The organism is Frankia sp. CcMO1, assembly GCF_977945845.1.
Genome location: NZ_CDWTMG010000012.1, coordinates 1 through 47751, shown reverse-complemented (window position 1 = coordinate 47751; position 47751 = coordinate 1). Strand labels below are relative to the sequence as shown.

The 47751-nt window shown below is 70.9% G+C and carries 43 protein-coding genes and 1 pseudogene; 20 read left to right on the top strand and 24 right to left on the bottom strand.

The genetic code is table 11. The annotated features are described in order from the left end of the window. On the top strand, positions 1-883 hold an 883-nt coding region (locus AC08OU_RS03420), incomplete at its 5' end, for an MMPL family transporter (RefSeq protein WP_476604309.1). Positions 884-892: 9 nt separating this feature from the next. Here the strand turns inward: AC08OU_RS03420 and AC08OU_RS03415 are convergent. Then, positions 893-1468: an RNA polymerase sigma factor gene (locus AC08OU_RS03415; protein WP_476604308.1), complete on the bottom strand. Its 576-nt coding sequence runs from the start codon at positions 1466-1468 to the stop codon at positions 893-895. A gap of 548 nt (positions 1469-2016) precedes the next feature. Between AC08OU_RS03415 and AC08OU_RS03410 the strand changes: the two genes are divergently transcribed. Both AC08OU_RS03410 and AC08OU_RS03405 read left to right on the top strand, forming a co-directional pair. Beyond that, entirely contained in the window at positions 2017-5265 is a 3249-nt protein-coding gene (locus AC08OU_RS03410; RefSeq protein WP_476604307.1) for a BTAD domain-containing putative transcriptional regulator, read from the top strand. Continuing rightward, complete coding sequence (locus AC08OU_RS03405; protein ID WP_476604306.1) at positions 5246-6841, top strand: GMC family oxidoreductase; 1596 nt, start codon at positions 5246-5248, stop codon at positions 6839-6841. Before AC08OU_RS03410 ends, AC08OU_RS03405 begins: the two co-directional genes overlap by 20 nt. Here the strand turns inward: AC08OU_RS03405 and AC08OU_RS03400 are convergent. After that, the gene (locus tag AC08OU_RS03400) at positions 6825-7502 is read right to left on the bottom strand and encodes a class I SAM-dependent methyltransferase (protein ID WP_476604305.1); all 678 of its coding nucleotides are present in this window, start codon (positions 7500-7502) and stop codon (positions 6825-6827) included. The genes AC08OU_RS03405 and AC08OU_RS03400 overlap by 17 nt on opposite strands. Here AC08OU_RS03400 and AC08OU_RS03395 point away from each other — a divergent pair. From AC08OU_RS03395 to AC08OU_RS03380, 4 genes are all read left to right on the top strand, one after another. Continuing rightward, positions 7501-7728 (top strand): hypothetical protein, encoded by a 228-nt coding sequence (locus tag AC08OU_RS03395; protein ID WP_476604304.1) that lies wholly within the window; start codon positions 7501-7503, stop codon positions 7726-7728. The genes AC08OU_RS03400 and AC08OU_RS03395 overlap by 2 nt on opposite strands. Positions 7729-8024: 296 nt before the next feature. Next, positions 8025-8360: a type VII secretion target gene (locus AC08OU_RS03390; RefSeq protein WP_476604303.1), complete on the top strand. Its 336-nt coding sequence runs from the start codon at positions 8025-8027 to the stop codon at positions 8358-8360. A gap of 188 nt (positions 8361-8548) precedes the next feature. After that, positions 8549-10510: an alpha/beta hydrolase gene (locus tag AC08OU_RS03385; protein WP_476604302.1), complete on the top strand. Its 1962-nt coding sequence runs from the start codon at positions 8549-8551 to the stop codon at positions 10508-10510. Beyond that, positions 10507-11067 (top strand): hypothetical protein, encoded by a 561-nt coding sequence (locus AC08OU_RS03380; protein WP_476604301.1) that lies wholly within the window; start codon positions 10507-10509, stop codon positions 11065-11067. The genes AC08OU_RS03385 and AC08OU_RS03380 overlap by 4 nt, the downstream gene beginning before the upstream one ends. A 358-nt stretch (positions 11068-11425) precedes the next feature. On the opposite strand, the gene AC08OU_RS03375 is transcribed toward AC08OU_RS03380, so the two are convergent. The 5 genes from AC08OU_RS03375 to AC08OU_RS03355 form a co-directional block, all read right to left on the bottom strand. Next, positions 11426-11995 (bottom strand): dihydrofolate reductase family protein, encoded by a 570-nt coding sequence (locus AC08OU_RS03375; protein WP_476604300.1) that lies wholly within the window; start codon positions 11993-11995, stop codon positions 11426-11428. Positions 11996-12351: 356 nt separating this feature from the next. Further along, on the bottom strand, positions 12352-13257 hold the full coding sequence (locus tag AC08OU_RS03370; protein ID WP_476604299.1) for a hypothetical protein: 906 nt from the start codon (positions 13255-13257) through the stop codon (positions 12352-12354). Beyond that, on the bottom strand, positions 13251-13751 hold the full coding sequence (locus tag AC08OU_RS03365) for a hypothetical protein (RefSeq protein WP_476604298.1): 501 nt from the start codon (positions 13749-13751) through the stop codon (positions 13251-13253). Before AC08OU_RS03365 ends, AC08OU_RS03370 begins: the two co-directional genes overlap by 7 nt. Before the next feature lie 182 nt (positions 13752-13933). Beyond that, the gene (locus AC08OU_RS03360; RefSeq protein ID WP_476604297.1) at positions 13934-14344 is read right to left on the bottom strand and encodes a hypothetical protein; all 411 of its coding nucleotides are present in this window, start codon (positions 14342-14344) and stop codon (positions 13934-13936) included. A gap of 73 nt (positions 14345-14417) precedes the next feature. Beyond that, entirely contained in the window at positions 14418-15245 is an 828-nt protein-coding gene (locus AC08OU_RS03355; protein ID WP_476604296.1) for an SAM-dependent methyltransferase, read from the bottom strand. A 404-nt stretch (positions 15246-15649) separates the two neighbouring features. Between AC08OU_RS03355 and AC08OU_RS03350 the strand changes: the two genes are divergently transcribed. Continuing rightward, on the top strand, positions 15650-16228 hold the full coding sequence (locus AC08OU_RS03350; protein ID WP_476604295.1) for a YdeI/OmpD-associated family protein: 579 nt from the start codon (positions 15650-15652) through the stop codon (positions 16226-16228). A 715-nt stretch (positions 16229-16943) separates the two neighbouring features. Here AC08OU_RS03350 and AC08OU_RS03345 read toward each other — a convergent pair. Next, complete coding sequence (locus tag AC08OU_RS03345) at positions 16944-17075, bottom strand: hypothetical protein (RefSeq protein ID WP_476604294.1); 132 nt, start codon at positions 17073-17075, stop codon at positions 16944-16946. Positions 17076-17884: 809 nt separating this feature from the next. Between AC08OU_RS03345 and AC08OU_RS03340 the strand changes: the two genes are divergently transcribed. Next, a complete protein-coding gene (locus AC08OU_RS03340) occupies positions 17885-18424 on the top strand; it encodes a hypothetical protein (RefSeq protein ID WP_476604293.1) in 540 nt (179 codons plus the stop codon). Positions 18425-18769: 345 nt separating this feature from the next. Further along, entirely contained in the window at positions 18770-19387 is a 618-nt protein-coding gene (locus AC08OU_RS03335; protein ID WP_476604292.1) for a hypothetical protein, read from the top strand. Positions 19388-19425: 38 nt separating this feature from the next. Here AC08OU_RS03335 and AC08OU_RS03330 read toward each other — a convergent pair whose 3' ends face one another. After that, positions 19426-20184 carry a maleylpyruvate isomerase family mycothiol-dependent enzyme gene (locus AC08OU_RS03330; protein WP_476604291.1) on the bottom strand — a complete coding sequence of 253 codons (759 nt, stop codon included), beginning with the start codon at positions 20182-20184 and terminating at the stop codon, positions 19426-19428. Positions 20185-20412: 228 nt separating this feature from the next. Between AC08OU_RS03330 and AC08OU_RS03325 the strand changes: the two genes are divergently transcribed. Then, positions 20413-20940: a hypothetical protein gene (locus AC08OU_RS03325; protein ID WP_476604290.1), complete on the top strand. Its 528-nt coding sequence runs from the start codon at positions 20413-20415 to the stop codon at positions 20938-20940. Between the two features lie 67 nt (positions 20941-21007). On the opposite strand, the gene AC08OU_RS03320 is transcribed toward AC08OU_RS03325, so the two are convergent. The 5 genes from AC08OU_RS03320 to AC08OU_RS03300 all read right to left on the bottom strand — a co-directional run bounded on the left by AC08OU_RS03320 (position 21008) and on the right by AC08OU_RS03300 (position 25714). Continuing rightward, the gene (locus AC08OU_RS03320; protein ID WP_476604289.1) at positions 21008-23185 is read right to left on the bottom strand and encodes a peptidase domain-containing ABC transporter; all 2178 of its coding nucleotides are present in this window, start codon (positions 23183-23185) and stop codon (positions 21008-21010) included. Further along, positions 23182-23346: a hypothetical protein gene (locus AC08OU_RS03315; RefSeq protein ID WP_476604288.1), complete on the bottom strand. Its 165-nt coding sequence runs from the start codon at positions 23344-23346 to the stop codon at positions 23182-23184. The genes AC08OU_RS03320 and AC08OU_RS03315 overlap by 4 nt, the downstream gene beginning before the upstream one ends. Continuing rightward, positions 23336-24382, bottom strand: coding sequence for a TIGR04500 family putative peptide maturation system protein (locus AC08OU_RS03310; RefSeq protein WP_476604287.1), 1047 nt, complete (start codon positions 24380-24382; stop codon positions 23336-23338). Before AC08OU_RS03310 ends, AC08OU_RS03315 begins: the two co-directional genes overlap by 11 nt. Further along, complete coding sequence (locus AC08OU_RS03305; protein WP_476604286.1) at positions 24379-25422, bottom strand: MvdC/MvdD family ATP grasp protein; 1044 nt, start codon at positions 25420-25422, stop codon at positions 24379-24381. Before AC08OU_RS03305 ends, AC08OU_RS03310 begins: the two co-directional genes overlap by 4 nt. Positions 25423-25564: 142 nt before the next feature. Further along, on the bottom strand, positions 25565-25714 hold the full coding sequence (locus AC08OU_RS03300) for a hypothetical protein (protein WP_476604285.1): 150 nt from the start codon (positions 25712-25714) through the stop codon (positions 25565-25567). 210 nt (positions 25715-25924) lie between these two features. Here AC08OU_RS03300 and AC08OU_RS03295 point away from each other — a divergent pair, with 210 nt between their 5' ends. Beyond that, complete coding sequence (locus AC08OU_RS03295) at positions 25925-28846, top strand: AfsR/SARP family transcriptional regulator (protein ID WP_476604284.1); 2922 nt, start codon at positions 25925-25927, stop codon at positions 28844-28846. On the opposite strand, the gene AC08OU_RS03290 is transcribed toward AC08OU_RS03295, so the two are convergent. The 4 genes from AC08OU_RS03290 to AC08OU_RS03275 all read right to left on the bottom strand — a co-directional run bounded on the left by AC08OU_RS03290 (position 28827) and on the right by AC08OU_RS03275 (position 31971). Continuing rightward, positions 28827-29942, bottom strand: coding sequence for an ATP-grasp domain-containing protein (locus tag AC08OU_RS03290; RefSeq protein WP_476604283.1), 1116 nt, complete (start codon positions 29940-29942; stop codon positions 28827-28829). The two genes, AC08OU_RS03295 and AC08OU_RS03290, sit on opposite strands and share 20 nt — an antisense overlap. A gap of 101 nt (positions 29943-30043) precedes the next feature. Then, a complete protein-coding gene (locus AC08OU_RS03285; protein ID WP_476604282.1) occupies positions 30044-30535 on the bottom strand; it encodes a pyridoxamine 5'-phosphate oxidase family protein in 492 nt (163 codons plus the stop codon). Between the two features lie 270 nt (positions 30536-30805). After that, positions 30806-31432, bottom strand: a complete 627-nt coding sequence (locus AC08OU_RS03280) for a hypothetical protein (RefSeq protein WP_476604281.1) — start codon at positions 31430-31432, stop codon at positions 30806-30808. A 65-nt stretch (positions 31433-31497) separates the two neighbouring features. Continuing rightward, complete coding sequence (locus AC08OU_RS03275) at positions 31498-31971, bottom strand: helix-turn-helix transcriptional regulator (protein WP_476604280.1); 474 nt, start codon at positions 31969-31971, stop codon at positions 31498-31500. A gap of 333 nt (positions 31972-32304) precedes the next feature. Here AC08OU_RS03275 and AC08OU_RS03270 point away from each other — a divergent pair, with 333 nt between their 5' ends. Further along, positions 32305-34131 (top strand): hypothetical protein, encoded by a 1827-nt coding sequence (locus AC08OU_RS03270; protein ID WP_476604279.1) that lies wholly within the window; start codon positions 32305-32307, stop codon positions 34129-34131. Positions 34132-34219: 88 nt separating this feature from the next. Here the strand turns inward: AC08OU_RS03270 and AC08OU_RS03265 are convergent, their stop codons facing one another. The 3 genes from AC08OU_RS03265 to AC08OU_RS03255 all read right to left on the bottom strand — a co-directional run bounded on the left by AC08OU_RS03265 (position 34220) and on the right by AC08OU_RS03255 (position 36425). After that, on the bottom strand, positions 34220-35410 hold the full coding sequence (locus AC08OU_RS03265) for a methyltransferase domain-containing protein (RefSeq protein ID WP_476604278.1): 1191 nt from the start codon (positions 35408-35410) through the stop codon (positions 34220-34222). A gap of 143 nt (positions 35411-35553) precedes the next feature. Beyond that, on the bottom strand, positions 35554-35844 hold the full coding sequence (locus AC08OU_RS03260) for a hypothetical protein (protein WP_476604277.1): 291 nt from the start codon (positions 35842-35844) through the stop codon (positions 35554-35556). A 110-nt stretch (positions 35845-35954) separates the two neighbouring features. Further along, entirely contained in the window at positions 35955-36425 is a 471-nt protein-coding gene (locus AC08OU_RS03255; protein ID WP_476604276.1) for a VOC family protein, read from the bottom strand. 275 nt (positions 36426-36700) lie between these two features. Between AC08OU_RS03255 and AC08OU_RS03250 the strand changes: the two genes are divergently transcribed. Then, the gene (locus AC08OU_RS03250) at positions 36701-40699 is read left to right on the top strand and encodes an SGNH/GDSL hydrolase family protein (RefSeq protein WP_476604275.1); all 3999 of its coding nucleotides are present in this window, start codon (positions 36701-36703) and stop codon (positions 40697-40699) included. Here the strand turns inward: AC08OU_RS03250 and AC08OU_RS03245 are convergent. Further along, entirely contained in the window at positions 40690-40848 is a 159-nt protein-coding gene (locus AC08OU_RS03245; RefSeq protein ID WP_476604311.1) for a hypothetical protein, read from the bottom strand. The two genes, AC08OU_RS03250 and AC08OU_RS03245, sit on opposite strands and share 10 nt — an antisense overlap. Positions 40849-40863: 15 nt before the next feature. Here AC08OU_RS03245 and AC08OU_RS03240 point away from each other — a divergent pair. The 5 genes and pseudogenes from AC08OU_RS03240 to AC08OU_RS03220 all read left to right on the top strand — a co-directional run. Continuing rightward, positions 40864-41079 (top strand): annotated as a pseudogene (locus AC08OU_RS03240) (aromatic ring-hydroxylating dioxygenase subunit alpha); the annotation flags it as partial. Further along, complete coding sequence (locus AC08OU_RS03235; protein WP_476604274.1) at positions 41079-41402, top strand: hypothetical protein; 324 nt, start codon at positions 41079-41081, stop codon at positions 41400-41402. The pseudogene AC08OU_RS03240 and the gene AC08OU_RS03235, both read left to right, overlap by 1 nt. Next, entirely contained in the window at positions 41399-42658 is a 1260-nt protein-coding gene (locus AC08OU_RS03230) for a metal-dependent hydrolase family protein (protein ID WP_476604273.1), read from the top strand. The genes AC08OU_RS03235 and AC08OU_RS03230 overlap by 4 nt, the downstream gene beginning before the upstream one ends. Position 42659: 1 nt before the next feature. After that, positions 42660-42977 carry a hypothetical protein gene (locus tag AC08OU_RS03225; RefSeq protein WP_476604272.1) on the top strand — a complete coding sequence of 106 codons (318 nt, stop codon included), beginning with the start codon at positions 42660-42662 and terminating at the stop codon, positions 42975-42977. A gap of 17 nt (positions 42978-42994) precedes the next feature. Continuing rightward, positions 42995-44437, top strand: coding sequence for an aldehyde dehydrogenase (locus AC08OU_RS03220; protein WP_476604310.1), 1443 nt, complete (start codon positions 42995-42997; stop codon positions 44435-44437). Between the two features lie 179 nt (positions 44438-44616). Here the strand turns inward: AC08OU_RS03220 and AC08OU_RS03215 are convergent, their stop codons facing one another. Both AC08OU_RS03215 and AC08OU_RS03210 read right to left on the bottom strand, forming a co-directional pair. Next, complete coding sequence (locus tag AC08OU_RS03215; RefSeq protein ID WP_476604271.1) at positions 44617-45216, bottom strand: class I SAM-dependent methyltransferase; 600 nt, start codon at positions 45214-45216, stop codon at positions 44617-44619. Between the two features lie 403 nt (positions 45217-45619). Continuing rightward, positions 45620-46678: a 2-oxoglutarate and iron-dependent oxygenase domain-containing protein gene (locus tag AC08OU_RS03210; RefSeq protein WP_476604270.1), complete on the bottom strand. Its 1059-nt coding sequence runs from the start codon at positions 46676-46678 to the stop codon at positions 45620-45622. A 435-nt stretch (positions 46679-47113) separates the two neighbouring features. Between AC08OU_RS03210 and AC08OU_RS03205 the strand changes: the two genes are divergently transcribed. Continuing rightward, positions 47114-47602 carry a hypothetical protein gene (locus AC08OU_RS03205; RefSeq protein ID WP_476604269.1) on the top strand — a complete coding sequence of 163 codons (489 nt, stop codon included), beginning with the start codon at positions 47114-47116 and terminating at the stop codon, positions 47600-47602. The last annotated feature ends 149 nt before the right edge of the window (positions 47603-47751 follow it).

The following is a 47751-nucleotide window of genomic DNA, read 5'->3' as shown; positions in this document are numbered from 1 at the left end:
CGGCCGGCGCGTCGCCGCGCCGGGGGCGGGGGCGGCGCGGGTCTCGGCCGGTGCAGGCACCTGGTTGTCCGTCGTCCCCGGCGTGGAGACCTACTCGCCGGAAGGTGAGCGCCTGGTGCAGAAGGTGCGTGACGCGACGTCGCCGGTTGCGGTGCTGGTCGGTGGCCGGTCGGCCGAACTGGTTGACACCGGCGACGCGATCATCGGACGGCTCCCGCTCGCCCTCGGCATCATCGCCGCCACCGTGGCCGTGCTCCTGTTCCTCTTCACCGGCAGCGTCCTTGTGCCCGTGAAGGCGATCGTCCTGAACCTGCTCAGCCTGACCGCGACGTTCGGTGCGATGGTCTGGGTCTTCCAGGAGGGCCACCTGCGGTGGCTGGTGGGCGACTTCACCGTCACCGGGACGCTCGACGTCACCATTCCGATCTTGATGTTCTGCGCCGCCTTCGGACTGGCGATGGACTACGAGGTCTTCCTGCTCTCGCGGATCCGCGAGGAGTGGCTCCGGACCGGTGACAACGTCTCGGCGGTGGCGTACGGCCTCGGCCGGACCGGTCGCCTGATCACCGGGGCGGCGCTCATCATCGCCGTCGTCTTCGTCGCCTTCGCGACGTCGGGCGTGACGTTCATCAAGCTGCTCGGCATCGGCCTCGCGCTGGCCGTCCTGATCGACGTCACCCTGGTCCGTGGGTTGCTGGTGCCCGCGTTCATGCGGCTCGCCGGGCGCGCGAACTGGTGGGCGCCGGCGCCGCTGCGAACGCTGCACCGCCGGTTCGGCCTGGCCGAATCCGCGGAGCCGGGGTCCGCCGGGCCGGACACCTCCGGGACGGTGCCGGACGCAGCCTTGCTCACAGCAGACGAATCCGCACTTCCCCGGCGTTGAACGGCCGAGCTAGCCGGCATCGGCCAGGTCATCGGTCTCAAGCTCGTTGCGCAGGCGTTGCAGGGCCCGGGCCCGGGCGGCGCCGATGCTGCCGACCGCCATGCCCATCCGCTGCCCGATCGCCTGGTAGCTGATCGGTGGCGAGGCGGACAACAGGATGAGCAGCATCCTGTGCCGGGCCGGGAGCCGGTCGAGCGCGGCCCGGACGATGGCGCGCTCCTCGCCACGGATGGCGTGCTCCTCGGGGCCGTCGTCCAGGCAGAGTTCCTGATCATCCCGATCCAGCGGCTCTTCCCGGCCCGCGGCGTTGACGAGGTCGATGCAGCGCCGGCGGGTCGTGGTCAGCAGCCAGGCCGACAGGCGCTCGGGATCCCGGATCTCGCCGATCTTCGTGACGAGCGTGAGCCAGGTGGACTGCACGACGTCGGCGCCCTGCTCCTCGCTGAGCCGGAACCGCCGGACCATCCACCACAACAGCGCGCTGTACTGGTCGACCAGCGCGTTCCATGCCAATTCGTCACCATGTGCGGCGCGGTGCACCAGCGCGTTGACGTCGAACTCCGTGTCGGGCGAGTCGTAGAGCATGAGACCTCCCCTCAGGTCCCGGCGAGCATGGCGGGGAGGCGTCAGCGGCGCGTTAGCGGCACTCGATCGGCCGCTTGCGCAGGCGGTCGTCACGTGAACGGCGTGCGAGACGCATCGTGCGGGGGTTGTCGCCGGTCTAGCTTGTTGACCACGTTCGGAGGTTCCTATGGACCGGCGCGTGCCTCGGTGGTACGACGATGACGACTGCTTGTTGGCCGTGGTTGCGAGCGCGGTGGACATCGAACCGCGCTTACCGCCACAGCTGCTTGAGGCGTGGAAGGCGACTTTCACGGGATCTGCCGGTGCTGCCGGCGGTCCGGCGGACCCGGCCGGCGGCAGCGCTGCTGCTGGGCCAGGAGCCGGCGGGGCGACCGCGGAACCCGGACGGGAACCCGTGCCGGAACTGGCGCCGGAAGTCGGGCCGGAACCGGTGTCGGAACCGGGCGTGGTGATCCACCTGCTGGCCGGATCGCCACCGGGTTCGCTCGGCAGGCCGGCCGGTGGCCGCCAGTCGCTGCCGAACAAATAATCGAGCGCGTCGATCAGCAGTGCTCCGGTACCCTTGTCGCGGGGCGCCCGCGACAGTCATCGTCGCCGGCGGGCACGATTCGCCCGAGACCATCCCAGCGGGCGGACTGGCCGGGGGGGACGAAGTGGAGTCGGCGAACCATGTCATAGAGCCGGCGGGATTCCGGCTCGACCCGCCCACACCCACCCGGCAACTGGTTCTGCGTTCCCGGCTGCTCGACCAGCTGCAGCAGCGGTTCCGCCGCCGGCTCACCGTCCTCACCGCGGGGCCCGGTTTCGGCAAGACCAGCCTGCTAGCCCAGGCCCGCGCCGAGAACCAGCTCTCGCCGCGCGGCGCCGACATCTGGTTGACGTGCCATGCCGGCGACGGAGCCGTCTCCACGCTGGCCGAAGGGCTGACCGCCGCGCTGCGCCGGCCCGGCTCGCCCGTCTGGGACATGACGACGGCGATCGAACGGATCTGCGCCGCGGTATGGCGCTGCGCGCCGGAGCAGGTCGCGCTCATCTTCGACGACGTCCACCTCATTCCGGCCGGCTCGCCGGGTGCCCAGCTGCTCGGCAACCTGCTCGACCGGTTGCCGAACAACGGTCACCTGGTCCTCGCCGGGCGCTTCCTGCCCCCCATCGGCACGGCCCGGCTCGCGGTGATGGGCGAGGTGATCGAGATCGGCGAGGGCGACCTGGCCTTCACCGACCCCGAGCGGTCCGAGTTCGCGGCGCTGCGCGACGTGCCGCCCGAACTGCTGACCGACAGCGCCGGGTGGCCGGCGCTGGCCGAGCTCACCGCCTCGATCGGCCGGCACCGGGTGATCGACTACCTGTGGGAGGAACTGCTCGCGCCCATGCCGGCGCAGCGCCGCCGGATGCTCGCGCTCCTCGCGCTCATCGGAGGCGCCGATGACGAGGTGGCCGCGGCGCTCGCCGAGCAGCCGGTCGATCTGGCCACCACGCTGTCCGGGCTGCCGCTGGTCGCCGGCGTGCCAGGCACGTGGCGGTCGCTGCATCCGCTGTGGGGACCGGCCTTGGCCGGCGAGTTGACGGTGGCGGCGCAGGCGGCCGCCCGGACCCGCGCGGCGGGCGTGATGCGCGCCCGGGGCGACGTCGACGCCGCGATGCGTCAGCTGGCGCTGGCCGGGGCGTGGGAGCAGGTTCGCGATCTATGTTGCGAGACGGCGGCCCTGACGCACCCCGCAGTGCCGCCGGACGTCCTCACGGGGTGGTACGAGCTCCTGCCCGCGGACCAGCGGGAGGGGGCCGAGGGGCACCTGCTGCTCGGCCTGATCCAGCGCAGCACCGACCTGCGCGCGGCGTTGGCGTCCTTCGAGCGGGCGGCCGAGGACTTCCGGACGGCTGGGAACCTGGCCGGGGAGATCGCCGCCAAGACCCACGTGGGCCATCTGAGCTGGTGGCTCAATGACGAACGGCGGCTCGCGGCCGGTGTGGGGAGGGCCGAGGAGATCGCCGCCGACGTGCCCGCCATCGCGCCCCTCGTGCTGTTGTGGGAGGTGTGGCGCGCCGACGTGCACGGAGACTTCGCGCGCGGCCTCGAACTGCTCGCCCAGGTGCCGCCGAACGCCATGAGCCCACCGATGAGCGCCGGCGTCAACTGGCTGTGGGGCTGGCTGTATCTCTTCACCGGCGAGCCCGAACGCGCGCGGCCGTACGCCCACCGGTCGGTGGCGACCGCCTCCGGGACGTTCCGGGCCGCTGCGGTGTACCTGCGGGTCCTCTCCGGCTGGCTCTCGGGCGACGTCGACCTGGCCGTTCGGCACCTACCGGAGCTGGCGCAGGCGACGATCGAGTCCGGGCGGGCGCTGGGGGACGTGTTCGAGAGCAGCCACTGCGCCCTGCTTCTCGCCTACCGGGGTGACCTCGACGACGCGCGGGTGCACTACGACCGGGCCCGGACGTCGTTGCCGGGGGCCGCCGGCGCCTCGTCGGCCGAGATCGCGTACGCCCTCGCCCGGGTGGCGATCCTGCTGCTGGAGGGCCGCGAGGAGGAGGCCCGGACGGCGCTGGTCGCCGAACTGGCGCAGCGGCCGTTGCAGGAGGCAGGGCGGGCCCGGCTGCATCGGCTCTTCCCCGCGCTGAGCTACGTGCTCGCTCCCGGGACCCGGCAGCTCTGGCACGAACGCGCCGTCGAACCGATGCCACGGCGGGCCGTGGAGCTGGCCGCGGTCCTGGTCGCGGCCCGGGAACGAGGGTCGCTGCGCGAGGCGGCCGAGGTGGACCTGCCCGAAACCGGCGTGCTGCGGTCGGTCTTCCCGCTGCCCTGGGCGGTCGAGTTCGCCGTCGCGATCGCCGCTGCCGGGCGCCCGGAGGGGTCAGAGCTGATGGAAGCGCTGGGACCCGGGGCACGGCCGTTGCTGCGGGCGCTGATGACGTCCACGCGCGGCCGGACGGCACGGGCCGCCCGCGAGCTGACCTCCGTGCTCCCCGCCGACCCGGCCGCTCGGCTCGAGCTGTGCGTCCTGGGCCCGCTGGAGCTGCGGCGGAACGGCCGCCCCGTGGACCATCCCAACCTGCAGCGCGACCGGGTGCGCCAGCTACTGTTGTTCATGGTGGCTCGGCGGAGCGCGTCCCGGCACACCGTTGCCGTCGAGCTGTGGCCGGACCTCGGGCTGGACGCGGCGGGCCGGAACCTGCGGGTGACGCTCAACTACACCCAGCGCCTGTTGGAACCCGAGCGCGCCGATGGCGACCCGCCGTTCTTCCTCCGCACCGACGGCGGCATCCTGCGCCTCACGACGGAGGACGCGCTCACGGTGGACGCGTGGGAGTTCGACCGGTTGCTCGACGAGGCGGTCAGGGCGGAACGCCAGGGCGTGCCGTCGCTGGCGCTGAAGGCGTACCGGCAGGCCCTGCCGCTCTACCGGGGCGACTACCTGACGGACGTGCCGCGGGCGGAGTGGGCGATGGTCGAGCGGGAGCGGCTGCGGGTCCGCTACGTGACCGGGTCCGTGCGGGCTGGAGAGTTGCTGCTCGCCGCCGGCGAGGACGAGGCAGCGCTCGCGTTCGGCCACGCGGCGCTGCGCGTGGACCGCTGGGCGGAGTCCGCGTACCGGCTCCTGGTCGCCGTCCATCTGAAACGCGGTGAGCTGGACGCGGGCCGCCGGGTGCTGGAGCAGTGCCTGCGCATGGTGGCCGAGCTGGGGGCCCGCCCGGACGCGCCCACCGAGATGTTCGCCCGCAGGCTGGGCCGGGCGCGGGGCGCGGGGAGCACGGGGGGCGCGGGGGGGAGCCAGCAGCATGTCCAAGCCAGGCTCTGAGCCGGCCGCGAGCTACGACTACGTGGTCGTCGGGGGCGGATCCGCCGGTTGTGCCGTCGCCGCACGGCTCGCGGACGACCCGTCGGTCTCCGTGCTTCTGCTCGAGGCGGGGCCACGGAACCGCCGGGCGGACGCCAGGGTCCCGCTCGCGTACCCGCTGATGTTCAAGTCGGCGTTCGACTGGGACTTCAGCACCGAGCCGGAGCCGGCGCTGGAGCACCGCCGGGTGTACTGGCCGCGCGGGCGGATGCTGGGCGGGAGCTCGGCGATGAACGCGATGATCTACATGCGCGGAGCGCCGGCGGACTACGACGAGTGGGCCGCCGCGGGGCTGGCCGGCTGGTCGTACGACGACGTGCTCGAGCAGTTCCGGCGGGCGGAGGACAACAGTCGCGGCCCGTCGGCGCAGCACGGCGTCGGCGGGCCGCTCAGCGTCAGCGACCAGCGCGAGCGCGGCGCCCTCTCGAATGCGTTCGTGGCCGCCGCGCAGCAGGCGGGTCTCGCCTACAACGACGACTTCAACTCCGGCCGGCAGGACGGCGTCGGCTGGTTCCAGGTCACGCAGCGCCGGGGGAGGCGGGTCAGCTCGGCACACGCGTACCTCGCCCGGCGGCGGCCGAACCTGAGGGTGCTGACCAGAGCGCAGGCCGTGCAGGTCGTCGTCCGCGACGGCCGGGCGGCGGGGGTCCGGTACCGCGGACGTGACGGCCTGGCGGTGGCCTCGGCCCGGCAGGAGGTCGTGCTGTCGGCAGGTGCGGTCAACACGCCGCACCTGCTCCTGCTGTCCGGCATCGGGCCTGTGGCGCAACTGAGGGAGCTGGGGATCGACGTCGTCGCCGACGTCCCCGGTGTGGGAGAGAACCTGCAGGACCATCTGGCCGTGGGGCTGGTGTGGTCGGTGTCGACCCCGACCCTGCTCGGCCGGTCGACCGCGGCGGACCTGTTCCGCTTCCTGCTGCGCGGGCGCGGGCCGCTGGTCTCCAACATCGTCGAGGCGGGCGCGTTCCTCCGCAGCGCTCCGGACCTGCCTGCGGCGGACCTCCAGCTGCACTTCGCGCCGATGCTCGTCCGGGCGGACGGGCTGGACCGGCCGCGGCACCACGGCGCCGTGCTGTGGGTGACCTTGCTGCGGCCGGACAGCCGCGGGTCCCTGTGCCTGCGATCGGCGGATCCGCTGGTGCCGCCGGTGATCCGGGCCGGGTACCTCGACCGGCCGACAGACCGGGAGGTGCTCCTCGCAGGCGTCCGGAAGGCGCTGGAGATCGCGGCCATGCCGGCGCTGGACACGCACGTCGCGGCACGCCTGCTCCCGGCGGACACGTCGCCCGAAGGCCTGGTGGCCTTCGTCCGGCAGGAGTCCCGCAGCATGTTCCACCCGGTGGGCACCTGCGCCATGGGGACGGTGGTGGACGAGGAGCTGCGGGTGCACGGAGTCACCGGGCTGCGGGTGGCCGACGCGTCGGTGATGCCGACGATCATCCGGGGGAACACCAACGCGCCGGCCATGATGATCGGCGAGAAGGCCGCCGACCTGATCTCGGCCGCGAGGGGGCCGAGGGTCAGCGCCAGGCGGTGAACAGCGCGACGCTGCCGCGGACCTCGAGGTCGTACCGCGCGAACGCCGCGGCCAGGCCCGCGCGCAGGTCGGTCAGGTGGTCGTCGTCGGTACACAGGACGCCGTGCCGGTTGTACGTCCGCATCGCCCGGCGCGCCAGCCGGCCGTGGTCACCACCGTCCTGGATGACGGTGCTACCGAACAGCACGCCGCCCTCGTCGAGCACGCGCGCCGCCTCCTGGAAGGCAACGGCCTTGTCCCGCATCGCGCCTGGAACGCAGTGCAGCATGAAGTTGATGCCGACCGAGTCGAAGGCCGCGTCCGGCAACGGGAGTGGCCGCAGGATGTCGGCCTGGACCAGGGTCGGTGTGTACCGCTGCAGCCGCTGGGCACCGTGCCGCAACACGTGCGGGTTGAGGTCCACGAGGGTGAGCTGCGGGTTGCGGACCGGCCAGCGGCAGCGGCGGAGGAAGTATCCGGTGCCCGGACCGAGGTCGAGGTGCCGGCCGCCGGCGTTGCGGTCGTAGAGCCGCTGGAAGCGGGAGCTGGGGCAGCGGTAGATGAAGCGGGTGGAGAACCCGAGCACGAACTGGTCGTAGATTCGCAGGAACGACGGCGTGTAGACCGCCTGCCCGGCATAGGCCGGGTGGTCCTTGTTAACGACAGCCAGGTCCTCGGTCATGACGTTCCTTTCCGGGGTTGAGGGCCGGTCCTCGGTGACACCACTCGACAAGATGACGGCGGTGGGCGGGCGCGTGATGCGGACGGGTACGGCAATCCCAGCCGGGCAGTTCGCACGCCTCCAGCTCGCGGCGCAACTGCGGCAGCGCGCGGGCAGGCGCGGCGCCGATGTTGCCGACGGCCAGGTCCGTCCGAACGCTGATCTCCTGGTAGCTGACGGGCGGTGACGCCGCCAGGAGGGTGAGCAGGCGGCAACCCCGGCGAGTCCCGCTGCCGCTGCCAGGATCAGGACGACGACTGGGCCCTGTGTGATGGGCTCGTGGCACGTGAGCGTTCTCCGTGTCGTCGACTGCCGCTCCATCGCTCCGGCCCGGGGACGCCTACCGAACGGTAGCGTGCCGTAACGGTGGCGTACCTTTCGGTAGGTTCTCGTCCTGATCGGTCCTGACTCGTCGCCGCCGCGAACCGGGTCGGCGGGCGGGGCGTACCGGTGGTGGACGCTTGTGCGAGGAAACGGGATCCGGTGGCTGAGACGATCACGGTGGACGGCGCTCGGCTGCGGGCCGGTGCGGACTCGGTTCGAGGATGGGTTGCGGAACTTGACGGGTCCGCGGCCGGGGGTTCGGCCCGTGCGGCGCTGGTGGCGGCCGAGGTCGACCTGACCGGGTCACAGACGTCGCTGGCCGTTGCGGAGGTGGCGCGCGGTCTGGAGTCGATAACGGATCGGGTCGTGACGGTGCTGCAAGGCCTGGCGGGGAGCCTGGACGCTGCGGCGTCCGCTTTCGGGCAGGTGGACGTGATCACCGCGGCGGCTGCCGAGCGGTTGGCTCCGGCCGGCCCCGGGCAGGTGAGGCTGTGACCGCGGATCGGGTCATGACCGGCGGCGAGACGGGGGTCTGGCTCTCGGTCGTCCCCCGTGTGCCACCTGCACCTTCGGTTCCGGCCTGGGTGAACGTCGACAGGCAGGTCCTGGTGCGGGCAGCGGCCCGGCTGGGTGAAACTGCGTTGGCCGTTCGGACGGTCTCTCGGTGCACCAGGGGCCTGCTGGTGGATGCTGCGCAAACGTTGGGCTGGCGGTGTGACGCCGCGACCGCAACCGCGGCCCGCAGCGAGCGGGCCGGATCGCGGTTCGACCGGGCCGCCGCGTGCTGCGACGACGCCGCGTCCACGCTGAGCCGGCTCGGATCGCAGATCGGCTGGCGGCGCTCGGAGATCGAGCAGCTGCAACGGCGGCGGGCGACATTGATCGACCAGGCGGTGACCGGCGCCCGGTACGGCGGATCCGGGCTTGCGCCGCCGCCGGCCGCCGTGGATCCGGCGGACCTGCCGCGGCTGGTAGCCGCGGTGGACGCCGATCTGCGGGCTCACGTGGATGCCCTCACGGCAGCAGACTCAGCCGCGAGGGACGACCTGGAACGGGTCGGGGCCGCGCTGCGCGCGCTGGCGGCGGCCTCCGACACGGATGCGTGGATCACCTCGGTCGCGGTTCCCGGCGTGGCCGGTGTCCTGGCCAGGTACGGCGTTGCGCCGTCGACGATCGAGCGGGACCTGCTCGACCGCCTGGTGCTGATGTCGCCGGGGCAGGCGGCGACCTTCCTGCGCACCGAGCTGCTGGCGTGGGACCCGCAGGCGATCGAGGCTCTGCTGCTGCGAAATCCGCACCTGGCCGAACTCCTCACCGGGCCTGCCGGAGACGGCTACGGCACGATGCCCGAGTGGGCCGAACTGCCGGCCGCGAGCGCCGCCACAGGCCTGGCCGCCGTCCTCACCAGCAGTCGCGCGCTTCCCGCCAAGCGGCGCATCGCAGCCGTGCGCGCGTACCTCGCCTCGCTCGACCCGGCTGAGGTACGGCGGCTGGCCCTGCTGTACCCGGCAGTGGTCGGCAACCTGGACGGCGCACCACTGCCGGCGCGGGTCACGGCGAACCGGATCGGCATCGCGGCGGCCCTGTCCGCCGAACGGCGGCGGCTGGTGGACCTGGAACGTGCCGTCGCCGGGCAGACGCCGCAGCAGGCGTGGTGGGCGAAGGCCAACGACGCGCTCGACCTGGTGGTCGACCAGCGCGATGCTCCGGCGCAACTGCAGGAAGCGCAGCGGCGGATCGCGCTGTACGACAAACTGCTGTCCGAGCAGGTTCCCAACCCGGCGCTCGCCCCGGGCCGACCCGACACGGCCGGGCACCAGGTGTTGCTGTTCGACCCCACCGGTGACGGCCGGATCGCGGAACTGTGGGGGGCGATCGACGAGCAGACCCGGCACGTCGGCGTCTTCGTTCCCGGCACCGGCAGCGAGGTCGCCACCTTCGCCGGCACCTCAAACATGGTGGTGGACGTAGTCAAGGCTGATCGCGCGCGGCAGACCGCGGCCGTGGCGTGGCTCGGCACGGACCTGCCGGACGCCGTCGCCGCCAACGCCCCGTTTCCGGGCTTCGCGGAGGCCGGCGGCCCGGCATTGCGGGATTTCCTGTGGGGCCTCGACGTCCCCGACACGGCCGACTCGACCGTCATCGGTCACAGCTACGGCGGGGCGCTGGTCGGGGTCGCGGACCGGGACGGGCTGGAGGCCGACCGCGTGCTGCACATCGAAAGCGCCGGCGCCGGGCGCGGCGTGTTCGACATCGACGACTACGGCCATCCCGAACGCGACCTCCAGCGATACACCATGACCGCGCCCGGCGACCCGATCGCCGGCGCCCGGGTCATGCCGCAGGCCCAGCAGGACAAGCTCGGGGTCGGCCACGGCGGCGACCCCAGCGCCATGCCCGGCTTCACCCTTCTGGAGACCGGACGCTTCAACGACGACGGCCTCAACCCCGGCGGCATCATCATCGGGGCCGACTCGCACTCCAAAGTCCTCACCGAAGGCTCGACCGCCTGGAACAACATGGTCCAGGTCGTCCTCGGCGGCGACGCGACCCTCTACACCCACCCCGACGTCTCCGACCACGGCCGGCGCACCTACCCCTACAGCGACCCCGGCTTCCACGGGCCCGAGGTGGACATCCCATGAACCGCACCACCGCCCTCGTCGTCGCCGGGCTTGCGCTGCTCGCGGCAGCCACCGGCTGCTCGGATCCGCCGGGCAAGGACGATGACCGCCGCCCGCCGCCGTCCGCCGCACCCCAGGAGACCCCCGTGGCCGACCCCGAGACCGTCCTGAAGCAGCAAGCGGCGCAACTACGGACCCTGATCGACGACCTCGGCACCCGGTTCCCGGCCAAACGAAACCTCAGCACCGGCGAAGACGAACGCGACTGCACCGACCAACCCACCACCGACCGATGGCCACGCCGCTGGACGAACAGCCGGGCGCTCGACACGGAGAAGGGCCGCGGCGTCCAACTGGCCGAACAGATCGCCGACTACCTCACCACCGCAGGCTGGCGCCGCCAGAACTTTCCCGCACGTGAAGGCGAAGGAGCGCTCACCCTCCAGAAGGACGGCTTCCTCATCATCCTCAACTCCACCGACTACACCCCCGTCGTCGGCGGAGGTTCGATCTCGCTCCTTTCATACAGCCCCTGCGTCAACGCCGACGGCACCCTCGACCGTGGATCCGTCAGCTGACCCCTACCTCGACGGCCCCCACCACCGTCGACCGATCCGCCCGAACACTTGCCGGGTGCCTGGGCAGATCGGAGTCGACTCAGATCGTCACTTGCCGATACGACCTGCTGGCCTGCTGTGTGGGTGGCCAGCCCGCTGGCGGTCACCAGATGGGCTGGCTCACGGCCATCTCGTCACGGAGCCTGCCGGCAGCAGCGGGATGCGGCAGCCTTGACGGTGCTGTCCTCGAACGGCACTTCGGAGTCATGCCCCCACGTCGGTGTGTCCGCGCGTTCGGGGACACCGGTCGCCCGTCGTGCCGCGCCAGAGCCGTCGTTTCCGTCGCGAGGCAGCGGCCAACGTGCCGGGCCAAATCACGTCAAGCCGTAACTCGCGTGGGCCGGTATCGCAGGGCGACCGACCCCGACCGGAACTCATGGCGATCCACGAGCTCGAGCTGGATGCGCTCGCGCAGACCGGCGAGCAACGTCGGCCCATGTCCGGCAAGGACCGGCTGCACAAGGAACTCGTACTCGTCGATCAGTCCCAGATCTGCCAACGCCAGGGGGAGCGTCACGCCACCCACCCACAGGCCCTCGCCTGGCTCCTGCTTCAGCCGCTGAACAGCTTCCCCCAAGTCGCCTCGCACCAGCTCGGCGTTCCAATCGACCTCGTTCAACGTGCTCGAAACGACGTGCTTCTTCGCCCGGTCGATGGTCTCAGCGAACGGGATCTCCCGCTCACCCATCCAGTCAGGCCACGTCCCTGTGGCCGGCCGCCGCCACGCCGACTCCATCATTTCGTAGGTCACCCGGCCGAAGAGCAGGGCATCGGCTCCTTGCATCTGAGCGGTCCAGTAGCGCATCGACTCATCGTCCGGGGGGAGCCCTGCCTCGTGGTGGCAGCAGCCGTCGAGCGTGACGTTGATCGAGTATCGAAGTGGTCTCATCTCGTTGCTCTCCCTTGATACTCGCCGCGCGTTCACCGGACCTGTGCGTAGACCACCACAGGCGCCAATTCTCATCGGCGCCCCGATCGCACCGACTCACGCTGTCGTGGTGCGAACTGCAGCCAACCGGCAACAACTGTGTCTCCGACGAGATCGAGGCGGGACAGGATTCGGGGAAGATGCAGAGACACGGGCACGGCCCTTCGCGAGGTCACGGCGTCAAGTACCGCGATCTTCGAAGGCCGTGCCCGCCTTCGTCCGCGCCCGCCTCGGTCCGGCCAGCCCCACATACGAAGCACGACGAACACGAATCACATCAAACGTCCGCTGTGACGGCGCCCTGGGTGCATCCGGGCTCAGCGACCACCTGTCACTACCGCCTGAATCTCCGCCACAGGCAAGAGCGTAACGGTGGACGGCCCGGTCAACGTCGCTGGCGCACCCGGGATGTCGACCGGGTTGCCGTCGTCCTCGTAGGCGATGGTCCAGGTGGCGAAGGACCGGACGGCATAAGCGGGCTGACCTTGTTCGTCCGAAGCCGACTGGCCAGCGGATGAGCGACGGTACGTGTGGGCGCAGCCGGTCGGGTCCGTGACGGGCAAGTCGCAGGCCAGGTCGTTGCCTTCGCCGGTGACGATGTGCCACTTCAAGGGCGTGGCGATGGCCACGAGCCCGAATGCGGAGCTGCCTTCGAGCGGACCGACGTCAGCGGTAGGGGTGAACCGGGTCTCCAGGTTGACGATGCTGTTCACCGGCGGGTCCGTCTTCATGCCCAGCTTGGGTGGCTTGAGTTGGCCGATGGCCTCTTGTGCCTGAACGGTCAGGGGTGGTTCGACCGGCAGGTCGTCGTCCAGCCAGATGGCCTCACCAGAGGCGGAGCCATCCGCGTTCACACACATCCTGACAACCCACTCAGCGTCCGGTTTCGGTGGGTCGCTCTTGGGCGGAGCGAACGGCGCAACGTTGTCCTTGATGTAGCAGGCGGCCCCCCTGACGCAGAACGTTGCCGGCGGCACCAGGTTGCACGACGGCTTCGTTTCGTTGCCCACGTCGATCGCATCGTCACCGCCACGGCCGGGTACTTCGCCGCCTGCGCGTTGACAGGGATAGACCAGCGTCTGCCGGCTGGAGTCGTAGTAGGGATCGCAATCCTCGGCCTGCGCCGGCGCGGCCAGGATCACCAGGCCAGCCGCGGCAAGCGGGAACACGAACGCCAGCAGCAGCGACCGGCCGGAGTTGCCGCGACGCCTCTCACTCAACACTTGCCACCGTTCTTGGAAGTGCTCACCAGCCACTGGTCGCCTCGCTGCACCAGGTCGACGCGGGCCAGGCTTGGAGCCTGACCCTTCTGCCCTGGTGCCGGTGTCTCCCCCTCTTTGACAGTGATCCACCCCGTTGGATCGACGCACGCCTCAAGCACCGCCTTCTCACCGTCGATCGTGACGGAGCGGATATCGATCTCCTGCGTCCCCACGATGCGAAAACCCTCGTCAATCAGGAGAGACAGATCCTCAGCCGTCTTCTGAGACCGCTCTGCGGTGGCGTACGGCCGAAGAATGGCCGGACTCGCGTTGCCGGTGGCCGCGATCTCCTCCGTCGCCTTCTGATACTCGCGGTAGGCCGCCTCGACCGTGGCATCCGGGCTCTGACTGGCGGACGCCGTCGCGGTCGCAGTTACGGTCGGCAGGCCACCGGTGTTGTCACCATCGTCCCCGCAGCCGGCAAGTGCCAGGGCTGCCGTGGCCAGAGCGATCATGAGCGCGCTCAGGCGCAGCCGCTGGCTGGGTCGGGCTGTCAGCACGTGTTGTTCTCCCCGTTGGTCTGCTGCGTCCACCCGCGCCCGGTCGCTGCCGTGTCGGGGGCCCGATCGTAGCGGATGGTGCATAGTGGGCATACTGTTCGTCAGGCTCGTCTCGTTGGGACTCGTCACGCCGAACGTCAGCCCGAGGGACCCCCGGACAGGGCGACCAGCGCGGCGATCCCCACGCCGATGTCGATCTTGCTGCCGGGGGGCAGGCCGTGCCACCAGGAAGCTAGCGAGTCCAGAATTCCGGCGAGCCAGCCCTGCAGCTCACCAACGTGGCTGAGCTGGCCGCTCAGCGCTTGCACGTCGGGGCTGGAGCCGATGTGGTCGGCCCACGACGGTGCAAGCCAGAGCGCCGCCACCGTCAGGGCGGCCAACCCGGCGATCCCGAGCAGGCGGCTGCGCCAACGATCGCCGGCAGCGGCCGGACCGGCGGCGTCCGCGAACGTCTCCCCCCGGGTCGCTCGCAGCATCGCACCGGCCGCACGCCCACGAACCACGGCCCGCAACCGGGTCTCCCCGGGCTGCCCGGCGTGCGCCGTCACCAGAACGGGCGAAAGGAAGGCGCCACCGCGCGGGTCATCGCGGCGGAGCCGGGTGCCGGCCTGACGGCGGAACTCAGGGCTTGCGGGCGATCCCCGCGTAGAACCATCGGGAGCCGTCGCTGTCGGCGGCCGTCGGGTCCTCGGCTCCCCACTCACCGGTGAAGCTGACGTGCGCAGGTGCTCCCTGGTACGGCGGGACCAGTTCCAGGCCCTCGAAGAACCGCTCGACCTCCGCCTTGGAGCGCCCGAACATCGGGTGGCGGGCCTTCCGGTACACCTCGGCGAGCCGTTCGACGACGGTGTCCGCGTGCCGGTCCGTCGTGCCGTGCGACATGACCAGGTAGCTGCCCGGGGCCAGGGCGCTCATGTAGCGGCGGATCGCCCCTCGGGGGTCATCTGTGTCCGGCATAAAGTGTAGGACGGCGACGGCGATCAGCCCGACGGGCTGCCCGAGGTCGATCACCCGGAGCAGGTCGGGGTGGCCGAGGACGGCGTCGACGTCGCGCAGGTCGGCCGTGACCACGGCCGTGCCAGGGTCATCGCCCAGCAGGCGGGCGGCATGGATCGCCACCTCCGGGTCGTGGTCGACGTAGGCGACCCGGGCGTCCGCAGCGAACTTCTGCGCCACCTCGTGGGTGTTGCTCTGGGTGGGCAGCCCGGGCCCGAGGTCGATGAACTGGTGGATTCCGCGATCTGCCAGCCAGCGCACCGCGCGCTGCAGGAACCCGCGGTTGACCCAGGCGATGTCGGACAGCTCCGGAAGCTGCACCCGGGTGCGCTCGGCCCACTCCCGGTCGACCGGGTAGTTGTTGGTGCCCCCCAGGGCGTAGTCGAACAACCGTGCGGGCGAAGGAGTGGTCGGGTCAACGCCTTCCGAGACGAACTCCGGGTCGCCCGTCACGCCAGCTCCGCGCCTGTCACGGGGCCCAGCATGAACCCTGTTATACACCACGATAGGGGCGATATTTCGTCATGCCACCGTCGCCCTGAATCCCGTCGAACCCGGCGTGACGTCGCGCGCCGGCCTCGGCGGGCGCGCCGGACCGGGTCTGTCACCGCGATCTGCCCGGCGACGTCGTGCGGTCACGACGTCGACGTGCGGCCGGAGATGCCGAGGTTGCCGGCGCTGAACCGGACGTCGGGGGAGGGTCGCCATGACGGCTGCCGACCCCGACGCATTCGCCAGGCGGGTGAGATGCCGACCCGCACGCTCATCGACCGGTACTGTCCGGTACCGGCACACCGGGCCGGTGCTGCGAACGCCATAATCTTGGGTGCATTGCCATTACGACGATGGAGCCGGCCGTGACAGGCGCTGACCTCCCGATCATGTCCTTCGAGTCGATGTCGGCCTGGCGAACGTGGCTGGACACGGAGCACGGTTCCTCGGCCGGCGTGTGGCTGAAGATCGCGAAGAAGGACGCCGGGTTCGCCAGCGTCAGCTACGGTGACGCGCTGTCCGTGGCCCTGTGCTACGGCTGGATCGACGGCCAGAAAAGGCCGTTCGATGGCGCCTGGTGGCTGCAACGGTTCACCCCGCGCAAGTCCGGCAGCAGATGGTCGAAGATCAATCGGCAGAAGGCGCAGGAGCTGATCGACGCCGGCCTGATGCGCCCCGCCGGTCAGCGCGCGGTGGACGCCGCTATGGCGGACGGCCGCTGGGCGGCCGCCTACGACGGCTCGCGGACCGCGACGGTGCCGGACGACCTGGCGGCCGCGCTCGACGGCAACGACGACGCCGCGGCCTTCTTCGCCACCCTGGACGGGCGCAACCGGTACGCGATTCTCTACCGCGTGCAGGAAGCCAAGAGACCCGAGACCCGAGCCCGGCGCATCGACACGTTCGTCACCATGCTCGCCAACGGCGAGAAGATCCATCCGTGACCGATGATCTGCGCGCGTCCTGGGTAACGCGAGACCAGGAGCAGCCACCGCAACCTCGACTCATCGAGCGTTCGAAGGCGTGGCCGTGTCGCTGGTTATCGGAGTCGGAGTAGGTCGTCGGGTGCGATGCCGGGGCGGAGGGGGACGAGGTCGTCGGCGCAGTGGATGACGGCGACGGTTCCGTCGCGCCGGGGATGCCGGCCGAGGCGCAGAGCCAGGCGAGTACCTGGGCCGCGTCGTCGTGGGCGGGGGCGTCGAGTCCGAGGCTTTCGCCGTCGCTGGGGGTCGCTGGGGATGGCAGTTGGGCGTCCGGGGGGCGTTGCCGTCAGGCAGGTCGATGAACTTGGCGAGGTCGGTGAACTCCGGCCCGGCCGGCGCGACCCTGGCGCTGGGCCAGTTCGTGGCGGCCGCGGGGGAGCCCGTTGGTTCGCCGGCCGGCTGCTCGAGATTCCGGGTCCAAGCCGACGTCGACGTCCGCGACGTTCGGGGGTTCTTCCGGAACTGGAATGTGCAGTTGCGGGCGTCAGGCAGATCACATAGCCAGCATCGGCCCACGCTGAGGCGGCGCCGGTGAAGCAGTACCGCTCAGCGGTGGCCAGGTCGAGCAACCGCTCGGGCAACCGGAGCATCACCCGGTGAGTCCCCCAGTTGGCGACATACAAGAACGCGTCGTAGTACCTCCCGACCAGCGCCCGCGGGTCGCCCCTGAATCGCTTCACTGGTAGCTGTTCACGAACCCGGTCGGCGTGATCCGCGCCCGCGTCGACAGCGACCGCACCGCCGCCATCGCCCGTCCGTCCAGCGGACGGTCCACGGCCACGAACTCGTAGTACTGGTACTCGCTCACCGTCAGGCACTCCCAGTCTCGCAGGCGACGTCCGGCTCCCGACTGGCTCCATCCAACACGCGACCCCCGACAGACCGCCCGGCTCGAGGCGTCACCGTCGTCGACATGGTCCGACCCTCAACGTGATCGACTCCTCTATGGAGCACTGATCAGAACCTGTGGATCGGTCCTCGGCCTGGTGGCGTGAATGCCGCGTTGCCCTGGGTATTCATGCAGATCTTGATCGGTAGGTGTCGGGATAGGAAAAGCGCCACTTGACCTGCGAAGATGTGGTTGTCGAGGCCAGCGGCGACGGCCCGCATGGGGTTCGCGCCGGTGCATGGCCGGGGCCGGATGTTCACCGATACGCCGTGATGATCGCTGGCGCCGGCCGGTATCGCGATGGGCACGACCACGCTCACCGAGAACGGCTGGGGCAGGGTCCCGCGGACCTACGTCACCCCTGCTCGCGTGACATGGTGATCCGCCCCGCCCCGCCCCGCAGGTTCATCTCGGACGCCGACGAGCTTCACCAACCTGCTCCGGCAGGTCAGGAGTGGAGGTCTCACCTCCACCGGGTATTGCGACAGCGGCACTTCGCGCTCATCACCGTGCTTTCCGGTGTGGCGACTGGTGATTCCAGGCTCACTGATCAGCTTGCCCGAACCGCCAGGCGCTCTTTGTCGAACTGGGACGTGAGGAGATTGGCGAGTCCCAGTGAAACGTGCATACGAACGGTATGGCCCCTATGTACCATCCGCTACGATCGGGCGCCGGTGCCTTGGCCAACGGGCGGGTGGACGCAGCGGAAGCAACGGGGGAGTGGAGACGTGCTGGCAGCCCGACCCAGGGCGGAACGCCGCCGAGGCAGGCTCGTCGCGGTGCTGGTCGCCGCCGGACTGGCGGTCGCCGCCTGCGGGGATGACGGTGACGACGCCGGTCTGCCCGAGGCCACGGCGACGCCTTCGGCGACCCAGAATCCGGACGCTGCGGTCGAGTCGGCCTACCGCAACTACGAGAAGACCCATGCGCAGATGGCGGCCGCCGGCGACCTCGACCCCTCGAAGCTGCGGCCCTACGCGACGGCCGCCCTCGCGCAGAAGGACGTCGAGAGCCTGTCCTTCATCTTCGACGAAGGCAATCGCATCATGGGTGAGCCCGGCATCACCGTGACGGCAGTCCACATCACCGGCGAGAAGGCGACGCTCGATGCCTGCGCGGACGCGAGCAACATCATCACAGTGAAGGCCGGAACCACACCGGGCCCCGACGAAACCGGTCAGGGTCGTCGCCCGATCCAGGTCCGGCTCGTCCTGGAGGACGATACCTGGCGCGTCGGCGGCAAGAAGCCGACCGGGCCCGCCTGTTGAGAAGGAAAGCGCGGGGAACCATGAAATCGCGTCAGCGCTCCCGTTCCTTGGTCTTGGCGTCCGCGTTCGTGCTGCTAGCGGTCGTTCCGGCTGGATCCGCCGCCCAGTCAGCGCCGAAGAAGTGCTGGTAGCAGGACCTATTCACCGATGAGGCGACCTACGTCTGTGAGAAGCCGGGCAGTAAAGCAGTCGGCGGACCAAGCGAAAGATGGGGGCAAGCGCGGCGGGAACAAGGGGCCGTCGTGCGCCCTGACCCCGCCGGCGACGTACTGCGTGGGCGAGCGTCCCGTCAAGCGCAGCAGGCGCTCGGTCAGATCGCGGCACCGAAGCTCGGATGGGTCTCCGATGGGTGAGGGCACCTTCGCCGTTGATGACGGTGAGCTGCGTCGCGCGGCCGGGCTGCTGGCGTTGGCGGCTGATGAGGTCCGAGGGTGCGGGTTGCCGCAGGAGGCGAGTGATCTGGCGTCGGCGTTGCCGTTCTCGATGTCGGCGTGGGCCTGCGCGGATCTGGCTGAGGGTTGGCGGGCGCGGCTGGCGATCGCCGCGGCCGATGTCGGGGCGGCGGGTGAGCTGCTGCGGGCCGTGGTGGAGGAGACCGCTGCACTGGATCGTTTCCTCGCGGACGCCGCAGTCGGTGCGGTGGGTGACCAGCCGCCGGCGCCGGTACGCCACGGCACCGGTCCGGTGATGCGGGGTCCCGGGCGCCGTTCGGCTGGTCGGGGACGGCGGCCGGTGCCTGGGCCGGGCTGCACGAGCGGATCAGCGAGCGGGTACGTCGGCTGGTCGCGGGGGTCGAGGCGGCGCTGCACCCCCGACGGCGACCAGGTCGCCGCCGCCACCGGCCACAGTGCCTACCTCGCCGACACCACGATGAGCCAATGCAACCTCGCCGCCGTCGTGGCCGGCGTCCCTGACCGCACCGTCACCGGCCGCGAGACCGGTCTCGGCGACTGGCTCTGGTGACGACGGTGAGGACAATGACCGGCATGCCGCGCGCGGGTTCAGAAGGGTGTGCGGTCGAGCCATCCTTGCCAGACGCCGGCGTCGCCGAAGATCTCGACGTTGGCCTCGTCGGCGGTCTTGCGGCGGGTGACCGCGAGCAGCAGATCGGCGGCCCGGCCTCGCGCGGCGGCGGTGCTCTTGTCGTGGGTGGGCTGGTAGCTCATTCCTTTCGGGCCGACCCGCAGCGTCCACTCGGCGTCCAGATCGGTGGCGTGCAAGTGCAGGCTGGCGTCGGCGTCCAGCGGCTGGGCACGGCCCGAGCCGACCTCGGCGACCAGGAGGTCCAGCCATTCCGACAGTCCGTCGGCGGCCAGGGCCGGGTCGATGACGTACTCGGCGCCGAGCGCGATCGTCGCGTCCGCGCGGTGCACGGTCGCCTCGTGCAGCCGGCGGCGGATCCACCAGGCGGCAGGGCGCGGACCGAGGAACGACCACACCAGGGTGTCCGGCCCGACCGCGGCCACCGCCTCCGGCACCGCGCGAGCTGACCCGGCCAGCCAGTCCAGCGCCTGGCCCGGGTCGGCCGGTGGCTTGCCACCTGCGACCGCGCGCGGATCCAACGGGCTGTCCCGCTTCTCCCGGATGATCTGCGCGGACCACAGGTGAGAACGCCCGAGGTGCCGGAACAACTGCTGAAGCGACCAACCCGGGCAGGTCGGCACCGGCAGTGACTGGTTGGCGTCGCCGATCGTGTCGCCGAAGTGCCGGGTCTCGGCCAGGAGCGCCGCCGCGTAGTCAATCACCGGATAGTCAGTCACGAACCGAACTCTCCCAGACCCCACGCGACGCTGTCAGCCGCACGTCGTCCACCCGCGCAAGAGGCGATTCCGGGGGCCGATCTGGGCCGGCGGCGCTCGGGTTCATGTGTGCGCCCGTGCATGCGACCCCTCCCGAAAATCGGAGCTGCGCCGTCCGCTCCGGCCGGCGCGGACGACGTCGTGCACTGCTGCACCGACGGGTATGCGACCGACGGAAGGGACTCCGTCATGACAATCACGCACGGGTGGGCCGTCTGCCGACGAGCCGCCGTCATGCTGGCAGCGCTGATCCACTCCAGCGTTGGGTTGGCGGGTGCGGCGGCCGCCGCACCCGCCGGCGGATCCGAGGGGCCGGCGACCAGTTTCACTCTCAAGGTCAAGGCGAACGGGCCGCGCGCCGCTGCGGCCGGGCAGTACATCATCTGCGTCGTGACCGCTTACGACCCGGGTCGCGACGGCCCGGGGATCATCGCGTACGGCGAGGTCCTCTGCACGGACGAGTTCGGGACCTGGGTCCCTGTCCGCCGGATCACCCTCGAGGTCACGCTCATGCTCGACAGAGGCACGGCGGAAGGACCGAGGAACGTCGTCAGCCGGGACAACACCGCGAGCTCGCGCGGCCTTGCCTACCAGCCAACGTGCTTCAACGACGTCTTCGCCACGAGGGTGAGGGCGACGGTGTATTTCCCGGCAGGGTACTCGCCGCCCAGCGGCTCGGCCTCGGCTGGCAGCCGGTTCGTGTCCATCACGTGCTGAACCCCTGTCAGCCGGGGAGTTTCGCCGCCGGCAGGGCCTGACCCCGCGGCACCGTGCGTTCGAGAGTTCAGGTCTGCCGAGCCACCAGGTCCGCGTAGTGCCCACCCTTGGCCAGCAGGACCTCGTGCGTTCCCTGCTCGACCAGCCTGCCACCGTCCAGGACCAGGATCAGATCGGCGTCGCGGATCGTGCTCAGCCGGTGAGCGACGACGATCCTCGTCTGTTGCAACCGCCGGATGCCGGCCTGGATCTCCGCCTCGGTCGCCGCGTCGAGCTGGCTCGTTGCCTCGTCGAGGACGAGGACGGCGGGTTTGGCGAGCAGAGCCCGAGCCAGCGCGATCCGCTGCCGCTGTCCCCCCGAGACGCCGTGCCCGTCAGAGAGCAGTGTCTCGTACCCCATCGGCAGGCGCTCGATCTCGCTGTGGACGGCAGCGATCCGGGCGGCCGCCTCGATCTCCGCGCGGTCGGCGTCCGGCCGGGCCAGTGCGATGTTCTCGCGGATGCTCCCGGTGAACAGCACCGGTTCCTGGACGACGACGCCGAACTGCCGGCGGATCGCAACGCGATCGGCGAGCGGCGCCGGCGCGCCGTCGTACAGCACGCCGCCGGTCGTCGGCAGGTCGAGGCCGAGCAGCACGCGGATCAGCGTGCTCTTGCCCGACCCTGACCTGCCCACCACGGCGACGGTCTGGCCGGGTAGGAACCGGGCGGTGATCCCGCGCAGCACCCACGCGTCCTGCGGGCTGTGGCGGAACGACACGTCCCGTAGCTCGATCCCGCCCGACAGCCGAGGAATGCCTGCGCCTGCCCCCGCCGGCCGCTCGGGTTCGGCGGTCACGATGTCCACCACCCGCTCAAGGTGCGCACCGGCCAGGTGGAGCAGTTGCAGCCCGGTCGACAGCGACGCGAGCGGGGCCAGGGCGGCGCCGGAGAGCGCGGCGATCCCAAGCATGGCGCCGAGGCTCACGGCGCCCTCCTGGACGCGCCAGGCGCCGAGCCAGATCACCGCCATGGGCGCGAGTGTCCGGGCGGCACCGAGCATCGACTCCAGCAGGCCGGTCGCCTGCGCGGCACGCACGGTGGCCGCGAGCTGACGGTGGAACCGTTGCGACCACTGCTCGACGGCCCTGTCCTCGAGTCCGCCGGCCTTCAGAGTCTCCATCCCCTTGATCGCCTCCACCAGGAAGTTCTGCGCGCCGCCCTGCGCGTGCAGTTGCTCCTGGGTCAACTCCGAGAGCCGGCTCCGGAACGTGACCAGCGCGCCGGCTTGAGCGAGGGCGGTCCCGGCAAGCACCGCACCCAGCACGGGGTCACGCACCATCACCAGCGCGACGTAGCAGAGGACCAGCGGGCCGTCGAGGAGGGCGGGGACGACGTTCGCGGCGATCATCTCGCGTGCCATCGCTACGCTGTTGATCCGCGTGACCAGGTCCGGGGCGCCACGACGGCGGAAGAACGCGTGGGGCAACGCGAAGAGGTGCCGGACGACGCCCGTCGTCAGCGCCTCATCAGCCCGGGCCCGCAGGCGTGCGAGCAGCAGGGACCGCAGGTACGCGAGCACGAACTGGTTGAGGACGACCAGGACCAGGGCGATCCCGAGGAGGCCGGTCAGGCCGCGGCCACCGGTCGCCAGGACGAGGTCGACAACGAGCTCCGTCGCGAACGGCACGGCGAGGCCGAGCACCTGCAGCAGCATGGACGCCAGGAGCACCTGCACCCACAACCGGCGGTGCGGCACCAGAACGGATCGGAGAAACCGTCCACGCCAGGACGGTTCCCGGGTCTGCGGGGGTGCGAAGGTGGGCCCGGGCCGCATCACCAGCGCGACGCCGGTGAAGCTCCGGTCGAACTCCTCCGGCGTGACCCTCCGCCGTCCCACCGCCGGATCGACGAGCCGGACGCCGCGCGGATCCCACCGCTCCAGCACCACGAAGTGGTTGAAGCGCCAGTGAACGACGACCGGCGACACCGCCGCGACGTCGGCAGGCGCCAGCGACAGACCCCGGGCGACGAGGCCGTACTCCCGTCCAGCCCGGATCAGGGCCAGCGCCGAGGCCCCGTCTCGCGAGTCGCCGACACGGCCCTTCACCTCCCGCAGCGTCACCGGATGACCGGCTGCCCGGAGGATCATTGTCAGACATGCGGCTCCGCAGTCGGCGGCGCTGGTCTGGAGCACCACCGGCACGCGGGCGTGGCGGCGGCCGCCGGTCAGGCCCGCGGTCAGGCCGGTCGCCAGCGCCGTCATGAGCGCGCCGCCGCGAGGGCGAGCGCGGCAACCAGCAGCGCGGCACCCAGCCCGGCGGCCACGATCCACAGCCGGCGGAGCAACGGGCTCGAGACGTCGGCCGGCGTTGCCGCAGCGTCCCGCTCCTGTGCCAGGACCCGCAGCGCCTCCTCACGAAACACGCCAGAACCACTCCACCCGAGCCGCGGCGGCCCGCCGCTCCAGCCAGTCTTCGAACAGGCGCTCCTCGATCAGCCTGCGGGTGTCCCGGTCGAGTTCGGCGGCCTCGCGGCGCAGCACCCGGATCAGCTCGTACCGGTCGCCGGCGCGGAAGGGTCCGAGCGTCGTCCCCGGCGCCGCGTCGAACACCGCGGCCGACTGCTCGCTACCGAGTTCGTCCCGGCGCACCAGCTCGAGGACGCCGGGCAGGCCGACGTCGGCCCCGGCGAGGAAGGCGTCCTCCAGCACGGACTGGACGTCGGCGCCTGCCGAGATGCGGGCGAGCGCCAGTTCCGTGTCGGCAGCGGCGGCGAAGTGGACGCGCCAGATCCGGGCGGCCGCCAGCCCTTCCTGGTTCCGCCGGAAGTAGGCCTCGACCGAGTCGGCAGTCACCCGCGCGCGCAGCCGCGCAACCGCCGCTTCGGCGGCGACCTCCCGCTCGAGTGCGTTGTGCGTGAGCCCGCGCCGCGCCAGCCAGCGCTCGGTCCCGGCCCGGGTGAGCAGGCCACGCGCCCGGCGGAACGCGTCCATCGCGTCCTGGAGCTCGGGACCGGAGAGCCGCATCGGATCGGAGGCGAGCTCGTGCCGGATCAGGCAGCCCCTGACGAGCCGGTCCGCCAGCCGGCCGCCGGATCCCGGGCCCGCCGATCCGAGCTCGAGCTGCGCGACCACGTCGTCGACCTCTGCCGCGACGCCGTCCACACGGAGCACGACCCGGTCGCCGGCCCACTGGCCGCCTCTCAGCGGCCACGGCAGCGCCCGGTCCGGGCAGTACGACAGCGAGACCGTGTCCGGTCCCGGTCCGGTGAGCAGCACGTCGTAGTGGACGCCGCCGTCGTACTCCTCGCGCTGCCAGAGCAGCCGGAGCCGGGTGTCGGGATGGCGCTCGCGCAGTGCCTGGAGACGGCTCGACGCCTCGACCGGCTCGACGGCATCGCGATGGAGCGAGACGAGGTAGTCGAGCGCGTCGTCGAGCGGCGACCGGCCGCCCGCGCTCACGGGCCCACCGCCGGCACCGGCACCTGACCGTGGACGCCGCGTTCGCCGGCCGCCGCCGGGACGCTGGTGCCGGCGAGCAGGAGGTCGCACAGGGACTCGCTGATCGGCAGCCCGGTCAGGTTCTCGAGCCAGCGGAAGTTCCCGTCCGCGTTGACCTCCAGGAAGACGTAGTCACCGTCGGGGGTCAGGACCAGGTCGATCGCTCCGAAGAGGAGCCCCAGCCGGCGGGCCAACCGCACGCATCGAGCCGCCATGCCGTCGGGTAGCCGGTGCGCGCGGTGCGGCACGATGCCCCGCTCGCGCCCCCGCCGCCAGTCGGTCCTGGTGCGCTCCCCGATCTGGGAGTCCAGTTCTGCGGCGAACACCCGGTCCCCGACCACCGTGGCGCGGACCTCGACCGCCTTGGGGACCAGCGGCTGGACGATCACCGGACAGAAGCGGACGCCGCGGGCGTAGCCGAGCGACCGGGCCGGCACCGGCTCGGTGTACCGCGAGAACCCCACGCCGTCGAAACGGAATGCCAGCTGTTCCAGGGGTTTCGTCACGACGTGCCCGCCGTGCCGCGTCCAGAAGTCGAGGAACTCGTCCGGATCGGTGGTGACGAGCGTGGGCGGCACCTCGAAGCCCTCCCGCCCGGCGGCCGCGAGCTGGCTGACCTTGCCCGGCCCGACCGGTCCCAGCGGTGCCGGGGCCGGCACGACCGGGCAGTCGAGACAGGACCACAGGTCGTCCAGGAACGCCGCACACTCCAGCCGTGCGTACTCCCCCGCCGTCGGATTCACGAGTTCCGGGTGAGGCACCGGCAACGAGCGACGCCGCAGCCAGGCGCCCGTCAGCGCCTCCAGGTCGAGCGAATCCCGCCCGGATCGCAGGCGTCGCCGGAGCCGGCCGGAGCTGTCCAGGCCGGCCGTCAGCGCGACCTCGGTAGGGAAGTCCGCGGGATCGACCAGAACCGTCTGGGCGTGCCGCCCCGCCAGCAACCGCGCGACGTGGTCGGCGTGCTCGTCCCCGCGCCCGGCGACGATCAGTACTCTCCGCATGGCCCGATACCCCCGCGTCCTCGCTCCGCTGCCCCGCACCGTCCCGTGGACCGCGACCGGCCGACTCCTGCCGGTCGGCCGCCGTCGCGGCCCACGGGACGAGCTCTCGCCCTCCGAAGACCTGGCTCAGCAGGTCAACCGGTCAGTGACAGCCGCCGCACGATCCGCCCGTCGGTTCGCCCAGCAACAGCGTGTCGTCGACGCCGCCCGTCACCGCCAGCAACTCGCGCTCATCGAGCTCGCGCCCGACGGCCGGAATGTCGCCGATCATGGTCTGCGTGGTGTCTGCCATACGTTTCACCCCCTTCGCACCTGCCCGGTGGGAGCGCGGCTCCCGTTGCCGAGGCGGCCAGTGAGGATCCGCCCGCCCGATCGTCGGGGGCGGGCGCACACATCCCGGCACACACCCGTGGCCCGCAAGATTCCGGGCTCCGCCCTGTCCGGGAACCGGCCCCCAACGACTCTGTCACTATTGACACGATTCGGGCCTGATGGGGGAAACGTGGAGATTCGCATCCTCGGGCCGCTGGAGATCGGCCGGGACGTGCCCGTGGTGCCGAGGCGCCGGCTCGCGCGGCGGCTGCTCGGGACGATGGCGCTGCAGGCCAACACCGCACTGTCGGTGGAGTGGCTGACCGACACCCTCTGGGACGGGAGACCACCGCCCAGCGCGAACTCGAACCTCCGGTCCTACGTGGCGGAGCTGCGGCGACTCCTGGGCCACGGCGGCCCCGAGGGCGTGCGGATCGACTACGAACCGACCGGGTCCTATCGGCTCGTCTTGCGCCCCGCCGCCCTCGACGCCACCCGGTTCGACGAGCTGGTCGCCGCCGGGCGGCGGCACCTCGCCTCGAAGCAGGCCGCGCCCGCGGCCCGGTACTTCCTGGGCGCCCTCGGACTCTGGCGCGGGCCGGTGCTGGACGGGCTGGACCTGCCGGACGCCGTCCGGCCGGAGGTTCTGCGGCTGGAGGACAGGCGCCTGGAGGCGATCGAGGAGTGCGTCCAGGCGAGACTGGGGCTGGGCCACCACGTCGAGCTGTCGGGCGAGCTGCTGGGCCTGGTGATCCAGCATGGCCTCAGGGAGCGGCTCTGGCAGCACCTGATGCTGGCCCTGTACCGCAGCGGCCGGCAAGGCGAGGCACTGGCCACCTACCGGCGCCTGCACGAGCTGCTGGACGACGAGCTGGGTGTCCAGCCTGGCCCCGCGACACGCAAGCTCTTCCACGACATCCTCGCCGCCGACGCCGGCCTCGCCGCGGACACCCTCCCGGACGCGGACGCCGTCCAGGCCGCGGACATCAGGCCGATCACCGAACCCCCGTGCCACGGCGGCGACCCGGGCACGGCGCCGGCGCAGCTGCCCGCCGACGTGTTCGGCTTCGCCGGCCGGAACCGGGACCTCGCCCACCTGGACGCCGTCCTGGCGTCCGCGCCCGCCGCGGCGCCGACCGCGATCGTGATCTCCGCGCTGACCGGGACGGCAGGCGTCGGCAAGACGGCGCTGGCCGTGCACTGGGCACATCGTGTCCGCCACCGGTTTCCGGACGGGCAGCTCTACGTCAACCTCCGCGGCTACGACCCAGGAGGGCAGGTGATGTCCGCGGCCGACGCCGTCCGTGGTTTCCTCGAAGCCCTCGGCGTACCGCCGGGGCGGATCCCGGCGAGCGAGGAGGCCCAGGCCGGGCTGTACCGCAGCCTCCTGGCCGACAAGCGGGTCCTGGTCCTGCTCGACAACGCGCACGACGCCGACCACGTCCGCCCGCTCCTGCCGGGCTCGCCGAGTGCGCTCGCCGTCGTCACCAGCCGCGACCAGCTGTCCGGCCTGGTGGCGACGAACGGCGCCCACCCGCTCGCCCTCGACGTGCTCACCACTGCCGAGGCGCAGGACCTCCTGACTCGCCGTCTCGGTCCCGAGCGCCTCGCAGCCGATCTCCCGGCCGTGCACCAGATCGTCGCCCGATGCGCCGGGCTCCCACTCGCACTGACGATCGTCGCTGCGCGCGCGGCGGCCCAGCCTCGCTTTCCCCTTTCCGCCGTCGCGGCGGAGCTCGCCGGGTCCAGCAACGGCCTGGACGCGCTCGCGGCCGGAGGCGGAGCGGCCGACGTCCGCTCGGTGTTCTCCTGGTCGTACCGCGCGCTGACGCCGCCCGCGGCGCGGGAGTTCCGCCTGCTGGGCCTCCATCCCGGCCCGGACGTCTCCGCGGCCGCGGTCGCGAGCCTGGCCGGCCTGCCGCCGGTGACCGCGCGGAGGCTGCTCACCGAGCTAACCCGCGCCAGCCTGCTGACCGAGCGCGCACCCGGACGGTTCGCGCTGCACGACCTGCTCCGTGCGTACGCCGCGGACCGCGTCGCCGCCGAGGACGCAGACGCCGACGCAGACGACCCGCACGACACTCGCGACGCCGCCATCGCTCGCCTGCTGGACCACTACGTGCACACCGCCCATGCCGCCACGATGACGCTGCACCCGCATCGAGACCGGATCGAGCTGCGGCCGCCCGCACCCGGCACACGACCGGAGAGTCCCGCCGATCACCATGCCGCGCTCGCCTGGTTCGGCTCGGAGCACTCGGCGCTGCTGGCGGTGCTCGGCGCGGCCGCCGAGGGCGGCTTCGATGCCCACGCCGGGAACCTGGCCTGGGCGCTGGCCACCTATCTCGACCGGCAGGGACTGTGGCACGACCTCGCCGCGACGCAGCGCATCGCCGTGCGGAGCGCCCGGCGCCTGCAGGACCCGGTGGTGATGGCGAACGCACACCGCTTCCTCGGCCTGGCGCTGGTGCGGCTCGATGCCCATCGGGAGGCCGACGAGCACCTGCGGCGCGCCGCCGAATTGCTGGCCCGGCTCGGTGACCACGCCGGCCGGGCGAACATCCACATGCACCGGTGCCAGCTGCTCACCCGGCAGCAGCGGCCACGACCGGCGCTGCGCGAAGCCCGGCGCGCCCTGGAGCTGTTCCACGTCGCCGGGCACCGGTACGGGCAGGCCTGCGCGCTGCTCGAGATCGGGGAGCGCCTCGCCCAGATCGGCCACCCCGATGCCGCGATCCGCCACTGCGAGCAGGCCCTGTCGCTGCATCACGAGATCGGCAACCGCTACGGCGAGGCCGACGTCTGGAACAGCCTCGGCGACATCTGGAGCGCCCTGGAATACACCCGGCGCGCCATCGGCTGCTACGACCGGGCCCTGGAGTTGGTCCGTGACCTGGGCTACCACTATCACGAGGCGAGCGTGCTGCGCCGCATCGGCGACGCCCAGCACGCGGCCGGCGAGGCGGATCTCGCCCGGCGCACCTGGCGGCGGGCGCTGGCGATCCTCACGGATCTGGGTCACCCCGACGCGAAGGACGTGCACACCAAGCTGGGAGCCGTGGACCAGGCCACCGGCTCGCAGGCGGCCGTCGTCATGGTGCCTCGTTGCTGACCGCCAGCAGTTCCAGCGCGGTCTGGACGTCGTCGGTCGCACCGGTGATCCGGGCCCGCCCCCCGAGTGCGATCCGGTCGAAGGTGGCGTGCACCGGTAGGTGGTCGATGCGGTCGGTGCCCGCGATCGGTTCCCCTACCCGCCACAGCCACCCGCCGGACGCATAGGTGTCCACCTCGGGTGCGCTCCACGGCAGCCTGGCCTGGATCGAGAGATTGAGCAGTTCCAGGTCGCTGCCGGTGATCACCCGGGACTGGAACGGAACCTCGCCCCCGGCGGCACGGGCACAGACCTCGCTCACCACCAGATCCTCCGGCCTGTCCCCGGTGGACAAGTACTCGACGTGCGCGGTGAACGTCCCGTCCAGCCCCAGGGCCGCGCAGGTCCGAACGGCGAGGTCCGCCAAGAGGGTTTCGGTCGCCGCGTCGGCCCGTGCCGAACCGGACGCGCAGCCCAGGGTGAGGTCGAGCAGAGAGCGGGTGTACCGGCCGGAGAACAGGTGCGTCGCCGTGCGGTCGGCCACCAGGACTTCCGAATGGTACTGCGGGCCGTCGAGCAGCCGTTCGACGAGGCCGTCCTCGAGCGCGAAGAGATCGACGTCGGCGTACTTCTCGATGCGGATACCGCGCAGGTTCGCCTCGGCGGCCGGTTTGACGATCACCGCCTCGTCGTCGGCGAAACCGGTGAAACGGCCGGTCGGTTCGACAGTTCCGCCGGTCACGATCAGCGACTCCGTCACCGGTAGTCCTGCTGCCTCCAGAGTCCGCCGCATGACGCCCTTGTGCCGGTAGTTGTGCCACGAGCGGGGAATCGGTGTCTCCAGGCCGAGCTCGCCGCTGAGTGCGATAGCGGTGTGGAGCAGGTATTCGTCGTTGGTCACGACGGCGGTTGTCGCTGCGGGCAGCAGCGAACGCCATTCGGCAGGGTCGGCGACCCGTTCGTCGCCGACCCCGTCCAGATCCACATCGGTGTCGCGCACCAGGGGCGCCTCACCGGTCCGGAGTATCCGCAAATCGGCGCCGCTGGCCAGCACGGCGGCGGCAAAGCCGGTGAGGCCGACGCTTCCGAGTGACTGTCTCGCCTGGAGCAGAACCACTTCTCCATGCCCAGCGAAAGCCAACATCTACATGCCTCCCGTCTCGAGGTGCTGGCGACCCGCAGTGGCGGTGGCGAAGCCTCGGCCAGGGACCGTCAGTCTCAGCTGCCCGCGGCCTTCGCCTTCACGAGTTCCTCGACCGCCTGTGGGATGGTGGTCTCGAAGTCGATCAGCTTGACCCAGGTGGGTGTGACACGGATGACCACCATCTCGTCGTACAGGCCCTTCACGCCGGCCTCCCATTCGGCGTACTGCTGCTCGGGCATGAACCTGCGTCCGCCCTCCAGGTAGCCCTCGGGGACGCCGTCGACCGTCTCGATCTCGACGGTGCCGCGGATCAGCAGCACCTTCGGCGGGAACGCGTTGGTGTCGATGGTCAGCGCGACCTTCGGCTTGGCGCGCAGGGCGGCGACCTTCGGCGCGTTCGGCGTCGTCGCCATCACTACCTGGTCGCCTTCGGTCCAGAAGCCCATCGGGATGACCCGCGGGTCGCCGTCGAGACCGTCGTAGGCGAGGCGGACCGGGTCAGTGCCGTTGAGCAGCTGCCGGGCGTACGGCTTGGCCAGGATCTCGGCGATCTGCTGCTTCTTCAAAGGTGCTGTTCCTTCCGGTGATGGCTGGTCCCGCTCAGAGGGCGGAGCTAGCCCGACGTTCTCGACATCGACGGAGCGGTACGACGACGTCCGGGCCGCGGATGCAGCAGCCATCGTAGATGTCCTCGTTGCGCCATCTGGCCAATGCTTCCGGGGGCGTGAGCGTGAGGCGAGTGGCACCCGGGATGATCACGTGGAATGCGATGAGGGGCCCGTTCAGCGCACCCGCGGTCGTGCCGGTGAGAGCGCGCTGGGCCTGCTCATCCCGAGTCAGCCACGGGTGACGGGCGCGGCAACGATGGGGCTGTCGACCTGCCGGAGCCGGGAGGAGAACGCCGAAAGCAGGAAGATGGCGAAGATCAACAGGTTGAGGATCCACCGCGGGTCGTCGACATGCAGGGCCGCGGCGAACTGCGCCTTCTCCGCCGCGGTCAACACCGTTGTGGACTGCTCCGCGGCGGCGAAGTCCAGGCGGTCGGGGGCGAACACCAGGTAGGTCCAGATCCGGTGGACGAAGTAGATCGAGGCCGCGGTGACGAAGAGGGTGCGGCGGGCGCCGGGACGCCATCCCAGGATCAGCAGGCCCGGGATGATGACCAGTTCGGTGGGGACGTTCGCCGCGATCGCGATGGGAATGCTGGGCAGGAACATCGTCACCATCGTCTCCCCGGTGATCGAGGAGCTGTCCAGCGCGACCAGACCGTCCTCCGCCCAGGCGCTCAGGACCGGTCTGCGGCTGACCCAGCGCGCGGCGAGCCCGATGAGGACCGCCCATCCGGCCCCGATCAGCAGTGCGATCGGCAGTGGGAGGAACTCGATGAGGGACAGACCTTGCGCCACGAGCGTGAACACCGCGACGAGGGCGAACGGCGCGATCCGATCGATACGCTGCTCCATGACCCGGACGCTAGGAACGACCGCCCGGGTGAGCATCTGCCGAACGGTCTAGACCGGGTCTATCTTCAGCGGTTCAGAGGAACCTCACAGGCTCTCAGTCGAGCAGGCCGGCTTGGCGGGCGTGCGCGACGGCCTGCAGCCGGCTCGCCGCCCCCGAGCTTGCGGAAGATGTGGTTGAGGTGCGCCTTCACCGTCCCGGGCGCGACGAAGGGAACCCTGGCGATCTCCGCGTTCGTGTGGCCGGCCGCCAGGTGGCGCAGAACCTCCAGTTCGCGCGAGGTGAGCGGCTCGGCGGGCTTGCACCGCACCGCGACAGGCGACGGACCCTGGACGGCATCGGGTCCGTCTGCCGGTGCCGCGCCGGTACGGGAGCGCGTCGCAGGGACCCGGCGGACGGCCAGCGCCGCGATCGCCAGCACGAACGCGCCGAACAGCGGGATCACCCACCACTGCCCACTACCGTGTTCCACCATCGCGAACGACAGCCCCACGACGACCATCGCCCAGACGAAACAGCCGACCAGCACGGCGGCGATCACCAGGCGCCCGCGGACGGACGGTGACCGCAAACAGGCTCTAACGCCGATTTCCGCGGGCAGGGTCCTGGCCTGAGTATCGCGTGATCGCGGGGTGGGTTGGGTGTCGTGCGGTGGGTGGATTCGGTTGCCTGATGGGCGATCTCAGTCGAGTGGCGGCTGGGAGCAGAGCGATCTGTCTGGGGGCTTCTCGCTGATTGGTCTCCCGGTATGCGGGTTGCGTGTGTTCCGACGCGGGCGCTGCGTGCTCGCGATGCCGGGCTTGCGGCGTGAACTACATGCTTGTAGTTCAACGGTTCGGTGGCGTGAGGTCATCCGTCGGGAGGGACACACCCGGTGTCGGTCCTGGATCGCGGCATCGAAACACGATTCACTGGAGGCATCGACCAGTCAGCGAATACGTCTCAACCCGCGGGTGCTGCCGTCCAGGCAGCGCGGCCCGGTGGGGAGTACTTCGCGGCCCCGGACGCCGGGCCTCAGCGGCGGTACGAGGCGCTGCGGGCGTACCTGCTGGACGGCCAGCCCGCCGCAGCGGTGGCCGAACGGTTCGGCTACACCACGACCGGGCTGTACTCGGCGGTGCGTGACTTCCGCGCCAATCGTGGCGGTGCCCGGGACTTCTTCCCCCCGGCCCGGCCCGGCCCGAAGCAGGCGCCCGGCAAGGACGCCGCCCGCGCCCGGATCATCGAGCTGCGTGCCGAGGGCCACTCGATCGACGAGATCGCCGCAGCACTGGCCGGTGAGGGCATCGCGTTGAACCGCACCGGGATCAGCGAGGTGATCGCCGAGGCCGGGCTGCCGCGGATCTGGCGCCGCCCGGACGCCGAACGCGGCGGGCCCCGCCGGGAGGACCTGCCCCGGGCCCGCGCCCTGGAACCGGAGGACTACCGCGCCCTGGCCGACCGCCCGACCCGCTTGGCCGGGCTGCTGCTGACCCTGCCGGACCTGCTCGCCCTGGACCTGCCCGCCCTGGTCCGGGCGGCGGGCTACCCCGGCACCCGCGACATCCCCGCAATCAGCTACCTGCTGTCCCTGCTGGCGTTGAAGCTGACCGGCACCCGGCGGGTCTGCCACGTCCACGACGTGGCAGCCGACCCCGCCGCCGCCCTGTTCACCGGCCTGACCGCGCTGCCCAAGACCACCGCGCTGACCAGCTACTCCTACCGCCTCGAGCACGCCAAGCAGGCCGCGTTCCTCACCGCGCTGGACAAGGCCGCCCTCCGCGCTCACCTGACCACCGGGGACGTGGTCAACCTCGACTTCCACGCCGTCATGCACTGGGGCGCCGACCCGGCACTGGAGAAGCACTACGTACCCTCCCGCTCCCAACGCACCCGCAGCGTGCTGACGTTCTTCGCCGAAGACGCGATCAGCCACGCCCTGCTCTACGCCAACGCCGACCTGTCCAAGGCCACCCAAGCCGGGGAAGTGATGGCGTTCGTCGAACACTGGCACGCGGCCACCGGGCACGACCCGGACCTGCTGGTGATGGACTCCAAAGTCACCACCCAGGACCAGCTCGGCGCGCTGACCGAACGCGGGATCGGGTTCATCACCCTGCGCGCCCGCACCCCCAAGCTCACCGCCGCGCTGCACGCGTTGCCCGCCAAGGCCTGGACCTCGATGACCGTGGCCCGCGCCGGCGGCAACACCCGCAAAGTGCGGGTCATCGACGACCCCGCCGTCAACCTGTCCAAGTACCCCGGCACCCTGCGGCAACTCGCGGTCGCCGGACTCGGCCACGACGAGCCCACCCTGCTGATCACCAACCGGGACGCCTTGCCCGCCAAGCAAACCATCGAGACCTACTCCCGGCGGATGAACATCGAACAACGCCTCGCCGAAGCGACCCGCTCCCTCGGCCTGGACGCCCTGGCCGGCGCCGTCCCCCTCAACATCGACCTCGACGTCGTGCTCTCCATACTCGCCCACACCGCCTGCGCCGCCCTCCGCCGCCGCCTACCCGGCTACGCCACCGCCACCCCCGACACCCTGCAACGCCGGTTCCTGACCACCGACGGACACATCCTCACCCGCGGCACCCAAACCATCGTCCGCCTCGACCGGCGCACCTACTCACCCGTCCTACGCCAAGCCGACCTCCCCGAAAAACTCGCCATCCCCTGGCTCAACGGCCACACCCTGCACTACGAGTACGCCTGACACCCCGAAGTTGAGGGCCAATTCGCTGCGTGAAAATCGGCGCTAACGTTCACCGGCTACGCGTCGGCGAACGTTGGCGGTCACCGCACTAGGTCGGCTTGCGGCCCCATGCGGTGATCATCGGTGCGAGCATGAGGTGCAGGTCGCCGCCGGCGAGGTTCGCGAGGTGTGTCCGGATCTCCTCGGGGGTCGCCAGTTCCGCGGCCAGCAGCTCGTCGCGAACATGCTGGATCGTGGCCGCTTCCAGGATGGCGCAGGCGCGCGATGCGATCGGGAAGTAGGCCTCCGCGCTGACGTCCGCCAGGTCCGACTCGCGCAGCAGCCTGGGCAGCGTGCGACCGTACGCGAGGTCTGCACCGCGCCCGGCCAGCAGCGTGCGGATCCGGGTGCGCAGCCGGTTCGCCAGTTCTTCGGCGGGGCCGCGCTCGTCCGGGCAGGCAAGCGGCTGCAGCGAGGGGTCCGCATCCTCGATCACCAGCCATCCGCCAGGCCGGAGCGCATCGATCATGACCCGCAGCGCGGCCGCTCGATCCTTCAGGTGGACCAGCACCAGGCGGGCGTGGACCAGGTCGAACGTCTCCGCCGGCGGGGGGTCGTCTGTCACGTCGTGCCGACGCACTTCAAGTGCACCACCCGCCGCGGGCTCGATCCACGACACGTCGATGTCGGTGGCCAGCACCCGGCCGCCGGCTCCCACCCGCTCTGCCAGGCCGCGCGGTACCGAGACGCCGCCGGCACCGACCTCCCAACACCGCCAGCCTTCGCCAAGCCCCAGGTCGTCGAGGTGGCGGAACGTCCATGGATCGAACAGTTCGGCGAGCGCCGCGAACCTGTCGCCCGCTTCCGGGCGGCGGTTGTCGAGCAGATACCGGTTCATGGCACCAGCAACGTCTTCCGGATTGCGTTGTTCCCCAGGGCTGGTCCAGGAGGGTGACCGGTCGGCGACGGCGACGCGGCCGCTCGTGAGGCTGCGACGGCGCCGCACCGGCAGGGACGGCAGTTGGGCCAGCGTCAGCAAGTCCTCATCCGAGACCACGTGCCAGCCGCCTGGCGTCAGCAACGCGCGCATGGACGCCGGCGTCCAGAACGACCGCCACGGCTCGCCGGACATCGGATGCGGCCGGCGCGCGGCCGTAGCCAGCCCGCGGGCCACCAGGCGGCCGATCCGGGTCACGACCGACCGTGCCTGGTAGTTGACCACGATCCGGCTTCCCGCGGCCGACCGTTCGCTGATCACGCGCACGGTGGCCTCTACCTTCGCCTTGGTCAGGTAGGGCACGACGCCCTCCCGGGGTCACGGACCAGATGGGAAACCTTCCTGGCGGCATCCCATCCGGCGCGCAGATCTCGGCCACGGTGTGACGTTTTGGTGATCATTTGTGAAAAATGATCACCAAAACGTCACACCGTGGCCGATGTCCCTCACCACCGCGCGCCTGCCGGCGGCCACGTCCCATGGATCACTACGTCTTCGACGCTTTCGCCGGCGGTGGCGTTCCCATCTGGTCCGTGCCCCGCCAGAGCCACGTGGTCGGGACCGAGTCCCGGTGGCCGGCCGCCGCCAGCGACGGGCCGAGGCGTCACGCGTGAAGTCGACCGGCACGAAGTGCGGCGCCCCAGCGACCGGTTGCAACGCACCGGCACGCCGGCGCTTGTCCTGCTGCGAGGCGGGTGGTCGACCTCGAACACCTCGGCGGCGGCCAGCTCCGGCATGCGCCACGCACGACCGTCCAGGCCGGCCCCCAGACCAGGACCGCCGTTCGGCTGGCCTGAGGTCCCTGCGTCACGACCCCGGACCCTACCCACGGAGAAACCGTCGTGGGTCAGGCCGGGGCGCCGGCGTCCTGTGCGGAGGCCGCGAACGCCTCGGGACCCTGCTCTGCCGCCGCCGGGTCCATCCACATGACCTGCCAACCGTGGCCGTCGAGGTCGTAGAAGCTGCGCGAGTACATGAAGCCGTAGTCCTCCGCGCCGTCCACCTCGGAGCCACCTGCCGCGAGCGCGGCGGCACTGACCGCATCGACCTCATCGCGCGATGACACGCCGAAGCAGTAGAGCGCCAGCGTGTGCGTGGTGGGATCGGCGATCGGCAGCTTCGCGAACTGCGCGAACTTCTGGCGGCTGAGCAGCATGACGACGGCGTGCTCGCCGACCGGCATGCAGGCGGCTGTCTCGTCGGTCATCCGCGGGTCGTAGCTGAACCCGAGCGCGGCGAAGAATGCCTTGCTGCGCTCGACGTCCGCCACGGGGAGGTTCACGAACAGCATGCGACCGGGGTTGGCGGGAGTGGTCATCGTTGGGTCTCCGTTCGGTGGCTCGACGGCGTACGTCCTGGTAGACCTGCTCAGCCCGTGGAACTCATCGGTGATCCCGGGATCGGTACCGGGCTCGTAGAACGTGATCTACGAGTTGCGCGTGGTGGCGTCGCCGGACGCCTTCGGGTCGCCTCAATCGCGAGTCCATCGAAATTCAATCGACTGCACGCAACCTCGGTGTTCGCATTTCCGAGCCGCGCGGGCGGCGAGCCGACCGGGCCGACTGGGCCGGTGTCTGAGTCCTTGGGGGGACCATGCGTGACCTGCGGGGATTCGTGCGAGCGGGGCGTTCGGCAGTCGGGGTGGGTCTGGTGGCTCGCCCGTCCAGGGTTCGGCGGCGGCGACAGGCCCGCAGCCGCGTGCTGCTGGTCGCCGCGCTGGCGGCCGTGGGCGCCGTCGTGGGTCTCCCGTCGTCCGCGACGGCCGCGCAGGCCGAGGGGAAGCCTCCGGTCGTGGCGGCACCCGCGATCAACCCGGCGGGTGCCAAGAAGGGGCAGGTCGCGGCGCAGGCCGAGGTGGACGGCCGATCCGTCGACCTCGGCCTGCGCCTCGCGCCGTCGGGCCGCTCCCTGACCGTCACCGTGGACCCACTCGTCGCGGTGGGCGGCGCGACGCTCCGGGCACGCCTGCTGGCCGGAGACCGCCGGGCCGGCGACGCCACCGCGCCGGTCTCCGTGGGAGCCCTGCGGCCGGGGGTGAGGGTGACCAAGACCGTGAACCTGCCCGCCCTGGGCGGCGGTGACACCGGGATCCTGGTCACCGCCCGGGCCGGAGGGCACACACTGGGCAGCATGTACCTCGCGGCCCGGGCGCACCGCGGGTCCTTCGTCACCGCGGCGGCGCTGCCGTTGCTCGGCGACGCGCAGCTGCAGGCCGACCGCGACGCCGGCCGGCTCACCGTGGCGGCTCACGGGCTGGCGCGGGCGAAGCTGCACGCCGTCCCGGGCAGCCGCTGGTCGACGTCGACGTCGACGCCGTCACGCGCGGACGACCTGCGAGAGGCAGCCGCGGACACGACGGTCAGCGGCAGGGCGACGTACCGCTACAAGAACGACGCCGTGATGAACGTCCGCGCCGCCATGGTCCAGCTGTACGCGGCCGACAGGCCGACCGTCGTGCTGGCCGCGGGGCGCACCGCCGCCGACGGCAGCTACTCGCTGACGTTCTCCCAGCCCGTGGACGGCGACCACTTCGTTCGGGTCTCGACCCGCAACGACGTAGCCAGCGTCGGCAACTTCGGCCAGTGGTATGAAGTCAATCGTCCGATCCACCTGACGGTCGGCCAGCAGGCGACCGGTGTGGACCTCGAGCCCACCCGTGACTCGATCGAGGGGCGGGCTTTCGCCCTGCTGGACGCGGCCAAGACCGTCGGCGACTACTACAACGCGAAGAAGCCGTCGGACTGGGACGGGCATCTCGACATCCAGTACCCGAGCGGCACCGACCGATCCTTCGCCCAGCGCTTGCCCGACAGGATTTCCATAGGTGGCGGGGACCCGATGTGTCCGGGGGACGGCGGCACCGAGCACCACTGCGAAGAGGACGCCTTCGACTGGGATGTGCTGGCCCACGAGAGCGGTCACCTCGTGGCGTACCACGCCGGAATGGACACGTCACCCGGCGGATACCACACCGCCTCCTGCTGGAATGCCTGGGGCGCGGAGCGATACGGTGACCCGAAGCTGAACCAGGGAGACGCCCGTGCCCTCGCGTGGTCGGAGGGCTGGGCGACCTTCTGGGGCATCGTCGCCCTGCACGAGCAGGGAGTCCCGCCCGGCCTCCTCGACAGCAGCGTAGGGGACACCTGGTACGAGGACCAGCCCGGCCCGCCGTTCAACACCGGCGGGACGATCTCCTACAGCCTGGAGAGCAACACCTGTCGGGACACCGACAGCGACGAGGCGGTCGTCCAGCAAGCGCTCTTCGACCTGTGGGACTCGGACAAGGACGCGGAGTCGGCCCAGTTCTCCTCGACGGACATCTTCAACCGCCTCTGGTCGGCGGGTCCCCTCGACTTCCGCTCCGCCTACGACGCGATCGTCAGGGATCGCCCGATCGAAGAGCGCAACGCCGCGCAGGCGGTGCTCGAGGTACACGGCCTCACGCCGACGAACGTCACCCCGGCCGATGGCGCGCTTCCTGCCGGCTGTGGGCAGGCGGTCTCCTGGGCGCCGGGTGCCGACGGGAGGAAGCCGAACACGAAGGCGAACACGCGGTTCTGGGTCCGGTTCCGCCTTCCCGGGGGCGACGTCCTCACCGAGGCCGAGGCCGGTGGCGCCACCTCGTGGACCGTACCTCCGGACACGTGGCGCCAGGTCCGGCAGCACCCGCGGGTGCTGCTGGAGGTCGGGGCGAGCCCTGACGACGATCTCGAGGACGAGAGCAACCCGCAGCCGTACTACGGCGCACCGAAGACACTCGACCTCTCGACCCGACCCACCCGGTTGATGCCGGTGGGTGACTCGATCAGCCAGGGCCTCGAGGGGGACGTGACCTGGCGCTACCGGCTGCGCGACCACCTGGCCGCCCATTGCGACGTCGACTTCGTCGGGCCGTGGAAGGGCACGACCTACCTCCCGGCGTCACAGCCGCCCGACTTCCCGAAGACCAGCAGCCCCCCGGTCTACGACGGCAGGTACCGGGACAACGTCGAGTTCGACAGCGACCACTACGCCCAATGGGGGCGGCTGATGCGCGAGGCGAAGGTCAGCATCGCCGGCGAGCTGAGCAACCAGGCAGCTCTCGGCACGACACCGGACTACCTTCTGATCGAGCTGGGGTTCAACGACCTCGCGTGGGGTGTTTCCACGCCGCAAGATCTGCTCTCCGATCTCACCCAGCTGGTCTCCAACGCGCGCGCCGTGAACCCGAACCTGAAGTTCCTCGTCGCGAACGTGGTGCAGCGCACGCCCTTGGAAAACTTCCCCAACCTGCACGGGACCATCGACGCGTACAACAACCTGCTGAGCGCGTACATACCGCAGCAGCTCCACAAGGTCACCTCACCGGTCGAGCTGGTCGACATCAGCAGCGACTACCTTCCGGCGGACGACTCCTACGACGGCCTGCACCCCAACGGAATCGGCGAGTACAAGATCGCGCGCGCCTTCGCGAACAGGCTGTCAGGCAGGTTCGGCGTGGGGCTCGCCTACACGGGCCTCGCGCCCTCGGACCCGTTCCTCAACGTCGGCCCGTCGCCCTCCATCACCGCGACGCCGACCGACGCCGGCATCACCGTGGCCTGGGGGCACGTGTTCGGTGCGAGCGGGTACTGGCTGTGGCAGCGCGACGTCACCGCGGGCGAGACCGAGTTCAGCCGGCTGCCGCTGCCGATCCCGGCGGATAGCTGGCGAAACGGCGGCATCCGCGGCCACACCTACGAGTTCAAGGTGCAGACCGGCCGCGGCAATGCGACCAGCGACTTCTCGCCGACGGCAGCCGCGCAGGCCAACCCGAAGACCGCCGATCCGCCGCCCGCCCCGAGCGTCACGGTCACGCCAGGTGACGGTTTCGTCGACCTCGCCTGGGCCCGTCCGACCGGCCCGTTCAGCGACTCGATCACCGGGTACGCGGTGTACGCCGTCGACACCACCGACGGCGCCGACCAGACCCCCATGCTCCTGTCGATGACGACCTCGGCCGAGAACGCGCGGTTCGACGGGCTGACGAACGGCCGCACGTACGGGTTCGGCGTCGCGACGATCAATGCGGCAGGCACCGGTCCCATGACCGGCGCCGCGTCGGCGATCCCCGGCGTCGGACCGCCCGGCGCCACGACGCTCACCTCGGCCGCGCAGGTGGCGGGCGACTGCTGCTCCGCCGACCTCACCTGGACGGCGGCACCCGGGGCATCGGGGTACTGGATCTGGGCCGACGACCTGGCCGACGCCGCCCCCGCGTGGCAGATGGAGTACATGGTCAGCGGTACCAGCATGCGGGTCGGCTACCTGGTGTCGGGCGCCGCGAACTTCGAGTTCTGCATCCAGGCCGGCAACGGGAGCCTGCGTGGGCCGAAGTCCAACTGCATGCGGGTCACCGCGGCGCAGGCCAGTGCCGCGAGGGGGCGGGCGCCGGCGCCGTCGCCGGCCGCCGTCGTCCGGCTCGACGAAGCACAGGTCGTGGACCCGGCGTTCGCCGCCCAGGTCGCGGCGGCACCGCTGGCCGAGTACCTGAGCCGGCACCCCGAGGCAAGCGGGCAACCGGCCCGGGCGACCGAGGCATCGTCGAGCAGGCACGCCAGAAATCAGCGATGACTTCGCGATGAATCGATCCTGCGGCCGGAAGGACCGCCCTCGAGCCGCCGCAGGCGGTCCTCGATGAAGGTGATTGTCTCGGCGTGGCCAATGGTCAGCCCGAACGCCTCTTCGATCAGCAGGAAGCGCGAGACGCTGGACATCAGCATCAGGAGGGTGATGGGCGGGAGCGGGTGGCGCACGAGATGGCCGCCCTGACCTTCAAGGAGTACGGGCTGCAGGACAGCAACACCCTGGAGGCGACGCAGACCATGCTGGAATCCCGCCGCGTGACACGGTTTCCGCTCAACGACCAGGAGATCCTGCTCCGCCACCTGCACAAGACCGCGCAGGACTGGGTGGAGGACTACCAGAAGTCGACTGCCCAGGAGGTGCGCTGATGCTCCCCGAAGCCTTCGCCGACCTCGAACCCTGGGTTGCCGAGTGGTGCCTGCCGACCGAGCCGCAGCGCTACGCCAAGCGTCTGGTCAGTACCATGCCGCAGATGCAGGCCTTCTACGACGCGATCGTCCCCCGCGCCGAGGCGGCCATCGCGTACTGCGACGGGTTCGACCTGGAAGGCCTGCCGGACGACGTCCTGAACCTGATGCACCTCCTGTATTTGATGATCATGGTTTCGTTCCCGGTCGAGGTGTGGCACCAGCCCCGCATCCCGGACTCCGGCTCGTCGAGCCTCGACTGCATTGTGGAGCCCGTTCCTTGAGCAACTCGCACGTCGTCCTCCAGGCCGCGCGCTGGGTCGACGTCGAGCAGGGGGTCGTGCGCACCCCCGCCACCGTCGTCGTGGAGGGCGAGACGATCACTGCGGTCGACCCGCCGGTCCTGCCTGGCGGTGCCGAGATCGTCGACCTGGGCGACACGACGCTGCTGCCCGGGCTGATGGACATGGAGATCAACCTGCTCATCGGCGGTCCGGAGACGCCGACCGGGCTGCCGCTGCCGATGCACGGCGTGACCGACGACCCGGTGTACCGGACGCTGCGGGGCACGCTGAATGCGAAGGTGACGCTGGAGGCCGGATTCACCACCGTCCGGAACCTCGGGCTGATGGTGAAGACGGGCGGCTACCTGCTCGACGTCGACCTCGGCCGCGCGATCGACAACGGCTGGTTGCCCGGGCCGCGCATCGTGCCGGCCGGGCACGCCATCACCCCGACCGGCGGGCACCTCGACCCGACCATGTTCCAGCGACTTGCCCCGCACATCATGCCGCTGAGCACGCCAGAAGGCATCGCGGACGGCGTCCCGGCGGTGCGCGAGGCGGTGCGGCACCAGATCAAGTACGGCGCGGGCGTCATCAAGATCTCGGCGTCCGGCGGCGTCATGTCCCATGGCACCGCGGTCGGCGCGCAGCAGTACTCCGACGAGGAACTCGCCGCGATCGTCGACGAGGCACACCGCGCCGGGCTGCGGGTCGCCGCGCACGCGCACGGCGACGCCGGCATCCGCGCCTGCATCCTCGCCGGAGTCGACTGCATCGAGCACGGGTCGCTCGCCAGCGACGAGACGATCGGGCTGATGGTCGAACGCGGCACCTTCCTGGTCCCCACCAGCTACCTCTCGGAGGGGCTCGACGTCTCGAAAGCACCACCGGCGCTCCAGAGGAAGGCCGCCGAGACGTTCCCGGTCGCGCGGGCGACGCTGCGCAAGTGCATCGAGGCGGGCGTGCGGATCGCCTGCGGCACCGACGCTCCCGCCGTCCCGCACGGCCAGAACGCCAGAGAGCTCTGGGCCCTGGTCGACCGCGGCATGACGCCGATGCAGGCCATCGTGGCGGCCACCGTCACCAGTGCCGAGCTGATCGACGTCCACGACCGCGGCCGCCTGGCGCCCGGCCTGCTGGCCGACGTCATCGCCTGCCCCGGCGACCCGACAACCGACATCACCGCGCTGCAGAGCGTGTGCTTCGTGATGAAGGGCGGCATCGTCCACAAGAACGTCCCCGAGAAGGAGAGCTGACATGGCACGCGGAGTGCTCATCGTGGAGGCGTACCCCGCCTCGCCGGAGCAGGCACCGGACTTCCACGCCTGGTACGAGAACACCCACATGAGGGAGATGGCGGCGATCGACGGCGTCCTCTCCGCAGAGCGGTACGCCCCCCTGACCGGCGACGGCCCGTTCGTCGCGGTCTACCAGCTGGAGGGCGATGACCTCGACACGCTCGTGGGCCGGCTCAAGTCGGTGACCCGGTCGGGCGAGATGTCGCCGCCGGTGGGCCTCCGGCTGGACCCGCCGCCCACCGTCCGGTACCTGCGCCTCGTCGCCGAGGCGCCGTGACCCCGACCTCGGCCACCGTGGCGGAGCACCCCGGCCTGTTCATCGGTGGAGACTGGGTCCGGCCGGCCACCAGCCATCTGATCGAGGTGGTGTCCCCGCATACCGAACGGGTGATCGGCCGGGTCGCATCCCCCGGTCCGGAGGACGTCGACCGGGCGGTGGACGCCGCCCGCGAGGCCTTCGACCACGGGCCCTGGCCGACCACCGACCCGGCCGACCGGGTGCGGCAGATCCGGAAGCTGGCCGACCTCTACGATGCCCGCCGGGAGGAGATCGCCCAGCTCGTGAGCGCCGAGATGGGTTCGCCCATCACGTTCTCGCGCTCGGCGCAGGCGAACCTGCCCGGCGTGATGATGCGTTCCATGGCGGAGATCGGGGCCGCCTACCCGTGGGAGGAGACCCGGCCCGGGTTCTTCGGGGCGGACATCCGCGTCCGGCGATCGCCGGTCGGGGTGGTAGCCGCGATCATCCCCTGGAACATGCCGATCTTCATGACCGTCGCCAAGCTCGTGCCGGCGCTGCTGGCGGGCTGCAGCGTCGTCCTCAAGCCCTCGCCCGAGACCGCGCTCGACGCCTGCCTCTTCGCCGAACTGGTCGAGCAGGCCGGGTTCCCGCCCGGAGTCGTCAGCATCCTGCCCGGCGAGCGCATGGTCGGCCGGTACCTGGTCGCGCACGCCGGCGTCGACAAGGTCTCGTTCACCGGTTCCACCGCGGTCGGCCGGAAGGTCGCCGCTGCCTGCGCGAACCGCCTCGCCCGCGTCAGCCTGGAGCTGGGCGGAAAGTCGGCCGCGGTGGTGCTGGACGACGCCGACCCGGCTGCGGTCGCCACCGGTATCCGCGTCGCCGGCCTGATGAACGGCGGCCAGGCCTGCGTGGCCCAGACCCGGGTGCTGCTCCCTCGCAACCGGTACGCGGAGTTCGCGGACGCCGTCACCGCCATGGTCGACGGCCTCCGCGTCGGTAACCCGTCCGCGCCGGAAACCCAGGTCGGCCCGGTGGTGACGCAGCGACAGCGCGACCGGATCCGCGACTACATCGGATCCGGCGTCGGCGAAGGTGCCCGCCTGTTGGTCGGCGGCACCGAGCCGCCGCTCCCGCGTGGCTGGTACGTGCAGCCCACCGTCTTCGGCGACGTCGACAACCAGATGACCATAGCCCGCGAGGAGATCTTCGGCCCCGTCCTCAGCCTGATTCCCTACGAGGACGAGGCGGATGCCGTCCGAATTTCGAACGACACGCAGTACGGCCTTTCCGGCTCGGTCTGGACGCCGGATGTGGAGCGCGGCCTCGCTATCGCGGGACGTGTCCGCAGCGGGACCTTCGGCGTCAACGCGGCCTACAGCATGGACCCGGCAGCGCCCTTCGGCGGCGTCAAGGCCAGCGGCTACGGCCGCGAGTTCGGCCGCGAAGGAATCGACTCGTACGTCGACACCAAATCGATCTCGGTCGTCGCGCCCTGACCCGGGCGACCATCCCGCAATGGTGCTCAGCGCCGCCCGGGACGGCTCGCACACCGTGCCCAACCCAACCCCTCCGCACGCGTCAAAGGATCTTCAACGCAGAGCACTAGATGGCCCCGGGTCAGGTGAACGGGCCCAAACCCAGGGTTTGCCCGCTATCGCGAGTCCGGTCCGGAACGTCATTGACGCTTGGCGACGATGGCGGCGTGGGGGCGCCGGCCGGGGTCGGTCCGCGTGTGTGTCTCGAGCACCTCGAACCCGGCTGCGGTCAGTTCCTGCCGCATGGCGTCGACCGGCCAATGGTAGGCCGTCACGATGGCGTGGTCGAACGGTGCGAGGGCCTCGCCGTTGAAGAAGCCGATGAGCAACGAGCCCCCTGTGCCAATGCAGCGGGCGAACTCAGCGAGGTGTGCGGGGACGTCGTCCGGTGCGGTGTGGATGATCGAGTACCACGATAGGAGCGCGGACAGCGCGCCGTCCTGGAAGGGCAGACCGTCCAGGGCCCCGATCCGGAAAGGGACCTCGGGGAACCGTTGCTTCGCGCTGGCGATGAACTCCGGCACCAGGTCCACGCCTTCGACGGCGATGTCACGTGCATGCAAGAAGGCCGTCCAGTGGCCAGGTCCGCATCCCGCGTCGACGACCGGACCGGTGATGTCGCGCGACCACGATGCGATGAGGTCCCGGTCCTCAGGGGGCATCTCGGCGACCGATCCCAGCAGGGCGACGTACTCATCGGCTCGTGCGGAATACGCCCACCGCATGTGATCAATGGACACGCCGTCTCACTGTAGGGGGGCGGCTGGCGGGGTAGCTCGACCAGGGGCCCGCGGAGTGGGGGCGTGATCTTCGGTGGTCGCTGCGGCTCTCCGCGAAGGGTGTGCTCGCCGGCCGTTCGTGCCGCGGTGCGTTGGGCTGACAGGGCCGTCGACTCGGCCTGGTGGGAGGACCGGCCTGTGCGGTACTGGCCGTGAGGACCGAGCACTCTAGAGCAACAACTGAGCTACGCGGCCAACGGGGAGACGGTGAACGTCGACGACGAGGCCGAGATGGGGACCGAGGTGAGGAGCGCGGCGCGACGCTCGGGCGGGGCTCGCTAAGGAGACCGCTTCCGCACCAACGTTCGGTGAATCGGCTGTACAACCTGGCCAGCGTGTCAGGCCGGACCAGTTCCACCCTTGATCAGAAAATCCCGATCGCACTCTTTGCCAGGGCTTGTGTGTGTAGCTGGTCGAGAACGGTGAGGCGGTCGTTGTCGAGGATGTTTCGTGTGGTGATGCGGTTGGGGTAGCAGCGCATGAACATGTTGGTGAAGTGTGTCCCGTAGTGGATGTAGTCCTTGTCGACGCTGTCGAGCGGGTGGATGCAGGCGTCGAAGTTGGGTTCGTGGAAGTAGGCGATCGCGAAACGTTCACGATCGGCGAGCCTGACCTTGTGCGGCGTGGAGAGCAGAGTGCCCCCGGTCAGGAACTGGAGGATGTCGCCAGGAAAGACCGTCAGCACGCTCGGCACCGGCCGTACGTAGGTCCATGGCTCCTCGTCCTCGAACATGCCGGCGGAGCTCTCGTGATCCAGCCAGTTGCGCGGGCGGTCCTCGCCCTCGACCGGCGGGCGTATGTACAGGCCGCCCACATCGTCTTGAGCGGCGATCACCAGGAGCCCGTAGTCGGTGTGCGCCCCGATGCCGCGGGCGGTCGTCGCGGACCGCGCGGGGAAGCGCAGCACGCGCATGTGGTGCCATCCGTCCCGGGTCAGACTGGTGAACGCGTCCAGACGCGCGAGACCGAGGCCGAGCGCTGCGAGTTCGAGAAGCGTCTCGCCGATCTCACCGAGACGGGCCATGAAGGTGTCAATGGCGCGCCGGTACTCCTGGTCGGGCCACGGCGATGGGCCGTGGCACGGCCAGCCACCTTGCACGCGTGGGTCGTGTCCGGGAACGTCCTGGCACACGGTGAAGATCTCCGATTGGTCGCTCTTGCCCGCGGTCACCTCTTCGCCGGAGGCGACATACCCGCCGTAGGTCAGATCGCTGACGAGCGAGGTCTTGTAGTCCGCGGGCATCGCGAAGAAGCGCCTGCTGGCCGCGTAGGCATTCTCGATGACGTTGTCCTGAACAGGATCAGTGGCGACCTGGACGATCCCGTCGACCTGCCATGCCCGAATCAGTTCCCGTCCCAAGGACACGTCGCCATCGGACTGGGCGACGCGCTGCGGCAGCCGGAAGGTGCGAAGCTCGGCCATCTTGTCTCCTTGGACTTGTCGAGGGTCCGATTGAGGCAGAAGAAGGAGCGCCTTTCCAGTGCAACAGCGTACGGGATTGGCCCTGCCGCCGCCCCGTCGAATGCACCGATCGGCGACAGTGCGCGGGTCTACTGCTCCCGACATCGACCGGGGCCGACCGCCTGGACGCCGCGATCGCGCACCTGACCCGCACGATCGAGACGGACAACCGGCTGATCCGCGCGGCCAGGCAGAAGAACCCGGAGGTCACCGTCGGGATGCACCTCTGCCGTAGGAACATGCGCAGCGCATGGTGCGATCAGCCCACAGTGCGGCTTCGCCTCCCTCGAGAGTGGCAATGTGCTGAGCATCGACGACCAGCGCCGCAAGCTCGAACTGGTCGTGGGCACCGCACACGCCGTCTGGGGCTGACCCCGAGAACTGGGAGCGATCGTCATGACCGAGCAAGGCATGCAGCACGTGGACGCGCTGGCGCGCCTCGACGTCTTCGTCGGCGAATGGATCGTGGAGGTTCGCTTTCCGGACGGGCACCCGGCATCGGCCGGCTCCGCCGGGGACGGCCCAACGGCGCGCAGCCGGTTCGAATGGACCCTCGACGAGCGGTTTCTCCTGCAGCGCACCGAGGTCCCGATACCCGAAGCACCCGACAGCCTGACGATTGTCGGTGTCGACCCCGGGACGGGCGCGTACACGCAGCACTACTACGACGCGCGCGGGGTGGTGCGCCTGTATGCGATGACCTTCGACAACGGAGTGTGGACGCTCACGCGCGAGTCGCCCGACTTCACACCACTGAATTTCCGGCAGCGGTTCATCGGCACCTTCAGCGAGGACGGCGACACCATCACCGGCGCCTGGGAGATGGGCCGGGACGATGCAGGCTGGGAGCACGACTTCGCCATGATCTACCGGAGACTCGGCTGACACCGGGTCAGGCCGCTGCCCGCAGCGATCGGCGACCGCCGCGATCGGCGCCTTCGGGCCGTCGGGTCAGCCGCCCGCCGCGCCGAATGACGCGCGCTGGTCAGCGGCGCCGGCCGCGCGCACCCCCACGCCGGGAACCGCCGCCGCGC

Bases quoted from the DNA above. Each gene is read 5' to 3' on its own strand.
- AC08OU_RS03415 (WP_476604308.1), bottom strand. From the start codon at position 1,468: ATGCTCTACGACTCGCCCGACACGGAGTTCGACGTCAACGCGCTGGTG.
- AC08OU_RS03210 (WP_476604270.1), bottom strand. From the start codon at position 46,678: ATGGCCGAGCTTCGCACCTTCCGGCTGCCGCAGCGCGTCGCCCAGTCC.
- AC08OU_RS03225 (WP_476604272.1), top strand. From the start codon at position 42,660: ATGGCACGCGGAGTGCTCATCGTGGAGGCGTACCCCGCCTCGCCGGAG.
- AC08OU_RS03255 (WP_476604276.1), bottom strand. From the start codon at position 36,425: ATGACCACTCCCGCCAACCCCGGTCGCATGCTGTTCGTGAACCTCCCC.
- AC08OU_RS03320 (WP_476604289.1), bottom strand. From the start codon at position 23,185: ATGACGGCGCTGGCGACCGGCCTGACCGCGGGCCTGACCGGCGGCCGC.
- AC08OU_RS03365 (WP_476604298.1), bottom strand. From the start codon at position 13,751: ATGATCGCTCTGGCCACGGCAGCCCTGGCACTTGCCGGCTGCGGGGAC.
- AC08OU_RS03280 (WP_476604281.1), bottom strand. From the start codon at position 31,432: ATGGAGCAGCGTATCGATCGGATCGCGCCGTTCGCCCTCGTCGCGGTG.
- AC08OU_RS03325 (WP_476604290.1), top strand. From the start codon at position 20,413: ATGACAATCACGCACGGGTGGGCCGTCTGCCGACGAGCCGCCGTCATG.
- AC08OU_RS03405 (WP_476604306.1), top strand. From the start codon at position 5,246: ATGTCCAAGCCAGGCTCTGAGCCGGCCGCGAGCTACGACTACGTGGTC.
- AC08OU_RS03335 (WP_476604292.1), top strand. From the start codon at position 18,770: ATGGGTGAGGGCACCTTCGCCGTTGATGACGGTGAGCTGCGTCGCGCG.
- AC08OU_RS03300 (WP_476604285.1), bottom strand. From the start codon at position 25,714: ATGGCAGACACCACGCAGACCATGATCGGCGACATTCCGGCCGTCGGG.
- AC08OU_RS03250 (WP_476604275.1), top strand. From the start codon at position 36,701: ATGCGTGACCTGCGGGGATTCGTGCGAGCGGGGCGTTCGGCAGTCGGG.
- AC08OU_RS03205 (WP_476604269.1), top strand. From the start codon at position 47,114: ATGACCGAGCAAGGCATGCAGCACGTGGACGCGCTGGCGCGCCTCGAC.
- AC08OU_RS03245 (WP_476604311.1), bottom strand. From the start codon at position 40,848: ATGCTGATGTCCAGCGTCTCGCGCTTCCTGCTGATCGAAGAGGCGTTC.
- AC08OU_RS03305 (WP_476604286.1), bottom strand. From the start codon at position 25,422: ATGCGGAGAGTACTGATCGTCGCCGGGCGCGGGGACGAGCACGCCGAC.
- AC08OU_RS03380 (WP_476604301.1), top strand. From the start codon at position 10,507: ATGAACCGCACCACCGCCCTCGTCGTCGCCGGGCTTGCGCTGCTCGCG.
- AC08OU_RS03375 (WP_476604300.1), bottom strand. From the start codon at position 11,995: ATGAGACCACTTCGATACTCGATCAACGTCACGCTCGACGGCTGCTGC.
- AC08OU_RS03260 (WP_476604277.1), bottom strand. From the start codon at position 35,844: ATGCCGGAGCTGGCCGCCGCCGAGGTGTTCGAGGTCGACCACCCGCCT.
- AC08OU_RS03400 (WP_476604305.1), bottom strand. From the start codon at position 7,502: ATGACCGAGGACCTGGCTGTCGTTAACAAGGACCACCCGGCCTATGCC.
- AC08OU_RS03395 (WP_476604304.1), top strand. From the start codon at position 7,501: ATGACGTTCCTTTCCGGGGTTGAGGGCCGGTCCTCGGTGACACCACTC.
- AC08OU_RS03235 (WP_476604274.1), top strand. From the start codon at position 41,079: ATGCTCCCCGAAGCCTTCGCCGACCTCGAACCCTGGGTTGCCGAGTGG.